The organism is Nostoc sp. UIC 10607 (assembly GCF_047228265.1).
In the GTDB taxonomy this organism is placed as follows: Bacteria; Cyanobacteriota; Cyanobacteriia; order Cyanobacteriales; family Nostocaceae; genus Nostoc; species Nostoc foliaceum_A.
On sequence record NZ_JBIQNW010000039.1, the window covers coordinates 1 to 57,671 of the forward strand.

The window sequence follows — 57,671 nt, forward strand, 5'->3', positions numbered from 1 at the left end:
TTTTATATTGGTCGCAATTCATAATCCCGTTAAGTCTGACGACTGTAACGGGAGTCCTCTTGCTCCATTCAGATAGAGAAGAGTTTGGGCTTGCTGTTTAATACCCAGATACCCTTGTCTAGAGCATTACCCTGCAATGTAGTTAACTTTCTGAGAAATGGTCACATGAGGCAATTGTAGCGCCTTATGAATAATCGATTTGCCGATATCAAACGTGCCATCCCTATCTTGAACCTTAAAGGGGCTGAACCGTATAGACATATAATGCTGAATATAAAATTAGTACAATTAAATGGGGCTGAAATTCTCACTAAGAATCACCATGCGAATTAATTGTTTAACCTATGAACCTTCAATCCGTATTGGTATCGTTGGTGCTGGATGTACTGGTTTAACGGCTGCCGAAGAATTACATGATCTTGGATACAAAAATACCACCATCATTGATGCCAAAAATCGTGTAGGTGGGAAAACATATTCAATTAGATACGCAGACCCAAGTTTTCAAGCCCGTGGTATTTACGAGGGTGGAACTGTTTGGATTTTACCTAGCCCCTTGTACAAAAAATATAGAAAAAGGTATGGCATTTCTCCATCGGTTCATGTGATGCCACGGGTGCAAGTATTTGACTTAGGGACTGGCAAAGTTTCTAGCCCGTTTTTAGTGGAGTCCAAATATTCTTTATTCAGCCGACTCTGGCAGTTGAGGAAATTCTTCCAAGAATTAGACAAGTATACTCAGTATTCAGATCCAGGCTATATGAATCCTGCTTACCGAGGTATGAATGAATCCTCACCTCAATGGTTTAACAAACAGGATTTGGATTTTATTCGAGATGCTTTAATGCCGATTGCGAATGCGGCACAATTTGGACATTTGGAACAAGAAGCTTCTACTGCTTATGTGATTCGGCTACTGGCATTATTGAACCGTTGCAATTTCCTGAAAAAATTGGTTCTGAATATGCCTCAATTGCAAGAAGGGAATCAAGAATTATGGAATCGTTTAGCGGCCTCCCATAACTTGTGTCTAGGACAAACTATTGAGCGTGTTTCTCGCGGTCAAACAATTTTAGTCAAAACTGCCTCAAATCAGTGGGAATTCGAGTGTTTAATTTGGACTGCTCCTGTAGATGACTTTCTTGACGTAGCTGATGCTTCCCTTGAAGAAGCAGATATTTTTTCTAGGGTACGTACCATTCAAAGAGCAGTTATTACCTGTAAAGTAGAGGGTTTACCTGCAAACATTTTCTACGTCATCAGAAATACTTTAAGTCAGCCTTTACCAACTACTTATCCATTAGCTATCTACGAGGTTGATCCAGGCAGTAAAATCTACAATTTTTATCCATTCATGGATGAAACGACAACTGTTGAAGAGTTAGAAAGCAACGTAGCCGATTGTGTCAAAAAGCTCGGAGGTACTCAAGTGACACTTATGGGGCAACCCCTAATTTGGAAGTGGTTCTCTCATTTTTCAGCCGAAGACCTCAAGGATGGTATTTATCAACGATTAGAAATGTTGCAAGGTAATCAAAACACCTACTTTGCTAATGAAATGACTGCTGGGGTGAGCGTACCTTATGGTATGGAATATGCGGCTTATTTAGTGGAACGCTTCTTTTAAGAGTTGACACAATACTGCTCGGGTTTTGCATTTTTAACTCGGAATTGGGTTTGGGGTAAAGGGTAAAGGTTAAAGCTTAAAGGTTTTTTCTTTTCCCTTTCCCCTTTTCCCCTTAACCGACAAGTATTGAGAGTTGACATACTTCCTGCAATTGAATTGAGGAAGTGTCGCAATTGTGGCAAGAGTGTTGGACTGCTGACCCATACGGTTCTCGATGGATGCCTCTGACTTCTGCTTTGGGGTACAGTACTTTTATCTCTGCAAAGAAAATTCTCTCTGAAAGTGGACTGTTCATTTTCAAACCCGACAAGTCGATTCAAGACGGCCGAGAAACGGTTAGCTGGATGGTGAAAAATTTGCATGGCAGTCGGATGAAGGATTTTTGGGAAAAAGGGGATTCTGCGAAACGAGAACTAGATGCTGAAAAACGAGAATTAAATGCTGGGGATTTAGATAAAGATGCTGGCTCTGAAGAAATGGGTGCTTTGTATGAAGCATCTATTTTAGGTAAAAGTGAGTCAGAACAAGGGTTTCTGAAACCCTCACAAACTACTCAGAAACAGTTCACGAACTCATCATTTGAGTTCGTGAACTGTGTCTCTGACACGCTAAATGAGATTTTGCAAGTTGAGGAGACGGCTCACGCGCCCTTGGGGGGCGCTTCGCCTCAGACTGTTGAAAGCGTGCCAGAGAAAGAGAAAGAGAAAGACTTGCCTACGGCAATGGATTGCACGACGCTGGCGCTTGCAGATGCTGCACCATCAATCGACTTCGTTGTTGGCTGAAAATCAGGACTGTGGCGTTGAATCGAGGGGCTGTCATGAAGGTGCTTGTTCCGCCGCGCCTGTTGCACAAAATGAAAAATCTTTAAATTCTGCGATCGCTTATAAAACTCAGGGGCAAGTAGAAGCAGGTAATCCCGCTTTGTTGTTGGTTGAAAACTCGGTTTCGGGCGTAGAAATCAAAGCAGATCATGAGGGTGAAGGTTCCGCCGCGCTTGTCCCTGATCCTGAAAAATGGTCGCACTCCTGGTTGTACTGTAGCCTTATAGCATTTGTCCTCAATTGGTGGTCGTTCAATATATATGTCTGTGTTTGCTTCTACCCCAGAATTATCAGCCGCTTGCAACTGTTGCTCAATTGCATCCAATTTGTTACCAAGCTCATTCAGTGTGCGTTCCTCTGACTGAAGCTGGTGTTCGTATTGAAACTTACGGGATACATCAGTTTCAATAACCAACGCTGATCGTAGTTAGAAACTTTCCGTGGATTTTCTGCCAGTGCTTTTTGGACTGACCCTTGCTGTTCCACTATGTCAAATAGGCGGTTAATTTGTGCTTCCTGTTTGGAAATTAGCGTATCCTTATCCTCAAGTCTTGCTTGGTACTGCGCCTCTAATGCTTTACTTGCAAATTCATAGCCCTCCATGAACTCACTGTGGATTTTTGCTTTGTCTGCATCAGGCGCAACAGCCACTCTAACTACAAGAATGCCGTCGCCTTTCTTCTCAATGCTTTGGACATCCAATTGTGCGCCTTGGTTCTCAACTTCTAATTTTTTGAAGGAGTAGGCGAAAGCATCCCAGTCGATGCCGTTGCGGAAGATTAGGTCTAAGGTTTCTAGCGATTTCTGAAATAGCTGGGCAAACTCAACGATCTGCTTGAGTCGGCTTTTGTTGTTCTTGTGCGATCGCCTCCGGAGGGCGCTCGCGCCATCGCAGTTTTGGCTAAATGCAGAGATTGGGCGTACAGTCCGGTGATTCTGGGACAAAGTTGGCAAAAACAATGAGTCCTTAAAATTCCTTTAAGGTTTCCCGTAAGGTTTTTTAACCTATTGTCAGTAGTGTAAGAGTTATGGTGTTTCAATCTACTTTGCCAACTACGAGCTTGTGTATAGGTAATTTTGGCAGTTTTTGCCAGAAATGCTATCAACTCTGCTCTTAACAAAGGTATTTAACCCTCAAATAAAATCGAAAACTACCATGAACAAACAATCATTGAACTACAAAGCCTCAATTATTCCTCTATTAGGTGCAATAATAGTCACCAACGGATTTTTCTCCAAAGTATCGGCGCAAAATATTTCTGCTCCAGAGACTACTGATTCTGTTGCAGTCACTGTCAAAAACCAAGAGTTTCCACAGTGGGGATATTACATGGTGCGAAGAGATTTTCGCAAATGTGCTTCTCCAGTATGCGGTGGGTATTTTATAAAGCTTGTCAACTTGAAAGCTACTCCTTGCTTAGATGGTGTTTTTCGCTCCGAATGCTATGTGTCTGCAATTGATTGGAGTTCCCTGAAAGTCTCGCCTTACGAACTGGTAAAAGTTCAAAATGATGATGGTAGCCGTGTGATTCTCAGAGGTAACATCGTTCCAGTAACATTTCCTGGATTCGGTGAGTTTGGGAATTTGAGAGTAAAAGAAGCCTTCTATGCCGCGACAAATGCCCCAGCAAAAGGTACTTTTGTGGCCATAAAAGACAATGGTATTCGCTGTATCACAACTCCTTGCTTCTCCACAGATAAGTTGGTTTTAAATAAGCCAAAGATTTCTCAAGTTTCGTCAATCGATTTGAGTCAAGCGGGTGCAACACAAAAACAACTTGACGCAGCAACAAGCGAAATTTTTGGTAAAGGTTTGATTGCTGTAGATAAAACTGAGGTAGTAGAAAACGTAGATCCAACCAAGAGAGATACTAAATTTATTGCTACACAATTTTATCTGAGAGTGGAACCGAACTAAAGGAATTTTAGCTCTTCCGATGGTTTTATGGTAGGTAACTCTTAATAGGCAACAGGCAAGGCACTTACCAGTTACTAGGTTTTCAAGAAAATATATGCGATCAGGCTGGGCATTTTATTTTTTGGATCTCCCCAACAGGAAAAACTTGGGATTATTCCCTGTTAAGAGTTCCCGATTTCTGCAAGAAGTCTAGCAATTTGATTATGATAGCGATTGGCAAGCTGAAAAATCAATGCTCATAACCATAAATAAATTTGATGACTAACGAGATTACGGAAAAACTTAAATCTCGGAACTCCTGGGAAAATCTGGATTTATTAATTTTGAATTTTGTAGCTCTTTGCGCTTGCCAAAGGGTATTTTGAATTTTGAATTGTTATGTATGCGTCCTTTTTTGATTTCTTTTTGAATTTCATGGATGTAAGGACAAAAATCTACTTGCATTGTGTGGCGTTTGGAATTGACATATTGTTTTTGCATCAGTCGCCGTTCTTTTTCTATATGCCGTAGCATCACTGCTTTGCTGGGTAAACTTACATTTCCAGCTATCACTTTCGCAATCCACTTCGATTGCCACTCAGCTAAAGGCATAATTGCACCTATGGGCTGCAACAAACCAATAAAGTAAAGATTGGGATGTTCTGGGTGTACTACTCGCTTGTACAAAGGAAATTCATTGTCTTCGGGATTAATGAAGTCTTTGTCAAAAAACGGAAAAGCAATTTTATAACCCGTACCGTAAATAATGATATCTATTGGCAGTTCTGTACCATCTTCAAAACGCACGCGATCGCCTGCAAGTTCTTTGATATTTGGTTTGATTTTTACTCTACCATAGCCTACAAAATTCAGTAATTCTGAGGAGATTGTGGGATGTTCGCTCAATAATTTATGTGTAGGATTGGGAAAACCATAGGCAGATTGGGCCCCGCGAGCTAGATATAACAGGATTTGACCATATAATCGCCGCAAGGGTAATGGCAAGGCAAAAAACAAAGGTGTGAGATAGCTATCAAGAGTTCTGCCTAAAATATACTTCGGTAACACATAGGCACTGCGACGAGTTGAAAGATAAGTTTGATTTGCTACTCGTGAAGTTTCACAAGCAATATCACAGGCTGAATTACCCACACCCACAACTAAAACATTCTTGTCATCCATCCCTTCTGGAGTTTTATAGTCGTGGGTATGCATTGTCTTCCCGGTAAATTCTCCAGGGAATTTAGGCATATTTGGGTACCAGTGATGACCATTAGCAACGATTACTGCACCATAGCGCTGCGTTCGTTCTCCGTTGGCGTTTTTGATAGTCACATCGTAAGTACTATCACCAACTGGCGCAACACGAGAAACCTCTGTTTTAAAGGTGATTTTGTCTCGAAACCCAAAATGGTGAACATAAGACTCGAAATATTGTAGAACTTGGCTATGATTGGCATACTGCGGGTAATCCTCTGGCATGGGAAAATCGGAGTAAGCCATCTGTCCCTTAGATGAATTGATATGCAAGGACTTATAAGCTGAAGACATCCCGTTATCATTCATGTAGCGCCAGTTACCGCCAATCCCAGAACCTTTTTCAAAGCAGTCAAAGGGGATACCGCGCTCATGCAAGATTTTAGCAGCAGCAATTCCAGATGAACCAGCACCAATAATACAAACGCGATCCAAAATCATATTATTAATTCCTCAAAATTTCTTATTCTTAATGTTTTCTCTCTGCGTTCTCTGCGGTTTGTAAAAATTCCTAGCAGATAAACTTAATAATCAAAGCGGCATTTTATAGCTTTTTTTCTATTATCCAACTTGTTAAAAGATTTTGGTAAGCTAGTGATCGCTCCGCAAAAAACAGATGCCCCATGCCCTCGAATACAATTAATTCAGCCTCAGGAATTTGACTAGCAATGAATTGTGCTTGCGCCAGGGGGATAACTGGATCGCGATCGCCACTTAAAATCAACGTAGGCGCTTGAATGTTTGGTAACAGATGGCTAATATCGATGTCTGCGAACCACTCAAACAAGTCAACAATATTGTTGAGATTGTGCTTGATGATATCTGGATACACTGCATTAACAGTGGTTTCTAGGGTAAGTGCATTCCAATAAGCTGCGCGATCGCCTGCGTTTATACTACACCCCAACTTGTAGCTAGTTTGATTGAGCGTGAGTGCTTTGCAGAGGATTTTACAAAGTAACTTACCCATTACACCATTTTGCGCCTGCTGCTGTAACCATCCCAAAAAACCATGCCATTTTCCTTGAGAAAAGCCAGAAATACAGAATATACCTTTAATTTGGCTAGGAAAATGAGCCGCGAGATTTAAAGCAGCAAACCCACCTGTTGAATAACCAACTAAAGTCACTGGTTGCTTACCTACCAACTGCTGAATTGCATTCATTAGAATATCGGCTAATATATCTGATGTTAATAATTCAGGTTGATAGTAGTCTGGATAATGACCAGGTAAACTCAGAGAATACCAAGGTATATTTTCTCTAACAATGGTAGGTAAATTCTGTATCCAAAAGTTAGCAGATAGCGTTATTCCATGTAGAAAAATAATTGGTATTCCTGGTTGCTTTTGATTTCCAGCTAGCGCTATTAATCGATATTCGCCAACTTTAATGTACTGTGACATGAGAAGTAACTAATTCTTTTTATGGCTTTATGTTATCTACATTCTGCCAAACTAAGCTACCAACAATCTCAACACCATTAACAAGTATAGGAGGCGTACTCAAAGTCAATAAATCACCATTTAATTGCACATGCCGGACTTGATTTGCACCTACCCAGTTCGGGAAAAAACTCACTTCCACATGATGCACAACTTGATTATCTTGGATTTCATAAGTTCCACAATAGGAAACATAACTATCAGCCGCCGCCACCTTTTCTTCCACAGTACCCGCAGCAATATCCCCAGCTTGAAATTGAGGGCGATTCGCTCTCATCATCGCTATAGAAACATAGCCATTGTCTGTATAAATGATGTACCCACTGGGGTTTTCACCCAAAGGATAAAAAAATTGACCATTTGCTGTTCTAGTTTCACAGCTAACAAGTTTCCAAGTACCTAACAAATTGTTTGCCATTGCCGATAAAATCCTATTTTTAGATAGTCAACGTCGCATTCACCGACCGCTAAATACAGCCTTTTTTTAGTAGAAAAGGTACAAATTCATCTGCGTACCCTATCGGAAGCCGGTTTGCATCTACATCTGCGGTTAATTACTCTTCTTTATACCTCATTGTGTTGAGAAATGCTATATCTAATCAATACGACGAAACGTTAACCGTAAAAGTAGTAAATCCCCAGTCAAAAAACCTAAAAGTGCCAGATATAAATAACGTTCGTAACGCTCAAATACAGTCTTACCAACCAAATTTATAACTTCTGTACGCTTGCTTCTTAACTTACTTAACCATGCTTGGAGAGTGCGGACATAATCCATGCGATCGTTGCGAACTGAAATTACTTCAAAAATTCCTTCTGCGGCGGCGGTAATTTCTGTGAGTCGTGGGGAATCAGATTCAGGAAATATTTCTTGATTGGCAAACTGAGCGCCTAAACTTTTTTGTACTTCTTCTGCTTTTCTTTTACCATAGGCGATGGTTTGAATCGACATCGAACTTCCAGGCTTTAACCATTCATGACAGCGATTAAAGAAAGTACGATAAACATCAATTTTTTCATTACTCGATAATTCTGGTTTCACAAAATGTTCAAAAGCGCCAATAGAAATAATGGCATCAAAAGGTTCTGCGGGTGAATAGTTTAACCAGCTTTCGAGATTAACTTCTATTTGCGGATGCTTCTTAGCATAAATCCAATCTTTTTGGGCTTCACTTAATGTCAATCCTACAGCTTGCTCAACTCCATACACCTCTACTAAACGTTGCAGGACTGTACCCCAACCACAACCTATATCCAAAACTCGCTTAGTATTTTTGGCTTTGGCTTGATTGATATGAAAATCTACTTTTCTAATTTGAGCTAATTCTAATGCTGACTCTGTTTCGCCTTCTTCCCAAATAGCACAAGAATAAGTCATAGTACTATCTAGCCAAATTTGATAAAAATCATTCCCAACATCGTAATGGTGTTGAATCGCTTGATGTGAAGCCCCAGGAGTTACAGTATTTAGGGTAGTCATGATGTTTCTCTTTGTGAATAATTAATTGATAGTTTGACTTAAAATCTAGATAGCAATCTCAAGTTTTGTTGCGCCTGATGCTAAACGTTGTGATAAAACTTCTATGCTAGGCAAGTCATATAATAAAGTGGGTGATAAATCCTGCCCAGTTAAACTTTCTAAATGGGAAATCAAACTGACTACCGATAATGAATCTAAACCATATTGAGTAAAAGAAGCCTTGACATTTACCTGTTGTGGCTCAACTTCTAAAAGTTCGGCAATGTAAGCAACTATCGATTCTTGAATTACCTCTGCACTCAGAGTATTTTGTTGCGATTCTATTGAATTATTGGTGATAGTGCTGGTGACTTCCATCGTGAAAACCTTATTAAGTATCAGTCGGATTGCTTTGATACTTTACAGATTAAAGGTAAATCGGGGAGAACTAGGGGAGAGGGATAGCAGGCGTAGTGGGAAGCCCAGGAAAAGCACAATTCCATTGCTGTTTGACGTGATTCAAATAAAAATGCTTAAAATTCCGGTAGTGATTTTGATGAAAAGCAATCAGTATTGTGATCATTTCACTCAAACATAGGCTTTTGCTGCGACTACGTTTAGATTCCTCCCCCCTTTAACAACTTTTTGTGCCATTGCGTTACCGAGGTAGTACCCTGCACAGAATTATTTTGCGCTTTTATCGGATTGAGGAAATGATTTGTAGCTACATAAACTACCAAAATTGCGGCAGCAATAAAAAAGGGTAAAATGCACTTATAGCGATCGCACGCTTTTTGATTGGATCATTCCCGGTGTCGGTTGATTTACATCCCACGCTAAACCTAGGTATTGCAATACCACAATTACCCAATAGCCAATATCAATTTGCCACCATTGCAAGCCAAACTTAGCTGAGTTTTGAAAAGCGTGATGGTTGTTGTGCCAAGATTCGCCAAAGGTAGGTAAAGCTAGCCACAGATTATTTGTGCTTTTATCTTTGGTATCAAAACTATGAGTACCGTAAAGATGGCAAATCGAGTTAATACACCAAGTTGTTTGCTGTCCTAAATACAGGCGAATAACTCCACCCCACAAAAAACCATGCCAAGCACCATTCCAAGTTCCTGTAAGGCTAAACGCGACAAGCACCGGAAAAACTAGCCCCAAAATTACCCAAACAAAATACAGTTGGTTAAGCTTGTAAATTGTCTTGTCTCGCAGTAGTTCTGGCGCATAGTAAAGCGGGTTGGGATAATCGTATTCAACTTTCCACCACAGATGAGCGTGCCAAAATCCGTAAAGTTGATTTATCCAACTTGTACCGTGTAAATGCGGTGAATGTGTGTCGCCAATTTCATCACTATAACGATGGTGGTGTCTGTGGTTGGCTACCCAAGAAAGTACAGGGCCTTCCGCACCAGTAGAACCGAGAATTACTAGTAGAATCCGGATAATTGGATGTGCTTGAAAAGCGCGGTGGGTGAAGTAGCGGTGATAGCCAACGGTAATTCCGACAGAGGTGAGAAACCACATCCCTAGAAAAATGGTGATATCAACTACAGTGATGGGCTTGCCCCATAAGCAGGCGATCGCTACAATCAATCCAACAAAAGGCAGAACGTCACACAATAAAAAATGCCGTTTTTGCAACAACTTAATGTAGCTGTTGCTCATGGTTCTCTTTTTTAATAATGCGGATTCAACGCTAACACTGGTTTCCATATTCTCAATATTTATGTCTTTATTCTCTGTGGCTCTGTCTTGAAAAGTTCTGAGCGGAGGCTTCCTCCGCTCAGAACTTTTCGCTGCATCTCTGCGTGATACTAATCCAGCAATAAATCTGTGGAGTAAAGACGCGATGAATCGTGTCTCTACAGGATTTAAACATTAATCGATTTGTGTTATCCGAACCGTATTGCAACATATTCTATTACTGATGCGATTATCTAGATAAAAGATGATTTACACTTGGAACTTGCGCTAAATTTGCCAAAATATCTAATTTTTGAGCTAAAAACTGCTCTCGGCAAGCATAGCGCTGGACTTTACCGCTAGAAGTTTTCGGAAGAGTAGCGGTTTTAATCAGCGCTACAGTATGAATCTGTAACTCATGTTGTTGTAAAACCGCTTCCCGAATTTTCCCTACCACTTCTGCAACGTTGAGGTAGCGCAGGTATTGACGCTCAACTTCTTGTGCAATTACCAGCCGCGCTCCATTTTCGCGCTCAATGGTAAAAGCTGCACCAGCGCCAAGTCTTAGGGATGGGTGAGCTTGAGCAACCGTTAATTCGATATCCTGGGGGTAATAATTGCGTCCCCGAATAATGATTAAATCTTTGAGTCGGCCTGTAACGAAGAGTTCGCCTTGATATAAAAAGCCTAAGTCTCCTGTGCGTAAAAATGGCCCTTGTTGGCTATCTGCTAAGTATGCTTGAAAATATTCTTTTGTTGCTTGGGGATTATGCCAATATCCTTGCGCCACACTAGCGCCAGACACCCAAATTTCCCCGACTTCATTGGGCGAACATGGAGTTAAAGTTTTTGGATTAACAATAACAACTTGCACATTTACTAAAGTTTGACCACAACTGACAATATTTTGACTATCAAGATGATTGTCGCTAGGAATCGCTTGATGCTGCTTTAAGGCGTTTTCTTCTACCTTTTCCACAATGGGTAAAGCTGCTTTATCTCCCCCAGCAATAATTAAGGTGGTTTCAGCCATCCCATAGCAGGGATAAAACGCTTCGCGACGGAAGCCACAAGGCGCAAACAGAGTAGCAAACTGCTCCATTGTTTCTGCGCGCACGGGTTCTGCACCATTGAACGCAACTTCCCAACTGCTCAAATCGAGGGTGGCGCGTTGTTCTGGGGTAATTTTCCGCACACATAAATCATAAGCAAAGTTAGGGCCACCGCTGGTAGTTGCTCGGTAACTCGAAATCGCTTGCAACCAGTAAAAAGGCTTTTGTAAGAAGATCATTGGTGGCATCAGGAAGACGGGGAAACCACCGTAAAGCGGTTGTAAGATACCGCCAATCAAACCCATATCATGGTAAGCAGGTAACCAAATTACACCCAGACTTTCTGGGGAATGCTGAAATGATTGATAAATTAACGAGGAATTGTGCAGTAAATTAGCGTGGCTAATCATCACACCTTTTGGTGTGGAGGTGGAGCCAGAAGTGTATTGTAAAAAAGCGAGGCTATTACTACTAACTTCCACTCGCCGCCAATCCTGCGCCCAGTTTTGATTGAGATTATCGCTAGCTTGCCATTGTAGCGATCGCAAATCAGCAAACTCTTGTAACTGCGGCTGAACCAGGGCTAAAACTGCTTGAGTGGTGAGTGCAATCTTAGCTTGAGCATTCGCTACGATCGCTTGTAGTCGTGAGATAGATTGATTGGGGCGCGGAGGATAAGCGGGAACCGCAACTGCACCTGCATACAAACAGCCAAAGAAAGCCGCAGCAAAATCTAATCCTGGCGGATAAAGTAATAAAACTCTCTCTTGGTAAGCTTTTTGGCTTTGCAAATATGCTGCGATCGCTTGGGCTTTTTGATGTAATTCCCCATAGGTGAAACTGCTATCGGCGGTAATTCCATCTGCAAGAAAAGTATAAGCTGTTTGCTGCGGCTGATGGCTGGCTCTATACTCCAACAGATCCACCAAAGTAGTCACGCTTGCATCGATTGGTGTCTGTCTCATTTGGCTCCTACCAATTCAGATTTAGCCGTAATTTCCTCACCTCGCCACTTAATAGCAGCTTCTAATTCTGAACCTAAATAAGGACGAATATTTAAGTCAGCGCGGATTTCGTCTAAAGGCTGTTCCCATAAAGTATTCCAAGGAACACCAAACAAAGGTTGTGCTTGTTGTCCCATAATCCAGCCGCGCACAAAAGCCTCCATGTGCTGACTGCACAAATCCATATCTTCAATCGCAGTTTTGAGGAAATTTTTCGCCAGTAATACCACCCAAAACCGCGCCGGATAGAACTGAGTTAAAGAAAATGTCTCTACTTGAATTTCGCCAGCTTTGTCTGTATTGCTATCAGTAACTACGTGCCAGATATCATGAGTTTCCATCACATAATTGAACAAATATCTATAGGTATCTGAGGTATGTTCGCGTACTGGCGGCGGAGTTAAGCCGTTTCTCAGCATATGATCGGCGTAAATATAGCCCAAGGTGTTGCTAGGTAATTGATGGAGTTGCTGTAAATCAATCTTACCCAGGGGCTTTTTTTCAGCCAGGGCAATTCTTCCCCTTTCCGTGCGCGAGAGGAACTGGACAATTTGATTGAGACTCTTAGGATCAATTGCTGCATCAGATAAATTGCCACCTGCGCCAAAGGAACCGTAAGGTAGCTGGACGATTCGCATGAAGCGATAGGCCAATATCAGCTTTTTTAGCTCTTTTTTAAGATTTTGTATAATTTGCACTTGATGTATCTCCCACACTGCTTATGTTTTTTAAATTACAGAGTGATCGGGGAGAAGTAGGGGAGAAATGAGAATTAGATGAGTAAGGAATGAGGTGGTCATTGCAAGTAGCCACAACAAACACACCACACTGAGATTCCGACATAAACGTGAGAATATTGCCCAGAATCCTCTGTGAGACTCCACTAGTGTCACCAGTCCCCGAAAGCGCTTTTTCTATCTCGTCCACCCATAAAACGCAGGGTGCGATGGCGTAACCGCCCGCCGTAGGCGATCGCTTCGGCAGTTTTCAAAGCATGTCTGACATTCCCCTCAGACTCACCGACCAGACTGCCCAAGAGGGATGCAATGTCTAGCTGAAGCAATGGTAGATTAAGGATATTAGCAATGTTTTTAGCCAGTAATGTTTTACCTGTACCGGGCGGCCCTGCAAGCAACACACCTTTCGGTTGAGGCAGGTGCAGCTCACGCGCTTCTTGCGTGATAGCCGCCGCCGCCGAGTCAACCACTCTCGCAGTAAATCCAAACCGCCGAATGCGATTGTCGCAGGTTTACCTAACTCGATACCCATTTGAGACAGTAACCGAGTTTTGTACTCGACTGCTTGGGGTATGAAAGCGGCATCAATTAAAATCCCATCTGAGGTTAGATTGTGTTTGACAGTTAACCGCAGGAAGTCGCTAATTTCCTCCAGGGTTAATCCCAAGGCAGCACGAGAAGATCGTTACCATCGTCCCCAAACACGGAATCGTCACCATCGCCACCTGTAATGTAGTCAGTTCCTGCATTACCACGGATGGTATCATTGGCTGCACCACCCGCTTGTGTGTTGTTGTTAGCAGTACCCAAAAGATTCAGAGCAACAATAGCCAAATTGTTTTTTGTACTGGCATCGTTCTGCCCAGTAAATTCAGCATTGACTACTGTATTCAAGTTTAGGAGAATACCGTTGGACTGGGTAAAGCTATTGCCTTGGAGTAATTCTGTATAGAGAATATTGGCATAACCATGATTACCAGCAAAATTCCACTGTCCAGGCTGGAATAGATCGTTCCAGTTGGCATAGACATCCAGGGTAGCCAACCGCTGATCATAGCCGAAAGCTTCACTAGTATGAATAGAGACAATCCGAGTTGCATCACTTGGATCTAAGCGATCGCTTGCTGCTTTGCCTTCAAACCCAGGTACTGCTGGATCTAAACCTACTATTTGAGCAAGAGAACGCCCTGTAGATTCACGGTAGGTTGAACCAGTGAATCCAGCAATGTGCGCTCCCAGACTATGCCCGATCAGGTTGGTGTAAGTCGGATCTACACCATTATTTATTAAGTAGTTAGCCAGCTGATTAGCAACATCGCGTGTTCTGGCGGCGGAAGTGGGATACCACAAGGAACTGGCTCCTTCTTCCCAATCTAGCAGAATGATATTAGCATTTGACTCACGTTGCCGAATAGTTTGGGCTATATTTTCCATCCAGTCAGCGGGTTTGTAATTATTGCTTGCATTGCCACCAGTGCTTTGATAGCCATGAATAACAACATAGGTTGGTGCCTCAGAAGCAATGCGCCCAGAACGGTTGATAGAACCGTTACCCCAAACATTAAAGTTGACTTCAACCATCTGAAAAATTCGGTAGTGGAAAAATTCTATTACTTGAGGCAAAATATGTCTTACCCTGGCAGATTTCTAGGTGGGATTTCCTCTCCTTGATAAAACTGTTGCTCTAACTTGCCCAAACCAAGCCAGATCAAAAGGCCAACTATCATAACTAGGCTTGAAACAACAATAGTGATAATAGAAATCTGATTTTGAATCAATATCAATAAAGGAAGCAACCCCCAAATTAAAGCTACCAACACCGCTATTCCTACTCTCAAGCGCTGCACCCGAGTTAAAGCAGTTCTACAACTGGCGCATTTCTTTGTGTGGGAATGATACCTATCGAGTAACATTTCTTTTGATAACGGTGGTGGTAGACACTCTACTTCTTTAAACGGTTCAGCCTTGTATTGGTTTACCCAAGAACGTAACCCAGATACGAAAAGGTCTGCTTTGGTTGGTAAATAATACGCTTTAGTAAAGTTGGTGCTACCACCAAGCTTTTCCAGATAGCGTTCTTGATAATGTAAAAAAATCTGATCGTCTTCAAGGACGCGATTTTGACCAATATGAGCATACCAGTGCGGAGTCAGCTTCAGAAATAGCCCTGGTAAAATAGAAGAGAACTTGAAGGGAAAACGGGCAAATAAGCGGCATTCTCCCTTGCGAATCGGAGTTGCGTAGACCACTGTTAGTGTCCTGCCATACTGCTTGGAGGTGAGGTCGTGCCACATCAATCCCGGAGCAATAAATGTAGTATCCTGCTGCCCTAAAGTTCCTTTGCGCGGACCTTCTGCCCAAGTCCCTTTAAACCCCCATTTCCCCGATTCTATAATCTCTAAATCTATTGGAGACACGTTAGCCCGATTCCCAACAGTACGGTGATGAGTGTAAGGAATATGGCTGGCGTCAAGAACGTTTTCCATTAATGTCAGGGCATCGTAGGGTACATCTCTAAAGGTGTTAAGGCAAATCCACCCATCTGGGTCAAGTTCTAGTGGTTCAACAATAGGAACTTTAGTTTTAGCTGCATTCTCTGCTCGACCAGGATAGACGAACAACATTCCTTGACGAACTGCGGTGGCTAGTGTTGCTACACAAGCCCGTTGAGAAACTTCTGCTTTTGTTCGTTGTGTTTGCTGTGGTATAAACTCACACTTACCTGTTCCCGAAAAAGCCCAACCATGATAAGGACATTCTAGCCATCCCTGATGATTAATTCTGCCTTCGGAAAGGGGCGCTAAACGGTGTGGGCATTGATCTATAAATGCTCGCCATGTCTGTTCATTTTTATCCCACCACAGAACAATATCCTGCTCTAGCAAGGTGAAGCGAGTTGGCTGAGATTTGTTTAAGTCTTCAATGTAACAAACAGGATACCAAACTTCCTGCCAATCGAATCTATCTGGATCTAGTCCATCAGCAGAGTCCTCTTGTACTACTCTAGTTTGGGATGTTACTTGTTGTTGAGAACCCTCTTGAGGTAAAACACTATTGGGCATGGTAACAATTGAAAAATCTGTTATTTTCTAGACAAAAAAATGTAAGTATTTTCTAATCCTATTGGTGGAAATCAATTGAGAAATCAGTCTTTAGTCTCAAGTGGCCTCAGCTGAGTGAGATGGGAACGTCAAAAGGTTTATTTGGACGCATTCATTGACCTCGCTACCATTCACTTCTGGATTAACAAAATATTATTAGTGGGATAGGTTCTAATTAATATATTTTTCGTTAGATTGTGACTGTGCTTTTGAGCGCATATCTTCGCCCACAGTTACGTTCAACTGGTCACCAATTAATAAAACAGCGGCGCTCATCGACAGCCAGAGCATTAAAACTATCACAGCCCCTACAGCACCATAGACTTTATTATAATTACCAAAATTCGCCACATAAAGCCGAAATAGGGCAGACAACATTGCCCAGAAAACAGCTGCTAAAATTGCTCCAGGCATCATTGGCGTGCCTGGGTTCCACTGGCTTGGGCCATAGCGATAGACAAAGCTAAAGGCGACAGCAACAATACTTAAAGCTAAAGGCCAGCGTAACAGCTGCCAAAGATGCAACAAGAAAATCAAAGAACCATTTCCGCGTACTACCATTCCCAACAGTAGGTCACTGGTAAACACTAAGAAAGAAGCTAGCACTAAAAGCAGCATAGTACCGACTGTTAATCCCAGAGAGACGAGCTTGGCTTTCCAAAAGGGACGGATCTTTTCTGAAGGAATTTGATGGATTTGGTCAAAGGCGGTCATCGCGGTACTCACCGCCCCAGAAGCAGTCCAAATTGCTAATACAAAGCTTAGAGAAAATAAACCACTATTTCTAGAATTGGTAATTTCTGTGGTGGCAAAATCACGAATCAGAATCAGGGCTTCTTCAGGTAGGACTTGACTGAGTTGAACCGCCAATTGTTTAAAGGTGGCTTGCAAAGATTCTGCCAATAAACCAATGGCTGTGAGGACAGCAAGAATTGCTGGAAACAACGATAGCATGGCGTTGAAGGCGATTTCTGAGGCCAGTCCCATCAGTCGTCTTTCGATTGTCCTGGCAAAAGTTTTTTTGAGTGTGCGCCAATTGAGGTGGCGAAAGAAGCGAAAAAAACGAGGCTTTGGCATGATTTAGAGTTAAAACTGGTTGACTTTATTAACTACTTTGCCAAATTTTGCGTAGCGATCGCATTTATCTTTTTACCGCAACAACACCGAGTGGGGAGTCTAATGACTCTTGACTAATGACTAATGACTAATGACCATTGACTAATAACTAATGACTATTTATTTATGAATCAAGATTTAACACAACAGTGGTTGACAGAGATCCAGGTACTCAAAGAGCAGATGGCGGGACTTCAAAACGATCGCGATGCGGCTTGGGAAAGTGCCCAAAAATGGCGTCAACTTTACAACACAGAAGCAGAACAACGGCGTACAGATGCCCAACTGTCCCAACAGGCGATCGCATCGCTCAAGGCAGACCTACATAAACTCCAGGGTCATGAGGTCGACACATTGGCTGCTGGGACACCAGTAATTGCGATCCAACAAGAAATAGAACAACTACAATCTGTGGAGGACTTGCAAGCTAAACTCATCGCCGTAATCAAAGAACGCGATCGCCTCTTGCAAGCTTTGAAAATTGAGCAGGATAACCACGCCCAAACCCGCAATAGTCTGACTACTGCCTTGGGTGATGCAATTGATAGCTTGACACGGGAACGAGCCGGAGGAGAAAAAAAGAGTCAATGACATGCGTGAACTTCAGTGTTTTTGAATTGTTACAGCAATTTTTAGGTATTTAGACCACAACTGAGATGGGGAAAGAGAAGAGACGCGATAAATCGCCGTCTTTGTGATTTTCATCAAATAAACCTTAACCGAACAGCAGAGTGGTATAGGTAACGCTATCCTTGTCTCGGCTGAATGCCAGATGCAATTAATGTCTCTATCGAATTGCTATCAAGGGGTTGGGAGAAAAAATATCCCTGTGCGTATTTGCATTTCATCGCTCTAAGTTGTGTCAGTTGCTCTACAGTTTCTAGGCCCTCTCCTATTACATCTATATTTAGACTCTGTGCTAGGGTGATGATCGCTTGAACAATCTCCAAGTTTTCTCCATTAGCACCAATCTTAGTAATAAACGAACGATCAATCTTCAAGGCATTACTTGGAAAGCGGTGCAGGTAACTCAAGGATGAATAACCTATGCCAAAATCATCTAAGTGTAATTGGATATTCATTTGTTGCAGTTCCAAGAGCATAAAAGCTGCTAATTGAATATTTTCCATAAGTACGCTTTCGGTAATTTCCAGCTTTAAACTGCCGCCTTCCAGACCAGTCTCTTGGATAATTTGGTTAATTTGCTCAATCAGTTCGGGTTTTGAAAACTGTTTAGTGGAAAGATTGACACTGATTGTCAAGGGTGGGTCAGTAGGAAATTGTATTTGCCAAGCCCGCATCTGCCGACAAGCCTCGCCCAGTACCCAATAACCAATAGGGATAATCAGCCCAGTTTCTTCCGCCAATGGAATAAAGTTGTCAGGAGGAACTAATCCATGTTGCGGGTGTTGCCAGCGAACGAGAGCCTCGAAGCCAATAATCTTGCAAGTTTCTAACAAAACAATTGGCTGGTAGTAAACCTGAAACTCATGGCGTTCAACTGCCCGTCGTAGATCCATCTCTAACTCTAATAGTTTTGTTACTTGGCTGTACATGGTTGAGTCAAATATCTCATGGCGTGCCTTACCCAATGCCTTAGCGCGATACATTGCAATGTCAGCATCGCGCAGGAGTTCCTCTGGATGGTTATAACTACCCTTGCTCAGGGTGATGCCAATGCTGACGGTGGTAAATACTTCGTACCCGCTGAGTTGGAATGCAGATGTCAGAGCTTCGTGTATCCGCTCCACTACACCTGTTACGTCATTGATGTTGTTGAGATCATCAAGCAAAATTGTAAACTCATCTCCCCCTAAACGGGCAACTGTGTCTCCAGAGCGCAGGCAATTCTCCAATCTGCGAGCCAGGGCAGTTAGTAGTTGATCGCCAATCATATGGCCGAGACTGTCGTTGACAACTTTGAAGCGATCTAGGTCTAGAAAGAGAACAGCGAATCTATAGTCTGTACGTCGTTTTGCCAGCATGAGCGCACGCTCTAGCCGTTCAAGAAATAAGGCGCGGTTTGGCAGACCGGTTAATATATCGTGAAAGGCATCATAAATTAATTGCGCCTCTGCAAGTTTTAGAGCAGTAATGTTGCGAGCGATACTCAAGACAAAATATACTGAACCATCGTTAGCCAATTCAGGCACAAGCCGGGTATGGTAATGTCTTGTTTGGGAAGTGATCGCTAGACTGCATTCAAACTCGGTTTCTTGCTTAGTTTGGAAAACTTGCTGGAGCTTGCGATCGCATATCCGGTAAAATTCTTCCGGCAGATTTAACTCTGCGTTTGTTTTGCCGATAAATGTTTCGGCTGATATCCCTGTAACCTTTTCAATAGCTGGATTAACGTAAACATAGCGCAATTGAGGGTTAAATCTGGAAATAATATCGGGTGCATTTTCAACTAGTGCTTTGAATTCTTGCTGGCGACGCGCTAGTGCCTCCAATATCTGCTTACGCTCGGTGATATCTTGAAAGACCAAAACTGCACCCGTGATGTTACCATTATCATCTTTAATAGGTGCAATACTATCATCAATTGGTATTTCTGCACCGTTTCTAGCAATAAGTATTGTCTGTTCTGGTAGACCGACAGTAACGCCAGACTGAAGGACTTGCGTTATCGGACTTTCAATTATTATACGACTTTTTTCATGAGCAATATTGAATACTTCTGTTGCTTCTTTACCAAACGCATCTGAAGAATTCCAACCCGTCATTACCTCCGCAATCGGATTCATAAAAGTCACGGTTCCAGATGCGTCGCTAGTAATCACAGCATCTCCAATACTTTTAAGTACAGCAGTCAGCCATTGTTCATTCTGCTTTAATTTTTTTTCCGTTCGATGTTTTGAAAGGGTAATTTCAATAGTGAATTTTAATTCTTTTTCTTTGAAAGGCTTGATAATGTAGCCAAATGGCTCTGTTTCCTTTGCTCGATCTAATGTTGATTCATCTGCATTAGCAGTAAGATATATTATTGGAACATTAAAAATATTATGAATTATCTGAGCGGCTTCCACACCGTCCATCTTTCCTTTGAGATGAATATCCATTAAAACTAAATCTAGAGAATTATCTGCTGCTTTCTTAATTGCTTCTTCTCCAGAATCGGCAAGACCCAAAACAGTATATCCAAACTTTTTTAGTCGACTTTGTATATCCATTGCCACGATCATTTCATCTTCAACAACTAATATATTTACTCTATTCATGATTTTATTTAAATTTTAAATTTAGAAATCTTTAGTCGAAAATTGAATTTTATACTTCACTCCGTTATCGCTGATAAAATCGATATTGCCTTGGAGTTGTTGTGTGAGACCTTTTACTAATCGTAGACCTAATGATTCTGTAGCTTGAAAGTCAAAATCTTGGGCAAGACCGACACCATTATCACTAATAGTAAGTGTAAATAAGTTGGGTTCTATAGAGCAAAAGTCAATACAAATTTCTCCCAGTTCTCTTTCGGGAAAAGCATACTTTAGAGAATTTGAAATAAGTTCATTGATAATCAAACCGCAAGGAATAGCTGCATCAATAGCTAGAAAAACCTCCTCAACTTTCATTTTCAAAGTAATAGAGTTGGAATTAACGTTGTATGAATAAAATAAATTAGTTACTAAATCTTGGATATAGTCAGCAAAATTAATCCTTGCCAAGTCTTGAGATTGATACAGTTTCTCGTGGATCAGAGCCATTGATTCAATCCGGTTCTGACTATCTTTGAATACCTCAAGGGCTTGATTGTCCTTGAGATACTCTGCTTGTAGGTTGAGCAGACTAGAAATAATCTGTAAATTATTTTTTACCCGGTGATGAATTTCTTTCAATAGCACCTCTTTTTCTTGAAGCGATGCTTTAATTTGCTCCTCTGCTTGTTTACGTTCCCGTCTCACCTGCGCCTCACGTAACTCGCGGGCAACAGCAGGAATAAGTCGTGCTAAATTGCCTTTGATAATATAGTCATGGGCACCAGCTTTCATGGCTGCTACTGCGGTATCTTCACCAATAGTTCCTGAGACGATAATGAATGGCAGGTCAAGCCCACTTTCCTTGACTTGCTTCAATGCAGCAGGAGCGCTAAAAGTGGGCATGGAATAATCGCAAATAACGATATCCCATTTTTGCCCTGCGATGGGCGTTGGCGAAGCCTCTCGGAGAGAAGCCCCGCCAACGCCCATCGCAGCTTTCATGGCTGTGGGTGTATCAATCCGTTCAAAGGTTACTTCATAGTCACCACGTTGCAGTTCACGCAGCAGCAAGAAAGCATCGTCTTCTGAATCCTCAACAAGTAATACGCGCAGAGGTATACCCATGTAATTCGTAATTCGTAATTCGTAATTAAGAAAGTCAGCCTTGCATCTATAACCTGATTTTGGAGGATTGGAAATTTACACCCTTGGGGGTGATTCGTTTAAGACAAACCAGTACAACCCTAGTTGGCGCACTGCTTCACTGAATTGGGAAAAGTCTACTGGTTTGCGAACATAGCTATTAGCACCCAAGCTGTAACCATTGATTAGGTCTTGCTCCTCCTTGGATGAAGTAAGAATGACGACGGGAAGGATTTTTGTCCTGTCGTCGGTTCGCAGCTGCCGCAAAACTTCCAGACCATCCATTTTAGGCAACTTCAAATCCAACAGGATGAGATTCGGCATAACACTCATGTCGCGATCGGCGTACACACCCTTACCAAAGAGATAATCTAGGGCTTGTACTCCATCGCGTGCTACTACTACCTCGTTCATAATATTGTTTTTCTTCAGTGCCCGTAAGGTTAGCGCTTCATCGTCAGGATTGTCTTCTACTAGTAGAATCATGTTGTATATTTTCCTTATAGTTAAAGGGTGAAGTAAAATGTTGCGCCTTGCTCTACTGCACTTTCAGCCCAGACACGGCCACCATGACGGTGAACGATCCGCTGCACAGTAGCTAGTCCGATGCCAGTGCCTTCAAACTCAGTCATGGCGTGCAGGCGCTGAAAAGCACCAAAAAGTTTTTCAACATAAGCCATATCGAAGCCTGTGCCATCATCACGGACAAAATATACATGGGTATCATCTTGCTGCAAAAGCCCAAATTCTATCCTTGCTCTTTGATGTTTTCCTGTAAACTTCCACGCATTACCCAGTAGGTTTTCTAGCACGATTCGTAACAGATGAGCATCGCCATTGGTAACTAATCCCGGCGCGATCGCAAACTCTACTTGGCGTTCTGGTTGTATTTTTTGCAACTCTGTAGCGATCGCCTCTACCAATGCGCTCAGATCAACCTCCTCACGCCGCATTTCACTGCGCGTCAATCGTGACAGATTCAGTAAATCGTCGATCAGTTGTGCCATCCTCTGGGTGGCTGCACGTACTCGCTGGAGGTAGTTTTGACCTACCCCGTCTAGCTTATCGGCATAATCTTCTAGTAGCGCTTGGCTAAAGCCATCGATGCTCCGCAAGGGGGCCCGCAAATCGTGAGACACAGAATAACTAAATGCTTCCATCTCTTTGTTAGTCGCTTCGAGTTGTGCTGTGCGTTCTGCAACTCGCTGCTCAAGCTGGACGTTCAGGCGCAGAATCTCTGACTCCGCCTTTTTACGCTCATTAATTTCAGTTTGCAATTCTTCGTTAGTGTTTCTCAGTTCGGCAGTCCGTTTGTTAACCTCTATTTCTAACTCATCACGAGCCTTTTGCAGAGAATTTTCCATCCGCTTGCGTTTGACGAGTTCTTGATTGGTGATCATGGCTGCTAAACCAACGATAGCAGAAGCTATAACGCTGCCAAAAATAGTCAGCAAAGTTGTTTGATGAGCGCTGGCGTTCGCCTCCATTGTCCGCTGTTTCAACAACTCATTCTCTTCGTTTTCCATAGCCGTAGTCAGCATTCGGATGTCCTCCATGATCTGCTGTCCTTGATCTGTCTGAACTATTCGCAACGCGGACTCTAAATTTTTGCTCCTCGCCTGAATCGCCTGTTCAATCAAAACTAGTTTTTTGGCAATCATGGGTTCAAGGCGATCGAGCCGCCGTTGTTGATTGGGGTTATCCACAGTCAATTGGCGCAGAGCCTTAAGTTTCTGAGCAATTTCGCCAGTTGCACTGCTATACGGTTTCAGATACTGTTGTTTGCCCGTAAGAAGATAGCCCCGTTGTCCAGTTTCTGCATCTTTGAGTTGTGACATTATTTCTTTAGTCTTTTCCAGCACCTCGCGCGTATGTGTTACCCATCGAGCGTTTTCTCTATACTGAAGCAAACTAAGATACGAGACTACGCCAACACCAGCCATAATTGCCACTGCTATTACAAAACTGCCCGTATTCTTTTTGTAAATAGCCCATTCCATTTTTTACCTTCCTAGTTGAAAAAGTAGCCGCTAACTAAAGTGGTAAAAACGTTGAGCCACCCCTGTAGAAGGTTAATAGCCCATTAGTACAGCGTTAGCGACTTAGAAGACGCGTACTCCTACGGGGATCTACGCATAGCGTCCTGCACGGAAGGAGAAGGGTGACTAGCAGCCCCAGTAAGCGGCTATATCTTCGTTCCACCAAACAATACCCATGAAAAAATTGGCTTGCTGAATAAGAAGTATGAAAATGATTTTGTTTAATGTCAAAACCTTGATCCATACTCTAAATCAGCAATGCCAAAAGTTTTTCACGGTATTAATTGTCATAGTCGTGCTAGCTGATACCAAGTTTTTTAACTTCTAGAGCAAACTAGCTCTAATAAAGGATACCTGTATTAGTTAATTATTGTGAGCGTATATTTTCTGACTCATCAGGAAGGCAAATAATAAATTTTGTTCAATTATTCAGTATATTTCCCCAGCGATCTTCAAGAGATTTTCGCTTGCATAAATTATATGGATGTGCTATGGAATCTCAGCAATTGCACTTAAAAATCTTTAGTTGTACTAGCTTGATATTAAATTGACTTATTGAATACGTAGACTAGATAGAGACATCAGGTAATGTAGGGGAGCAGGGGAAGAATAACTAACTTAATTAATGGCTAATGACAAAATAATTCGTAATTCGTAATTCGTAATTCGTAATTGATAAAGGGGAAGAATAACTAACTTAATTAATGGTTAATGGCTAATGACTAATGACTGTGACGCTTAGGAATTGCTGAAATAAGGTAAAAATAATAGGGCATGGGGATAATTAACTCATGTAACTAACTCAAGGCAAGGTAAAGTAACCATGCTCAGGCGCTTAATTGTGATTGTGACTGCTGCTATACTTTTTAGCAGTTCCTTGACGCTGGCACAGACTAAAAAGCCCACACCACCGGATAAATTTCCACCTAATCCCCTAGAAATTACCACACCCGATCCACTGCTACCACGCTTGCCCAAGGATAAACAGCCGTTAACTATCCAAGAACAGCAAAAGTTAGAACCAGCGCTGGATGCATTAAATCAAGAAGCAGCAGCGAAACTGCAAGCAGGAGATCAGGTGGGGGCGTTTGAAATTTGGAACCGAGAACTTCGCTTGCGACGCTTTTTAGGTTCATTAGCAGAGGTGCAAGCACTATCACGAGTCGGGGCGATCGCTTGGCAGCAAAATGATGGGCAAGAATTACAATATATTACGCAGCGATTGCAAGCAATTCAAAAGCAGGCACAATCTCAGAAAAAAACTGCCCAAATTGATCTAGAATTGTGGCGATCGCTAGGTGAGGCTTACCAAAATGTGCGATCGCCTAAACTAGCTGTTGAAGCTTATGACCAAGTTTTGTTAGTGGTGCGAGAGCAAAAAAAAACAACAGCAGTAGTAGAAAACCTCAAGACAATTGGGGAACTACATTTGAGTTGGTTTGATTATCCCAAAGCCGCCCCAATCTACGAGGAATTATTGGCTTTAGCTACTTCTCAAGGCGAACGTGTAAACGAGGTAACATATCTGAAACGGCTGGCTTACATTTACGAGCAGACAAAACAACCGCAGCAGTCATTGAATGTACTTAATAAATTAGCAGAAATTTACATCAATGAAAATAATCTTACTGAAATACCAGAATTAAAGCTAGCGATCGCTTCAAATTACGAATCTCTAGCAACGGAAAACCCTAACTTACTGCTAGAAGCTTTTAACAATTATCAAGAAGCTTATATCACAGCTTGGCAATTACAGGAGTACGTTCGGGCTGGTGAAGCTTTGCAAAAGTTAATTGCGCTGTACCGTTCTCAAGGACAAACAGACGAGGCTTTGCAGGCTAGCCAAATTCTTGTGCAGACAGAGGCACAAGCCGCCAACTTTTACGGGCTGATGCAAGCTTATGATCAAATTGGGCAATTGTATCTAGAACGCAAAGAATTTCCTCAAGCACTAACAGCTTTTCAAAAAGGATTAGAAATAGCGCAACAACTCAAACATCAGGAAGCATACTTTACTGGGCAAATTGAAAAAGTCTCGAAAGCAAATTTGTAGCTAATATTTAGATAGTTGAATGGGAATTGAAAAACTTGATTAGTTACAATAGTGCCAATATTATCACCTCTGTTACAAGCTGCTAATGATTTTATTGAGACAGTTCACGGACTAAGCTATCGCCTGAAGCAGCTTTAATTTTTGGCTTTTGATTATATACCCGATTTTTACCCGATTCCTACCTGATATTTCCACAACTATTTTTTAAGGTGATAGATCCGAATAACTCCTCGGAACACCACATAGCAAAATCCCCTGAGCCAAATTATCTATTTGGTTTGGGGGGTTTTGATTTCAACTAATAAAAATCCTCTTTGATGTAGTCTTGCCATCCTGACTCAAAGCTACTCGCCAAACCGATTTAGTATGCCCGCTGAGAGTATTTTGCAACTTACCTGTTTGCAAATTCCAAATTTTGATAGTTTTATCAGCACTCCCACTCACTAAAGTCTCTCCATCGGGGTTAATCGCAACAGAAATAACCGCATCTTTCTGCCCGGTGAGAGAAATTTTCAAGCTCCTATTTTCTTGAGTAACACGCGAAATTACACTGGTAAATACAGAGCGCGATCGCTAGTTAAGAAATCTGACTTTTCACGGTATCTGTAAAACCTCTCTCCTTTTAGGAGAGAGACTTTGAGTTTCCCCCCTTCCCGATGCGGGAAGGAGGTTAATCGTTAGCTTTTCCACATGGACTGAATTGTCAGGTTGAGAAATCGCCATAGATTTGGTAAAAAAGAATGTAGAGACGTAGCACTGCTACGTCTCTACAAGAGTTCTGGATAACGCATATTTAATTTCTAGAGATGTCTACTAGAGAGCTGAGATGAGTAGCTGTGAATAGGTGAAATTTATTTTATGTAGGGTGGGGCATCGCCCACCCTTCATTGTTATTCCAATGCCTCAGCAGTCTTCTTCTTATCCAACTTGAGAATTAATACTCCCAAAGGTGGCAAACACAAATCCAGCGAATAGGGACGACTGTGCAAAGACCAATCATCCGTCCACTTACCGCCTAAATTGCCCATATTACTGCCGCCATACTGACGCGCATCACTATTGAACAACTCGGTATAAAATCCTTTTTGCGGTACACCGATGCGGTAGTGAGAATGGGGTTGTGGTGTAAAATTGCAAACAACGATCGCAAAATCATCAGAATCCTTGTCACGACGGATGAAGGAAACTACACTATGGCGATTATCGCTACAGTCAATCCACTCAAACCCAGGTTCAGCAAAATCCTGGGTGTACAAAACTGGTTCAGAACGGTAGAGATGATTCAATTCCTGGAAAAACGTTTTTAACTGTTGGTGGGCTTCATGCTGCAATAAATGCCACTCCAAATCTGCCCAAGCATTCCACTCACTCCACTGCCCAAACTCCATGCTCATAAACATGGTTTTTTTGCCTGGGTGAGCAAACATATAGCTAAATAAACAACGGATATTAGCTAACTTTTGCCATGTATCCCCCGGCATTTTACCGATGATATTGCTCTTGCCATGCACCACTTCATCGTGGGACAAAGCCAGCATGAAGTTCTCGCTGTGGTTGTACCACATACTAAAGGTGATGTTGTTTTGGTGGAACTGGCGGAACCAAGGGTCCATGCTGAAGTAATCCAGCATATCGTGCATCCAGCCCATATTCCACTTCAAGTTAAAGCCCAGTCCACCTGTGTAGGTGGGCCAAGATACCATTGGCCAGGAAGTAGATTCTTCAGCAATTGAGAGAATACCAGGGAAATAACTAAAGATAATGTGATTTACCTGACGCAGAAAATCTGCTGCTTCTAGATTTTCTCTGCCGCCGTACTGGTTGGGCAACCATTCTCCTGGTTTGCGGCAATAGTCGTTATAGAGCATTGAGGCAACAGCATCAACACGAATCCCATCAATGTGGTACTTGTCAAACCAGAAGAGGGCATTTGCTGCGAGAAAATTACTGACTTCATGGCGACCGTAGTTGAACACCAAAGTACCCCATTCTTTGTGTTCGCCCTTGCGGGGGTCAGCGTGTTCGTAGAGGTGGCTACCATCAAAGAAAGCTAAACCATGTCCATCTTTGGGGAAGTGACCGGGAACCCAATCTACAATTACCCCTATATCATTTTGGTGACATTTATCAACAAAATACATGAAATCTTCGGGGCTGCCAAAACGGGAGGTGGGGGCATAGTACCCAGTTACTTGATAACCCCAAGAACCATCAAAGGGATGCTCTGCAATGGGTAGCAATTCTAGATGGGTGTATCCCAATTCTTTGACATAAGGAATGAGTCGGTCTGCTAATTCCCGGTAGGTAAGGAAGCGTGCGCCGGGCTTTAGTTCAGAAACGACAACTACCGGTTCAGTTTCACCATTGGGCAGTTTCGCTGGTTCCGCACTTGAAGCGTGTAACCAAGAGCCTAAATGCACTTCATATACTGAGACAGGCTGGGTGAGGGGGTCAGTGTGACGCCGCTTCTCCATCCAGTCTTTGTCACTCCAACTGTAAGAATTTAAATCAGTGACAATGGATGCGGTTTTTGGGCGGGGTTCCTGCTGGAAACCATATGGATCAGATTTTTCGTAAATGTGCCCTTCAAAATTTTTGATTTCATATTTGTAATGCTCTCCCACACCGATTTCAGGAATAAACAATTCCCAAACCCCGGTGGGGCCTTTACGCATCTGGTGTTTACGTCCATCCCAGAGGTTGAAATCTCCCAACAATGAAACGTTGCGAGCATTGGGTGCCCAAACGGCAAAATAAACGCCTTTAACGCCGCCTATCTCCGTGGGGTGCGCTCCCAGTTTTTCATATATCCGGTGATGGTTGCCTTCACTAAACAAATGCAAATCAAAGTCTGTCAAGTTAGGAGAACGGAAGGCGTAAGGGTCATAGGTGACTCGCTCATGTTCCCCTTCTTTAATCCGTAACTGGTAGTTTGCCAGTTCTGCGGTTTCAATCGTGCATTCAAAAAAGTGGGGATGATGCACTGTTTGCATTGGGTATTCCTTGCGTTGTTCAGGAAGAACCACCCATACTGCACTTGCATTTGGTAGATAGGCCCGCACAGCCCAGACAGTTTTGCCATCTTGTTCTATGGGATGAGAACCTAATATTTCAAAGGGATCGTTATGCTGATTCCAAACGATGCTGTTAACCTGTTCAGGGGCGATCGTGGTCATGGACATGAAGCTACCTAAGTGAAATAACGTGATTGACTAAATCTACTTTTTTAATATCTATATATATTCTTTACATTTATTTGCAATTTTGTCGCCACCGTTATCCTACATCAGAATGAGACATCAGTCTTTTTAGGAGGTGGGGAGTGGGGGAGATGGGGGAAAGCTTTTGACTTTTGACCCTTGAGTAATTTATCAAAAATTTAAAAATGGGAAAAACTGAAGTAACGTTTTACGTATGCGAAGCAAGAAAATCTGTTCCCGAATTTTGGGATCTAGTTTTGGTGGCGGGGCTTTTTGCAGCTGGGCTTGTAATTGGATGTATTCGGCAGCTGTTAGGAATTTTCCATCAATAGGCGATCGCGCTTCTATGATAATCTTTGTGCGTAATATTTCTTCTGGCGTATCCTCTGGTGGCGGTAATGCTATTACTACTGATCCCCAATTGCTATTTAATATAACAAAGGTTGCGGTAATCACAATTAAGCCCAGTAATTTTATTAACTTTCTCGCTTTAACTCTCCCCATCTCCTGAACTGCGCTCACAACGCAGGATGAAAATCTGTTTTTCACGCACCCAATGGCCAATTTTCAAACTAGACATTAGAATTTTCCCAATAAAAATCTGGCAATATCAAGGGACATCACCAGGTCTCTTCTGATACGGAATAGACTACAGGGAATGCTCAAGAGCAATTGCCAGCGATCGCGATTAATTGTTTTGCCCGATCAAAACTTAGGAATCTAAGGCATTCCCAGCACCAAACGAAAGAACTACTTTGCCTAACAAGATAGCTTAGATTTACAGAACTCTACTCGTTTGAACGTGGAACAAGATTCAGTTAGGTGCAAATTTTAGTGGGACACTTGGTTGAGGACGTAATCCTCTTCACCAGTGTCCTCTACTTCCTACCCTACTTAGCTGATTTTGAGCAAACTCTAGGCTCTGATACACCAACATAAGGATGTAGGTTTTCACGTGAACCTAATTAATTCAAGCTATGTAGTGAGGAACTTTGTCACTAAGCAGTTTTAGGCGTGATTTAAACTAAAGTTTAAGATGCCTTATTTAGGAGTAGCAGTGGTAGCGGGAGTCACTGCGGGAGTAGTAGCAGGTGTAGACCCAACAGGAGGTGCATCAGTTGGTTCACCTGTAGCAGCTGGAGTACTAGTACCAGCACCATCACCGCCACCTTCACAGGCTCCGAGAATTGTAGCCAGACTTAACATTAGAGCCAAACCAAAGATTTTTGTTTTCATAACTCCTCTTTCACCAATTGTGGCTAGAACAATTTTTCACCTGTTGAATACGATACCGTATTTATTGCTTTTTTTTTAATCCTGTGAGATTACATACTTCAAAAAAACAATCCTTTGGGGTATTCTTTTTCGGATTGGTTATCATACAGCCATCTGATTAGTTTCTCTTAACTCAGGAGCAAAACGGAGATTACCAAATTTTTTAGCAAACCGAGCTATCATAGCAAAAAATTTTATTTTTTTCACGGAGTATTGCACCTTGCTGCTCCGCGTTGCCATACTTTAGTTGCAATACCTAAAGTACAAGCTGTCCAGTTGCTAATCGCTGATTGCAAACATTGCAATATTTAGAGGATGCAAACATTGGTACAGCTACCTATCAGAACAGTTAAAAGGGTGTAGTGTGTTATGTGTGCTTGTTGCACAGAAGGCGATTTTAACCTAAGCAAAAACAGACAATTAAGACAATCAATCTAAAGTACAGTATTTCCCATCTAAAAAATTTATGGTAGTTGCTCGTAAATCTGCTGTTTCTACAAGGGGTAATTGGTTCCGGCGAGATTCTATCCTTTCTTTAGGGAGGCGACGCTCTGCGCGTCTGGAGTCGGCAGCCCAGAGCGCTCCTATAGCCGCTGCCAAAGCCGCACCAGTATCCTCTCAAAGACGACAGCGTTCCTCGAAAAATCTCGCGGTTTCTCCCACAAATGAGGCAGTTATACCCAAATCGGTGAAACACTTGGATAGACAACAAGTGCCAAATCTCAATGAGCAGTCTAGTGCAAACCAGAAGACTCCGGGAGTAGGTTTTCTTCGCTTTCCCATAATGCCTAATTCTGGAGCGGCACCTTTGTGGTTGCTGCGCTTGTATACCTTTCATCGTTATTCGACCGTTTTAGCGTTCTTGTTAGTAGCATCGACACTTGCTGTTTATGGCTGGACGGTATATTCTCAAGACCTTTGGAGTAAGTCATATCGCAGACTGCAAAACCTCCAACGTCATGAGCGGCTGCTGACGACAACCAACGCGACGTTGATAAATAAAATGGCTAAGGACGCAGAAGAATCAACAGCAAATCTGGTATCCCCGACTCCTCAAGGGATGATTTTCTTGCCTCCAGCATCTCATAGCCCTAAGCCAGTATCGTCTAACACAACGCCCAATTCTGAAACGCAACAGCAAACACTCTCGCCACTGGGATATTAATCGTAATTCGTAATTCGTAATTCGTAATTCAGAAGGTCAGATTTACAGCAATTTTCAGGTAATTCAATCATACTGTAGGGGCAACTGTGCCTCCTTTGCAAAGATTGTAGTTCAAAAGTTATATGAAGAACGCTGTAATCTGAGTTCCCACCTCTTACATCTGTAGCTTGATTTTGGAGAATAGGTAAAAGGCTAAGAGTCATTAGTCATTAGTCGTTACGACTCAGACTTGTGGCAAATGACAAATGACTAATGACAAAGGACGAACTCAATGCAGAAGTCACCAAGTAGAACAAAATTCAGAAAGTTTCGGAATCCAGCATTCAAAAGGCGACAGAAGGGTTCTAAACGAGGTTTCTTGGGGACACTTGCCTCTAGTATCCAAGAACAAACATCCAACACCAAGTCCCGACTGTTCATAGTATGGAGCATATTAATGGCAGCAGGGTTGGGCTTGGGTATCAAATTGTATAATCTGCAAATTGTCAAGGGCCCAAAGTTAACCCAGCAGGCACGAAACCAGCAAATGATGAATTTGCGACCTTTTATGCCCCGTCGCCCGGTGGTAGATCGCAATAGTAATCTGTTGGCGATTGACCGTCCTGTATATACTTTGTACGCTCATCCCAAGCTGTTTGATAAGTCTAATGAAGAGATAGCAGAGCGACTTGCTCCAATATTGGCAAAAGATACTGCTGAATTGGTGAAAACTTTTCAAAGCAAAAGAAGTGGAATTATACTTACTCCAGCCCTACCCGAAGAAATTATTGATCGCGTCACTTCTTTGCGCTTAAATGGCTTGGAGTTAATTCAAAAATACTCCCGATTTTATCCGCCAGACGATTTGGTTTCTGACGTGGTGGGTTATGTGAATATTGACCGTCGTGGTCAAGCAGGTGTGGAATACTCTCAAGAGAAGTTGCTAGAACGTCCTGTGCAAACGGTGCGGCTCAGTCGGTCGGGTAATGGGGCCGTGATGCCGGATCATGCGCCCGAAGGTTTTTTACATTTTGATGATTTGCGGCTGCAACTCACTATCGATAGCCGTCTGCAACGAATTGCCCGCGTTGCGCTCAAACAGCAGATGGAGAAGTTTGACGCTAAACGTGGGGCGGTAATTGTAATGGATGCGTTGGATGGTTCCTTACTCGCCCTCGTTTCTCAGCCTACCTATAACCCTAATGAATACGCTAAAGCTAATATCTCGCTATTTAAAAACTGGACGGTGGCGGATCTTTATGAACCGGGATCGACTTTTAAGCCTTTGAATGTGGCGATCGCTTTAGAGAATGGTGTCATCAAAGCAGATGATATGTTTAATGACTCCGGTTCCATTCGAGTAGCTAATTACACCATCAAAAATGCTATGAACAATGGTTATGGGCAAATCAACATTGCTCAAATCTTGCAAAATTCCAGCAACATTGGCATGGTGCAAATTATCCAACGTTTAAAGCCTTCAATCTACTACAACTGGCTAGAACGCTTGGGGCTAGGACAAAAAGTTGATACAGATTTACCTTTTGAAGTTGGTGGTCGGCTCAAAAGTCAAGAAGAATTTATCGCTTCGCCAATTGAACCAGCTACTACTTCCTTTGGGCAAGGCTTTTCTATGACACCGTTACAGCTAGTGCAAATGCACGGTGCTTTAGCCAATGGTGGGAAGTTGGTAACACCCCATGTAGTTCGAGGGCTGATTGATACCAAAGGGCAGATGCATGATTCACCCTCTCGCACCATACCACGCCAAATTTTCTCAGCCGCAACAGCCCAAAAGGTTGTGGAAATGATGGAAACTGTTGTTGATGAAGGTAGCGGCAAGCCGTCACAAATTCCGGGATATCGCATTGCTGGTAAAACTGGTACAGCCCAAAAAGCAAGTCCTAATGGTGGCTACATCAAGGGTGCTAGAATGACCAGCTTCGTGGCTATTTTGCCTGTGGAATCTCCTCGATATGTAGTGTTCGCACTGGTGGATGAGCCAAAAGGAGAAAGTGCCTATGGTTCTACTGTCGCCGCACCAATTGTGAAGTCGGTGATCGAAGCACTGATTCCTCTTGAGGAGATTCCGCCCAGTAAGGAGATTGAGCAGCAGACGAAAGCGCCGTAGGGAGTGGGGAGATGAGGAAGCAGAGGGGCAGGGGAGACGAGGGGACTTAAGTGAGAACTTGCAACAAGTCTTTCCCTTCCCCTTGTCCCCAATTCCTCTTCCTAATGCCCAATGCCCTTTTCCTTTTTTCCTCTAGACTTAATCTTTCTTTATAACCAAGGAAAGAGGTAGAGAAAGCTACTCGTGTGGGAAGTTAAGTATTAGAGATGAAACTAATTTCTTACTTTTCCAAATCTACCAAAGATTCCATGCAAAGCAATTTAGTTATATTTCCTAACGCTGGAGCTGCGAAAAAGAGCACGCAAACAGAAGAAAGAACAATTACCAACTACGACCGTGCTGAGGAACAATTTATAGAACTGCTAGCAATGGAGGATTTGGATCATCAACTAGATGTAAAACCTGCAATAGCTAGTGAGTTTGAACAGGCGCTCTCAAGGGCAATTCGCGCCGCCTATAAAAATGATCGCTCTGATGAACAGGCTAAACGTTTTCTCCAACGAATACTTTATCGAATTAATCGGCTAAAACTGTTTTGGTACGACGATTTGCGGCACTATATCAATGAGCGATCGCTTTACTTGTGTTCATGTCGTGACCAAATTGAAGCTGCTTGGCAAAAGTGGGAACTGGCACAAATCGATGTAGCTGCATTGCAACTATTAGATGTAAAACAAGCGCTAATTGAGCGCACATCTGCCGATTTAGATCCGCCTTTGTCGGACAGTAGTCGCTATATTCGTGAGGAAATGACTGAAGCCGGCTATCGTCACCTGCTAGCGATCGGCTCTTTTGATGGCTTGGTTGAAGCTAGTCATCTTTCGCGCATTTTGGGTGGTGTTGCTAATGAAGTGCAGTGTACCCTGATGCGAGTACTAATAGAAGAATACGGCAATGGTCGTTTATCTCGCAAGCACTCTACATTTTTTGCCCAAATGCTTGCTGAATTTGGAATGAATACTGAACCAGAAGCATATTTCGATTTAGTACCTTGGGAAGTTTTGGCTTCTACAAATCATAATTTTCTGGTGACTGAACGCAAACGCTATTTCTTGCGTTACAGCGGCGGTTTAACCTATTTTGAAGTGGCTGGCCCTGCGGTTTACAAAAATTATATGATGGCGGCGCAACGACTGGGACTCTCAGAAGTAGCGGTGGGTTATTGGGAACTGCACATCAGGGAAGATGAACGCCACGGCCGTTGGATGTTAGATGATGTGGCTTTGCCATTAGCAGAACGATATCCCAATGATGCATGGGAACTGGTGCTTGGGTACGACCAGCAGAAACTCATGAGCGATCGCGCTGGTGCTGCTGTTGTGCGATCGATACGCGAAGCCAAACAATCCGCCTTACTTATCTAAGAAATCTAAAAAATTAGAAATTAAAAATGGCAGAGTTTTTCTGGCATTTCTAATTTGATGTTTCTAAATCATCCTATTGCTAATCCACCTACAACCCAATTTCTTTAGTGAGGACTTCTTGACTAAAGGAATGGTTGTTTATTGTCTTGATATTAAGGCAGTAAATAACTTGCTATTACATTGATGATTATACCTTACACCTTAAATTGCAGTCAAATGAAAGATATCTTTTTTTGTCCTGAAGAATCTAATTTCTACTCAAACTGCTTAGACAGTTTTGTGATCAGAAATTGCAAAAGCTACGAGTCTATTGTGGAGTTTGGATCAGGAGATGGTAGCCCTGTAATTAATTCTTTATTGAAAAATAAGTTTGATGGAGTAATTCAGGGATTTGAATTAAATACCTCTGCATGGAAAGTCGCAAATTCAACCATTGATGAATATAATCTCACTAATAAATACATAATCCATAATTCATGTTTGTTTAATTCTTCTCAACCCGATGCTGAGTATCTTGTAGCCAATCCACCCTATCTCCCCGCACCAGATAATGATATTTATATGCCACTTTTATTTGGGGGCGTAGATGGAGCCACAGTTACCAACGATCTTTTGTCGTTAGGTTATAAAAATGTGTTGGTTTTAATATCTAGTTTTTCTAATCCAACAAGTACTCTAAACCTAGCAAAACAGAACGGTTATTGTGTTCAAAATTTCATGGTGTTACCTTTGCAGTTCGGCTACTATAGTTCTGATCCCAAGGTAAAGAACCACATAGAAAAACTCCGAAAAAACAAGATGGCATTTTATTCTGGCGATTATTATTTTTTAGCTGGCGTTTTATTTAACAAATGCCAGGATTCTGTAATTGATTTATCTAATCAATTAGCTCAGGTTATGACTAGTTTGTGAAAATCTATATACTCAGATTCCCAACTTATTTAAAAAGTGGGGAATCTTCTTTTTGATGGCTGCAAATTTGATTTTATGGAGAACAAAATTTAAATCGAAAATTTTCATTCACAGCAAAAGCCGTATCCGGGTAGTCGCTAAATACGCCATCAACACCTAAGCTCAAAAATAGCTCATATTCCCCTTGGGGATCTCCTTGAAAGTCCAGTGGCAAAAAACAGTCCTCATTGCGGAAAGTCCAGACATGAACCAGCAAACCAACCGTATGAGCATCAATGACTAAAGATGTAGGCGATGTCTGGCGACAAGCCGCTCCGCGTCTACGCAATTTACCATTGCTGTCTCTCGGAACCAGTAAATTTTTATGAATACCAACGGCCTGTGCATATTTAGAAATTTCTTCTAAACCTGATGCAGTGACTAAATCTGCATAAGTGCGTTCATCGCCACTAACGACAAAATCATAAGGTTTACCACTGTTATTCAGCAATTGCACCAGAGGTAAATCTGTCTTTGTAGATAAATCTTGTAAATTACTCACTTCAAAAGACTGAATGAAAATAGGTGCATTAGCGCCCTGATAACCGTTGGCTGTCAAAGTTGCCAATAGGGGTTCTTCTAGGGCTAACCCAATAGATTTAAAGTAAGTTGGGTGCTTAGTTTCTGGGTAAATGCCGATCGCCCGATTAATTTCGGCACTTTTAGCCTTAACTAAATCGATGATTTCTTGGAGAGTGGGAATTTCTAAGAGTCCATCATAGGCGGTATTTTGCGATCGCACTTCAGGAATTCGCTCTTTGGCTCGTAGTGTTTTCAGTTCTACAAGAGTAAAGTCTTCAGTAAACCAACCAGTTTTGGATTCGCCATCAATAATTTTGGTGGTTCGACGGTGAGCAAATTCTGCATGGCTAGCAACGTCGGTGGTTTCGGAAATCTCATTTTCGTGACGAGCAATTAAAACACCGTCTTTAGTGGAAACTAAATCAGGTTCAATATAATCAGCGCCCAGTGCGATTGCTAATTCATAAGCAGCTAAAGTATGTTCTGGACGATAACCACTAGCGCCTCGGTGAGCAATGATAATTGGGGGCTTCCCTGTAAAATCTTTAACCATAATTGGGTACCGTTTGTAATTTTGTAAGTTAAAAATTAAATATTCATTTAGGTGAGCGGATGGCAAGTAATTATATTGAAATTGTTCTCAGTTTTGATACAACTGGGAGTATGTACCCTTGCCTTACCCAGGTACGGCGAAAAATTAAAAATACCGTTACCAGACTGATAGATGAAATTCCCTTGATTCGGATTGGGATTATTGCTCATGGTGACTACTGCGACGAAGGCTCAACTTATGTCACCAAAACATTTAATATATCCGGTGATGTTGATGCTATCTGTGACTTTGTGCAAAATGTCGAACCTACTGGTGGCAAAGATGCACCATAATGTTACGAATTAGTATTACATGAATCCCAATCTTTATCATTTACAAAAACAGAAACTATCCAGGCTCAAAAAGAAATTATCTTAATGGATCGGGCAACGGGTGATTTATTTGAAGGAGGCGCTGCACGAGAAATGTTAGGTCTACCGATGGATACAACGATTCGTATTAAACCTAGTAACCTAGAAAAGTATGTTGTGTTTGTCTAAAGTACCTCTGCTAATCGTAAACTGATTGGCAAAACTCGATTTTTATATGAAGTCGAAGACTGGGATCGCTAAATCCCAACAACTGCAAGTCGCGGCTACCAAAACAAAGCCTGCACAAGCAGGCTATTCTATTCCCTAGGTATTTTGTAATAAGTCTAATGACCCAGATTAAGCCGGAAGTAAAACGCATAGAAGAACTGCGCCAGTTATTGCAACAAGCAAGTTTAGCTTATTATGTTTTAGATGCTCCAATTATGGAGGATGCAGTCTATGACCAGCTATATCGAGAATTGCAACAACTGGAAATTCAATATCCAGAATTGGCGACTCCCGATAGTCCGACTCAGCGCGTGGGTGAGAGGCCAGCAACGCAGTTTAGCTCGGTGCGGCATAATATCCCCCTGTACAGTCTGGAGAATGCATTTAATATCGATGAGTTGCAAGGGTGGGATCAGCGTTGGCGACGACAAGTACCGAAAATAGACTCGGTGGAATATGTCAGTGAACTCAAAATTGATGGTTCGGCTTTGGCTCTTACCTATCAAAATGGCATTCTAGTTAGGGGTGCAACTAGGGGTGATGGGGTGACGGGTGAAGATATCACCCAAAATGTGCGGACAATTCGTTCAATTCCCTTGCGTTTGAATTTTGAAGGGTTAGAAATTCTAGAAAGGGTGGAAGTACGCGGCGAGGCCTTTTTGCCGTTGGAAGTGTTTAAACAAATTAACGAGGAAAGGCAAAAAGCGGGTGAGCAGTTATTTGCCAATCCTCGTAATGCCGCAGCTGGTACACTCAGGCAACTAGACTCGCGCATTGTCGCTAAACGGCGGTTAGATTTCTTTGGCTACACCTTGCACATTCCTGGTAGAGATGACACTAGTATTGCCAATACCCAATGGGAAGCTTTGGAGTTATTGGAAAAGATGGGTTTTCGAGTCAACCCCAACCATAAACTGTGTGCCTCGATCGCAGAAGTGGCAAAATATTATGAATACTGGGATACGGAACGGCTGAATTTACCCTACATGACTGATGGGGTAGTAGTAAAACTGAATTCTTTTAAACTTCAGGAACAGCTAGGCTTTACGCAGAAATTTCCTCGCTGGGCGATCGCGTTAAAGTACGCAGCCGAAGAAGCACCCACTCGTGTGGAAAATATTGCTGTGAATGTGGGACGAACGGGGGCGTTAACGCCGTTAGCCGAGATGCGCCCTGTGCAATTGGCGGGGACAACAGTTTCTCGCGCGACTTTACATAATAGCGATCGCATTACTCAATTAGACATTCGCATTGGCGATACTGTGATTGTCCGCAAAGCTGGGGAAATCATCCCAGAAGTGCTGAGGGTACTCAAAGAACTCCGTCCCCCTGACACTGAACCTTTCGTTATGCCCACTCATTGCCCAGTCTGCGGTCAACCAGTGGTACGAGAATCAGGTGAGGCGGTGACTCGGTGCGTCAATGCTTCTTGTGCAGCGATTCTTAAAGGTTCTATTGAACATTGGGTAAGTCGTGATGCCTTGGATATTAAAGGCTTGGGCGAAAAGCTGGTGCATCAACTCGTTGATAAAAGTTTGGTGCATTCCGTTGCTGATTTGTATGAATTGACAGCAGAGAAATTGTGTGCATTAGAAAGGATGGGGAAAAAGTCGGCAGAGAAATTAGTGGATGCGATCGCTCAATCAAAAAACCAACCTTGGTCAAGGGTATTATATGGCTTAGGTATTCGTCACGTTGGCAGTGTGAATGCCCAATTGTTGACTCAGAAATATTTTACTGTAGACCAGTTAGCTACAGCAAAGCAATCAGATATTGAAGGAATTTACGGTATCGGTGCTGAAATTGCCCAATCTGTGTACCAGTGGTTTCGGATTGATGCCAACCAAAGGTTGATAGAACGCTTACAAGCTGAAGGATTACAATTAACTGCCACAGAGGAAACAAAAATACTTGGTGATGCTAATCAAAAGTTTGCAGGTAAAACTTTTGTAATTACGGGTACATTGCCAACCTTAAAGCGAGATGAAGCTAAGGCTTTGATTCAAAAAGCTGGTGGAAAATTGACTGATTCCGTGAGTAAAAAAACAGATTATTTGGTGGTAGGAGAAGAAGCCGGTTCTAAATTAGAAAAAGCACTTTCCTTGGGAATTAACCAATTAAGCGAGGCGCAGTTATTAGAGATGCTTGAGGATTGATGCATATCTGGCCAACGCGTCACGTTCATATCAATGTGATGTCGTGTAAAACATTGATTATGCTGCATAGATTGCCTTCAAGGGTCGTTTTGGCGAAGATTTCTCACGAATTTTACCAAAACCTTGATAATATTGATAGCGATGCCTGCGATGGTAACGTAGCTCTGTTATCAAGCCTGCGGCATAGCTACGCTTAGTGCGCAGCCTCTCGTAGAGAAGTGCGGGCAAAGTCAACATGTTCGACTCTGGAACTTTGGGACATCATTTACCCTAAAAATTGTTAAAGGAAAATTTGGAGTTTTACTAAATAAAACCAATGTCTGAACAAAAGCCCGTAAGCCCCTGGAACTACAAACCTTGGTGGTGTCAACCCTGGTCTATAGTTCTCACAGGTGTAACACTAATTGGTGGTAGCTGGTTACTATTTAAAACTATCTGGCTAACAGTTCTCGTCTCTATCCCTGTAATGACGTGGATGGGATTTTTTGTGTTGTTTTGGCCACAACTAATGATTCGCAGTGGAATTTTGGAGTCATATAAGGACTAATTCGAGCTTGATGTGTTATTGGAAATTCTTCCAGGGAGAGAAAATTATTCCATCGTGTTAAGAGATTTAGCAGCAAAGTTATGCACAGCAGAAGAGATAACTCCAATTTTCATAATTCTTGCTTTTGCGTAACAATCCACAGCAAATCTAACCACAACTGAGGATAAACATTCTTAAGCTTCGATTTGGGGTCGTTTAACAGATTAGTAGCATTCATGCAAACAACTTCAACTAGCCCCAGATATTCTGCCACTTCTATCAGTAAATTTTTTTCTGCTACTACAGCAGCAATCAGTCTATCAGGACAGTAAATCCTTATATATTTGGCATGAGCAATATAGACTCCTTTTGATTTAGAATTTAGCACTTTTACATAGCAGTGGCGTAATAATTCCCACACTCTTGGGTGAGCTTGCTCAATAATAAGGGTAAATTGTTGGGCTAAGTCTTCTTCGGTAATCATTACTCTCTCCATTATTTTTGTCCTAGGAAACTCCAAAAAATAAATTATCCTAATTTCTGGACTCAACACGACTGTTCCTCCCCCCTGCTCCCTGCTCCCCTGCCAAGAAAGCGATGGGATATTTTTTTAGTTGGAAGTCCTCTAAAAACTGTAATTTCATCTCTGCACAGCTTGTTCAGCATTGCTCATATTGTGTGCATTTTCCTCTGAGTAAAATTACTAATTTTTAGTTTGGGCAAAATTTCCCCATCCGTCCGAATTGGTTGGTAAGTTTTCTACGGTTTATATTACTTGCATATCAAGGATCAAAGCTGAAACCGATTCTTCAAACTGTATCAACCGTTGCCTTGTACCAAAATAATTGGTACAAGGCAACGTTACTAAAGAAGAATTCAGAGACAACTTCTGAGCATCAGGATGTTTCCACACCAATTGCTTCTATCAAAGGGCAAATGAATTTTCGCAAAAATATTACACCTATCGCAAAAAAATTGGCGATAGGTGTAATATTCTGGTTTTAGAAGGAATCAAGAGAGAGTGCGATCGCATTCTTGAGGCTTGAGCAACCATTTGAGATTGTATGACAACAACTGACAATGCTTAATTCAAAGCTTTCCAGGCTTTGAGTTTCCCTATATTGGATTATCTCTGCGCTTATATGCAGAAATAATCAGGACTGTGCTGCAAAGTTGATCGCTCATGAGCCTCCCCGAAAGGTCGAGAGGCTTTGAAACCCCCATTTCCTTGTAGAGAAGGGGGCTAGGGGGGTTAGGTTTAGATGTTACCAAAAATACTTTTCAAACATCCTCTAAGGTCTTTGTCAGTAGAAAATGGGTTTTTCAACTTAAGGAACTAGTGTTAGCGATCGCGCATTTTTATTTTTGCCGTGAGTCTGGTTAGTTGCCTATTGATTGATGAAAGAATAAGTTCCGATGAAAGCCGTCCCTCGGAACTTTGACAGTATAATAAGTTTTGATAATTTTTAGTTTATATTGATCATTTTCAAACTGGCTTTGGGCACAAGACCTTGTAAGTATCTAGATACTCAGGGAATCTGCACAGTGAAAGCTAGGATGACATGAACAACAGAGCAAACCAAAGGCATGAAGAACATCACATAATAGAATATTTCTCTATATTCAACCGAATCTTGATTTTCGTTGCAGAGATGTTTCTATCACGCAGCCTTGATGCTGGAGAGGTAATCCTGCGGTTGTTGCAAAATTTCCAACGTACCAGACTTTCCTGGCTAAGGTTTAGACACTCATCTGTGAAAACGCAAGCTGTTTCTCTACCTGAGAATGAAGCAGAAAGGCTCAAAGCATTGGCGGACTACAATATTTTGGATACCCTACCTGAAGAAGCGTTTGATGACCTAACTGCTCTTGCTGCCTATATTTGTAAGACTCCAATAGCTTTAATTAGCTTAGTTGATGCCGATCGCCAATGGTTTAAATCTAAGGTTGGGCTAAAAGCTAGGGAAACACCCAGAGAGTGGTCTTTTTGTGCCCATGCAATTTTTCAACCAGAGGATATATTAGTGGTTCCCAATGCCATCAATGACGATCGCTTTACTAACAATCCCTTAGTCAAAGGTAATCCTAAAATTCGTTTTTATGCTGGTGCCCCACTAGTTACGCCTGATGGTTTTCCCCTCGGAACATTGTGTGTAATCGATACCATTCCTCGCTTTTTAAGTTACCAGCAGTTGGATGCACTGCGCCGCTTAACTCGGCAGGCGATCGCTCAGATGGAACTCATGCAGGAAGTTCGCAACCGCAAAGAAGCAGAGATTGAAGGAAGGCATTTATCGCTGACTGATGAACTAACAGGTTTGCATAACCGACGTGGCTTTTTCTTGATGGCTGAACAACAATTAAAAATTGCTCATCGCCTGAGAGTCTTGTGCTGGGTTATCTTCATTGATTTAGATGGACTAAAACAAATTAACGACACCCTTGGTCACGACATAGGAGATGCCTTAATTGTTAATGCTGCTCGATTACTCAAACAAAGTTTTCGGAACTCAGATATTGTTGCCCGCTTGGGTGGAGATGAGTTTATTGTTTTCATCTCCAGCTACTTTAAGGATGCTGATAGCATCCAAGCGTGTTTGCAAGCAAATATCGCCAACTTTAATCAACAGCAAAACCGTAGCTATGAACTTTCGATGAGTATGGGGATAGAGCGTTACTCACCAGGAAGCAATATGTCACTAGAACAACTAATCGCCAAGTCTGACGAATTAATGTACGCTCATAAGCGTCTCAAGCGGCAATCTATTGCATGAAGGGGATGGAAAAACTCCAATTGGATGAGAACAAATTGATTAGTTCTCAAATATTGGGAGATGCTGTAGATAAAAGTGCGCGATCGCTCTCTCCCTGCTCTCCTAATCCATGCCTCGAAGGTGCTAATTTACCACTTGGCTGCCATGACTGCGGGGGTCATCTTGACTAGCCGTTGGTGCTACTGGGGCTGAAAATTTGGAAACTTTGCCGCTAGCTTTAGCATAGGGAAGAGACGAACCAGTAACTAAAGCTTTTAAATTGCTAGCCATAATCGTGCGCGGTTGATCCCCAATCGCTTGGGCTATGGTTTCCCCTTGCTGACTCAAAAATACAAAATGGGGAATCCCATCCACCCGATATTTCAACATTTCGGGTAGCCACTTGGTATTATCCACATTCAGCATGACAAAATTCATCTTGTCAGCATACTCTGTTTCTAGTTGAGTGATATCTGGTGCCATTTTCTGGCAGACAGTACACCAATCAGCATAAAACTCTACTAAAGATGGTTTGCCATTGCTGATTGCTACTTCTAACGGTGTGGACGAATCGCTTAATTTAGCTAGAGTTGCCGAGGTTGTTTCAGTTCGCAATCCTAAGACGAGGGCAACGCTAAGAGCGATCGCTACCATTACAATTAAAAAGTTTCTCAAACGCTTCCCTAATGTGGATTCAGACTTATCGGGGGAATTAACAGGTGAATCAGTACTCATAACAGAATTATTAAAACTTATTAAGCAATTTCTTCTTCAGTTTAGCTGACTCCAAGCGCTCTTTAATACGTAATTGGATACCCAAGATGGGTATTACAAATAAATACTTTAGATGAAATAGGTTCTAAAAGATGATTTTAAGCTTCAGAAATACCAGTGCTGTGTGTGCCGTATTTTTACTAGTCAGTGTTGGCAGCTTTCACAAGTCAGCCATAGCTACTATAAATAACCAGTCTCAATTGATAGCACAGCAGAGTAAAACCCAGCCACACTCAGTTTTTAAATCTATTCTGCCTAAATTAAAGCAAAAGACTCAAATTAAGATTTTATTGCCGAAGTTTATTCCTGAGTCGGATGGGGAAAATCCAATTTACGCAATTATAGAAGCTGCTACGCAAAAAAAGTACGAAATTTTACTGGGTTTCAGTCCCGATTGTACTGGTGGAACTGCCTGTCGTTTGGGCATTGTTTCTGCTGAAGCTGTAACCCGCAAAACACCGCGCCTTACTGGTAAACCTGTATCCTTAGCTAAGGGCATTACTGGCTATTTTGTGGATTTTACTTGTGGTGCTAATTGCTCAGATGCTACCTTGACTTGGAGACAACAGGGTGTGCAATATATTGTTGGGTTGAAAGCAGGCAATCGCACTTCTTTGGTAAAAATGGCTAATTCTGCGATTAACTAATTCTGTGGGTTTCAGTAAAAAGCAAACAAGCGGTAAGTTTTGTAGCAGTGTCTAAATCTCTGTTACAAAACTGAATTACGAATTACGAATTACGAATTACGAATTACGAATTATTTTAATCCCTAGCTAAGGCCAGAGTCTGATTTTACTTCCCAGCGAAACAGCCGTGGCAATTGAGATACATCTATGGCGTAGTTAACAATCCACAGCACCAATTCAAAAACCAACAAATATCGTACCCACTGCAACTCGCTTTTGGAATCCAAAAGTGTCAAACCCTCATACAACTGCCAGAAGCGGTAAGGCAGGTATATATAAGGTACCATCACCCACACTACATTTTGCAACTGCCTGAGTGTTACTCTCTCAGAGATGATTTGCAACCCTAATACGATAAAATACCAACCAAGCACAGTTAACACACTGCGATCGCCCCACCAGACACCCCACAAAAGCATAACTACTAATGGCAGCAGTACTCCTAGCAGTTGCACTGAGCCAAACCAGATTTTATACCAAGCGGGAAATGGTAGAGGTAGAGTATAGGGCTTTGTGTGTTTCCACCCCCAATTTACAACCACAATAAAAAGTGTGGCAATTAGGAAAAAGAGGAGATTTTCTAGGAACAGATAGAGGTTGGTGTTTAAGGGAGCCATCGTGATCTTAAGTAGTATTTTTGCTATTTCAACGACCTAGCCAAGTCTTGATGATGTCAAGAAGACTGGAACCACCCCAAACCAATGCCAAAAGTATGGAAGTAGTTAAAACTGCCCCCAGCACACACATAACTAAACCACCCAAGCTAATAGCGCCATCATCTTCCGATAAACCAAAGCTAGTTACAAAAATTCCCATTGCTGGTAGGGTATTAGTTCCTGGAATCGGAATCATCATAGAAATTGCCATCAAGGCGATCGCTATACCAATGGTCACTCTACCAGGTAAAGTAGTACAGATATAGCTCAGACGAGGACGAGCGATCGCTTCAATTCTTTTTAACCAAGGAATCCCTGCTTTCAAGAATCCCTGAACTGTTGTGAGTTGGATAGGGTGACTCATCATCCGCTTGGGTAGCCAGGGGGTTTTGGCACCGGCGATTAGCTGTACCGCTAATAGGAAAATCAGGATGCCGAAAGGGACTGAGTATCCTGGTGCTGGAACTGGCAAAGCTGAAGGTAAAGACAGGATAATCAGCAAAAATCCAAAAATTCTTTCTTTTGCTAATAGTAAAATCTCTGCCAAAGTTACTTTTGAGGGTCGATCTTCCTCAAAAAAATAGCGTTGTAATTCGTTAGATAGTTTAGCCATATATCACCAGGATTTAGCAAAATTTAGTAAATAAATATACCAATTAACAAGCCAGATTCAGCAAAGATAATTGCTCATACCTCAAAGTAGCCGAGTGATTTCATTAGTTCTGGTAAATCCAGATCCATAGAATTTCTTACCTTTCAACAATAGATCCACAACATCTTAACGTTTAGCAATTTTCCTGAATAAAAAGTAATATTAAATTTCCTTAAAGTTATTGTGTAAATTATGGAAATGTCATGACAGATGGAACATATTGGGATAAGGGTGCAAGATGCAAAGATATTTGAAAGTACTAAGACTATTTTGGAGTGCTGCGATCGCAGCAGAGTTAGAGTATCGGATTAACTTTTTCATAGCTACCCTCAGCAGCTTGGGAAATCTTGTCGGTAGCCTCTTTGGACTATTCTTGTTTTACCGGACTGGCTACACTTTTAGTGGTTGGTCATGGGAAGCAGCTTTAGTAGTTCTAGGACTTTTTACCTTACTACAAGGCTTTTCTGCTACTTTTCTGGCGTCGAACTTAAATCGCATTGTCCGCCATGTCCAAGAAGGCACTTTGGACTTTATATTATTAAAACCTATCCGCAGTCAGTTTTGGCTTTCCACCCATACCCTTTCACCTTGGGGAATGCCGGATCTAATTTTTGGTAGTGTTATTATTGGCTACGCGGGTAAACGCCTCGGTGTAGGGATAGACGACTATCTACTTGGTGTGCTGCCATTATTATTCAGCTTGGTGATTCTGTACAGCCTGTGGTTTATGCTGGGAGCGATGAGTATCTGGTTCGTCAAAATATACAACGTCACAGAAGTTTTGCGTGGTTTGTTGGAAGCTGGACGATATCCCATCGCAGCATATCCTACTGCTTACCGTTTTTTCTTTACCTTTGTGATGCCAGTAGCATTTTTAACTACTGTCCCAGCCCAAGCGCTATTGGGTAGGAGTGAAATTAGCTGGTTGATAGGTGCGGCAATATTGGCAGTAGTGCTGTTTTTCGCTTCTACTTGGTTTTGGCGGTTTGCGTTGCGATTTTATACCAGTGCTTCGAGTTAGAGACATCACCTGATAGGATTAATCCCTATTTAAGGATTGAAATAACTAAAAGCTTCTGAGAGATAATCAGCAGCAGATGCCACAACTGCGATCGCACTTTCATAATCTAGACGCGTTGGCCCCAAAACTCCCACACTTCCTACTGGTATTGAACCTCGGCGATAGTTGGAAGAAATCAAGGTGCAGGTACGTATCGGTTCTAGTGGGTTTTCTGCGCCAATGCGAACCGTTACCCTTGGCTTACCTACATCCTCCTGCTCTGGTTCTTCAAATATTAATCGCCATAGTTGGTCTTGTTCTTCTTCCAGCAGGTGGATAATCGTTTGTACTTGCTGCAACTGGGAAAATTCTGGCTGGCGCAAAACTTCTGACACACCCCGAACCATAATTTGTGTTGCAGTCGGCGCATGAGTCCGACGAGTCAATTCGGCAACTGAATTTTTCAAGAATTCCCCGTAGCGTTGGAACTCCTGATCTAGTTCGCTCCAGTTGAGGTTGGCTAATTCCAATAGACTTCGCCCCCGCAAATGGCTATTCAAAAAGTTAGAAACAATCTGCAACTCGCGATCGATTACCTCTGAATCCCGTTGTGTTTCCTCTGGTGTTGGCGACAAATCCATCAACTTGGAATGTGTCTCATAACCATCGGTCACTACAATTAACATGATCCGCCCCGCTTCAATTTGCACTAATTGCAGATGTCGCAATAGTGCTGTAGTAGTTTGCGGCATAGTAATCAAGCTAATGCAACCACTCAAGGTTGCTAAAATTTGTGCTGCTCCTTGCAATAGAGTTTCTAAACTCCAATCTTCCCACTGGAGGCGGTTTTGCAGTGCCAACTCTACTTCTCGCCCTAAATATTCTGTTCGCGTAGCATCTGTCTGCGACACACTGCGCGAACGCAGAGAAGGGGTAATTAACTGGTCAACATAAATGCGGTAACCTGAGTCAGAAGGTATTCGTCCGGCAGAGGTGTGTGGTTGGTAAAGTAACCCAGACTTTTCTAAAACGCCCATCACATTGCGAATTGTCGCCGAGCTTACACCCAGATCGTACTCCTCGATCAAAGCCTTTGAACCAACAGGCTCTGCCGTAGCAATGTAGTGACGTACAGTTGCCCAAAGTATATGCTGTTGTCGATTTGTTAACTGGACTTCCATAGGGTATGTTTTGCTAGAGGCAAATTTTAATCAAACTCTGGAAAAATTTCTGGATTGATCGAAACCAAAGAATATTAATAGTTTATTAAGATAACAAATTATACAACTATATTGTGATAATTAATTTTAAGGTTCAAGTACATAACTCTTTAAAAGTGCGCTTTCAATATAATCTAGGCTTTTGCAGCAATAACTGAGGGTTTGAATTGACAACATCCTTTTTGCTTTATGTTTGCATAATTCTACACTGATAAAAGTATTGTGGGATACGTACTTTTGCGGTGATCGCAGCATAAGATCGGGGTCGAAAAGTTCTGTAAGATATATAACCAGTAGATAAACTTATAAGCTTTCCTAGCAAGCCCCTAAAATGTGGTGTTATTTTCAGCATACCAAAAGCCAGATGGAAGAGTAAGTTCCATCTGAGTAATGCACCTAAACACTAGCTAATACTGGGGAATTGAATGGTCTACTAAGACAGAATAAGCATCAATACCACCTGAAATATTTTGCACATTTGTAAAACCTTGAGCAATTAACCACTGGCACATCTGGGCAGAGCGGATGCCGTGGTGGCATAGTACAAGGGTTTCAGCTTGGGGATTGAAGAGGTTAGGGACTTGATCTCCCCAATCGGCAAATTGGCTCAGGGGTAGATTGACAAAGCCCTCAATGCTAGCAATCTCCAATTCTTGTGGTTCGCGTACATCTACTAACTGAATACTTGCATCACCAGAAGAAAGACGTTGTGCCAGTTCTTGTACACTAATCTGGTTCATGGGTTAACTAAAAGAATTCCCTATAAACAGTCCTAATCCTATTTATGGTGGCAGAAAATCTCTGCCTTTGCATGAGTATCCATTCTCAAGAAGGCTGATAAATCCTGGTAGGCTTTCTGCTTAAATGGCTGTAAACCGTCTTTTTTAAAGGTTTAATGTGAATAGGCAACGCTCATTTATTGGTTTTATCGTAGCTGGTGCGATCGCACTGCTAGTAATTGCGATCGCTAGTTTCTACTGGTTTTTCGGCAAAAGTCCGGCTAACCTCATTGCTTCTACCTCTCAGCCTAGTGCAGCCATATTCGTGTCGAAACTTTCCCCTGCAATGGTTTCATTGCTGGTGAATCCTGACCGTTTACAGGCGTTGGAGCGTGAAGGAGAACTATCTAAACTCAAAACCAGTTTATTCGCCAAGAGTGGTATAGATTACAAACAAGATATTCAACCTTGGTTAGGGAACGAAATTACATTAGCTATTACCACCTTAGATATTGATCGCGATCCAGAAAACGGACAGCAGCCAGGGTATCTATTAGCACTAGCAAGCAAGCAACCGGAGAAAAGCCGCGAGTTTGTCGAGTTGCTGTTTTCCAAACGGGCGTTAGCTGGGGCAAACTTAGCTGTTGAACAATATAAAGGTATAAAGCTGATTTCTGACAATTCTCAATCAGAACAAGACTTACTTGCAGGTGCTGTTGTCGGTGAAGGCTTTGTATTGTTTGCCAACGATCCTAAAGTTCTACGAGATGCTATCAATAATGTCCAAGCACCCGATCTAAATTTGACTAGCTCCTCCGAATATCAAAAAGCTACCAAAGAACTGCCCAAAGGGAGTTTAGCTGTAGCTTTCTTAAATCTTCCCATCGTCGCAAAATGGCAAGGGTTAGAGCTGCCAGAACAAACCTATGACAGCGAAATAATTTCCCTGGCGTTGAACCCCAAAGGATTACTAGCAGAAACCACCTTTTTAACTTCATCGGAAATTGTCCCCCCATCCTCACCACTGTCTAAACCTGTAGGAGCATTGCAATATATTCCAGCCTCCGCAGGTTTGGCCATTTCCGGCTCAAATTTGAGTAATTTGGGTAACAGTGATTTAGCCAAACTCTGGAGACAAGCAACAGCAACTATATATGGTTCTGGGGAAGATGTAGTTTCTCGGTTAGCAAAACCTTTAGCGGATGTTCAAAAACGCTGGGGCATAAACTTACCAGAGGATATTTTTAGCTGGGTACAGGGAGAATATGCCATAGCATTGTTACCTGATAAAGAACAAACAACCCCCCATTGGATTTTTGTGGTGGAAAAATCCGAGAGTGTAGAACAAGGCGTTGCTCGATTAGATGCGATCGCTTCATCCAACGGACTCAGCATTAATCCATTGAATATAGACAAGCAAAAAATCTCTGCTTGGACAGAGTTAACTACGGCTACTACAAAAGCAGATGTCAAAGAGCGGCCATCGTTCAGTATTGAAACAAAAGTGCGAGGATTGCATACAACTTTAGGAAATTACGAAGTTTTCACATCTGACTTAGAGACGATGAATGAAATTCTCACAACCAAGGATAATTCCCTAATTGACAATGCCAAATTCCAAGATAGTATTGCTGCGATTCCCCTACCAAATCAAGGCTATATATATCTTGACTGGACAAAGAGTCAGAATTTGTTAGAGCGTCAAGTACCAGTTCTCAAGTTAGTAGAAGTTTTAGGTAAACCGTTTTTTGATAATCTGCGATCGCTCACAGTCAGTAGTTACGGAACTGACACGCGATCGCTCAAAGGTGGCATTTTCTTCAAACTCAATAATTCGTGATATTTTCACATAAGTTAAAAATGCAGAAGGTAAAATAATTTTACCTTCTGCATTTTCTTGATCCATGATATTTAGGTAAATTTTATGTAACCTTTGCTATTTGTATTTTTAATCTTTGGATAGCTATTGGCTGCTGATCTAAAATCGTCCGTCGAGGGTTTTCTTTAAGGGAAAAAATTCTCCAACCAACAGAGGTAATTACATCTAAATTATCAGTTCGCTAATTGTAGCTGCTGTCTAGATCAAGAAACAACCTAGCAATTAGCTGCCTGCTTTTAATGGCATTACTTGTGGCACATTTTAATGTGGCACAAGTAACTGAAATTTCACTGGAATTTTTTAACTAGAATATGTATATATCATTACTAATCTAACAGCCTGTTGGAGGGCTACTATGAAATACTGTCGCCCCCGACTTCAGTTTCGCGGCGGCTGGTTGTTGGCTATACTTACCGCCATCACAGCTACGCCAGTAATAGCAGAGACAGCAAATTTTGGTACTCTCAATCTATCTACAAACTTTGATCCAGCACAAGGAACACTGCAAGGGTTTACAGGTGGTTCTTACTCATTGTCTGCCATAAGTAACCGCGATCGCGATCAAAAAGCCTGTATTGGCTTTGCCGATCCCAATCCAGATCACATTATGGTTTTGGAAAAGGACTTTTCCCAGCTGACAATACAAATCGATAGCAACAACACTGACACCACTTTACTCATCCAAGGCCCAGATAAAACAACAATTCGTTGCGGTGATGACACTGGCAAAAGTAAAGATGCTAGCATTAGCGATCGCAACTGGAAAAATGGTACCTATCGGGTTTGGGTGGGTACATTTAACCCTGGGGTCAAGCGTGATTATACTCTGACGGTGGAGCAGAAATGAAGTAAGGAGTAGGGAGATGAGGGAACAGAGGGGTAGAGGAGACAAGGGGATAAGGTGACTTAAGTGAAATAACTTACAACAAGTCTTTCCCTTCTCCTTGTCCCTAAGTCCTCTTCCCAATGCCCAATGTCCCATTTCCAATTATTAGGTGTAACGCCTGAGACGATAATATGGGAGAGTAGCTTGTTGTGCTTTCCGAGGGTGCTATCTCGTGCTATCTACACTTCGTGCTGACTTTCGTATCATATTTGAACGTGACCCAGCTGCCCGTAACTGGTTGGAAGTTTTATTTTGTTACCCTGGTTTGCAAGCCCTGCTATTCCATAGGCTGGCTCACTGGCTGTATACTGTTGGTCTTCCCTTTATTCCCCGCCTAATTTCTCACTTGGCTCGGTTTTTGACTGGAATTGAAATCCACCCTGGTGCAGCCATTGGGCAAAGTGTGTTTATTGACCACGGGATGGGTGTAGTAATTGGTGAAACTGCGATCGTGGGAGACTATGCCCTAATTTATCAAGGTGTCACTCTTGGGGGTACTGGTAAAGAATGTGGCAAGCGCCATCCCACTGTGGGTGAAAATGTTGTAGTTGGAGCTGGAGCGAAGGTACTGGGCAATATCCAAGTTGGCAATAATGTCCGTATTGGTGCTGGGTCTGTTGTTCTAAGGGATGTTCCTTCTGACTGTACAGTAGTGGGCGTGCCTGGGCGGATTATATATCGTTCTGGAGTCCGGGTTGCACCTCTTGAACACAATAACTTACCAGATTCGGAAGCCGAAGTAATTCGTGCTCTAGTAGACCGGATTGAGGCACTGGAAGAACAAATACAAACTCTTCAGCGCACCAACTCTTCTGAAAAAACTCTTGTGTTGGCAGGTTGTGTAGCTTCTAACCAAGCTGATTTATCAGAAAATGCTCCTGTGTGTAACCTTAAAGATAAGGCAATACAGCAGTTTCTAGATGGTGCGGGTATTTAAATAAAGTTAGGAGTTAAGAGTGAGGAGTGAGGAATAAAAATTATCCTTGCACCTTCCAACTCATAACTCCTAACTGACAAAATTAAGGATTAATTTCTTCACAAAACCATTTTTGATTTTCATCGCGGCGATAAAATCTTCGATTTTGTGGTTCGCCGCGTAATTCTAAGTGGTCTACCTGCACTGGGTCGAGTAGCAGTAGGCAAAAATTAGGCACTGGCTGCACTGGATCGGGTGCTGGTGGCTCAAAGGCTTCTAATTCCAGGACTCTAGGTTTACCAGGATGAGGCCAAGCAAACTGTAAACGTGCAGCATCACTCAGTTCTCGCCACATGGAAATGCGGGCTGGCTGTAAATTATGGTGCGAATCATCATTACCTACCAGGGTTAAACAGCCAGTGATTCGGAATTGTTCTCGTGTATTGGGAAAGTACCAGCAAACTTCAGCCCAAGGTTGTTGCTGTATCTGGTCGGCTTTAGCGCTACGGTTATCGGTGATAAATTTTAGCTGGTTTGTATCTTCCAGAAAGCCGCGAAACACTAGGGTACGATTAGCGGGGCGACCGTTCGCTTGCACTGTTGCTAGTTGGAGGTAACGGGCATAAACAAGGCTGCGATTGCGATGGAGTGCATGAGCTATCGCGCTTCGCCAAGGAGCAAGAGTCATTGTAAAGTTCCGTACCTTAGGTTTTGAGTATACTACTGTTAACAAAACAAAAACACAAATTTTTTAATTATATATAAATGGTTACAATTCCCATAATAGATTTAACTGGGTTTACCAATGGCGACACAATAACTCGGCAAAATATTATCAAACAAATCTATCAGGCTTGTCATGAAATTGGCTTTATGTACTTGCAGAATTTAGGAATATCAAAAGACATAATCAGGCAAGTATTCACTTACAGCAAATATTTCTTCAATTTACCCTTAGAAGTTAAGCAAAAGCAAGCTTGGAGTGATGAGTTTAATAATATAGGATACGTTGGTCTTGAGAGAGAACGTCTTGACCCCAACAAACCAGGCGACTTGAAAGAAGCGTTTAATGTAAACAAACAAGCGGCTATGGGGATAGATGCTTCTATTCTTGCCTTTTATGATAGTTGCACAGAACTTGCTAATACAGTGTTACAAGCTTATGCTTTGGCGTTGGAATTGCCAGAAAATTTTTTTATAACAAAACACAATCAACAAAATCATACCTTGCGATCGCTCCACTATCCCCCATTGCAAACACCACCCAAACTTGGACAGGTGCGTGCTGGTGAGCATTCAGATTATGGTAGTATTACCTTACTTTTCCAAGATGACGTTGGCGGGTTGGAAGTACAGACAGCATCTGGAGAGTGGATTGCCGCGCCTGCGATTCCTGATACTGTGGTAGTTAATACTGGCGATTTAATGCAACGGTGGACAAATGATATGTTTTGCTCAACCAAGCATCGAGTAATGATTCCCAGCGATCGCACGGTGAACCAGTCCCGTTATTCTATCGCTTTTTTCTGTCATCCGAATGATGATACAGAAATAGCTTGTCTTGAGAGTTGCCAGAAAGAACAATCGCCTATTTATCCGCCTATCCTGGCGGGAGAATATCTTTTAAGTCGTTTACAAGCAACTTATGGTAATTCGTAATTCGTAATGACGCTCGCGGACTCGCTACCGCTACGCTAACGTAATTCGTAATTAAGAAAGACATTTAATATGAAAACCTACGACTGGATTGTGGTTGGTGGTGGAATTGCGGGTGCTGCACTGGCATACGAATTAGTAAAAACAGGTTTTGCTGTACTTTTGTTGGAGGAATACGGCACACCACAGAATGCAACTCGCTATAGTTATGGTGGACTTGCTTATTGGTCGGGTACTACACCACTAACTCGTCTATTGTGCGAAGAAGCGATCGCACGCTACCATATCCTATCTCAAGAGTTAGACGCTGATATCCAGTTTCGGGAATTAGATTTATTACTAACTATTTCAGCTGCTAATGACCCAGAAACAACTGCGGCATCATATAATCATTTTGCCATTCCACCCCGTTTACTGAGTGCCCAAGAAGCTTGTGAGTTGGAACCGCAGTTAAATCGAGAGGCGATATCTGGTGCTTTAACTGTTAAACACGGTCATATCCATCCAGAAAAAACAGCACAAGCTTACATCCAAGCCTTTCTGCGTGCTGGGGGTGAAATGCAGATTACTCAAGTATTACAAATACTGCAAGATGGTGTAAAAACAACTACTGAAACTTTTCATAGTGCGAACGTTGTCATTTGTGCGGGTGGACTCAGCCGCCAACTACTAAAATCTGCTGGTATTACCGTCAAACTGTATTTTACCCATGCAGAAATCATTGAAACCCCACCCGTGGATGTGCAGTTACGCACCTTAGTTATGCCAGCTAATCTGCAACGATTTCAACTAGAAGCTGAATCTACTCAAGTTGATGAATTGTGGGATGAACTAGGTAATGAGCCAGCACCGCCAATTTTAGATGCGGGTGCGATTCAGTTTCAAGATGGTAGCTTTCGCATCGGTCAAATTAGCCGCGTTCTCACAGATCCTTATACCAAGGTAAACTCAAAGGAAAGTGAAAAATGGTTGCGAAGAAGTATTGGTCAAATCTTGCCAGCTTTGGAGAATTTACCAGGAATTTGGCATCATTGCTTGGTGGCATTTAGTAGCGATCGCCTGCCCTTAATTGGTACTATCCCAGGATTTGAGACCGTTCATCTATTCTCTGGGTTTAGCAATCCTTTGGTAATTATACCACCTTTGGCAAAGCGCTTTGCTAATTTTGCATCTGGCAAGGAAGATGAGATTATTGTCCAGCTATCTCTTCATCGTTGACAATAATTTCACATCACAATACTAGGCTTAACAAAGATTAATATTATAAAGTTATTTTTTTATTACAAAAATTAGGCATTTTGTATAAGAAGTCACTTTTTACTAGTAAACTATCGCACTATCATCACACTTTAAAGTTTGATATTGTCAGCTTTCTATTAAGTTAGTTGATTCATCAAGAGGAAAATTTATCAAGATATGAGAAGACAATTTAACAGACGCAAGTTTTTGATCTACGGTTCTCTAACTTTTGGAAGCAGCTTTTTTCTGAAGGCTTGCGCGAATAATTCCCCAACTGCTACAGAGAGTCCAGCTGCACCTCCTGCTGCATCTCCAGCTGCTGCTACTGCTGGTGGCACCATCAAAGTAGGTATTTTGCACTCCCTTAGTGGCACAATGGCTATTAGTGAAAAAAGCGTTGTCGATGCTGAAAAATTAGCAATCAAAGAAATTAACGCCGCTGGTGGTATCTTGGGTAAACAAATTGAAGCAGTTACCGAAGATGGCGCTTCTAACTGGGATACTTTTAGAGAAAAGGCAACCAAGCTAATAGATCAAGATAAAGTCACTGTAGTTTTTGGTTGTTGGACTTCTGCTAGCCGCAAGAATGTGAAGCCAGTATTCGAGAGCAAAAATCATATGCTCTGGTATCCTGTGCAGTACGAAGGTCAGGAGTGTTCTAAAAATATTTTCTACACTGGTGCTGCGCCAAATCAACAAATTGAACCATCTGTTGATTGGCTGTTAAAAAATAAGGGCAAAGAATTCTTCTTAGTTGGCTCAGACTATGTTTTTCCCCGGACAGCTAACACAATTATTAAAGCTCAACTAGAAGCTTTAGGTGGAAAAACAGTTGGTGAAGATTACTTACCTCTTGGCAATACAGAAGTTACACCAATTATAACTAAAATCAAGCAAAATTTGCCCAATGGTGGCGTGATTTATAACACTTTAAATGGTGATAGCAATGTTGCTTTCTTTAAACAATTGAAAGGGGCTGGATTGACACCAGATAAATATCCCTCTATGTCTGTAAGTATTGCGGAAGAAGAAGTAAAAGCAATTGGTGTAGAGTATCTCAAAGGTCACTATGCAGCTTGGAACTATTTCCAAACAGTAGACACACCTGCTAATAAGAAGTTTGTTGCAGCTTTCAAGAAAGAATATGGTGAAAATCGGGTGACAAATGACCCAATGGAAGCAGCATACATTGCAGTTTATTTGTGGAAGCAAGCAGTAGAAAAAGCTGGGACTACTGATTTAGAAAAAGTGCGGGCGGCAGCTTATGGTCAAACTCTAGATGCGCCTGAAGGTAAAGTGACAATGGATGCCAATCATCACATATCTAAAATTGTGCGAATTGGTCAAGTTAGGCAAGATGGATTGTTTGATATTGTCTATGCGACTCCAACAGCAGTTGAGCCAGTTCCTTGGAATCAATTTGTCAAAGAGACTAAGGGATTTGCCTGTGATTGGAATGACCCGGCGAAGGGTGGTAAATACAAGAAAGCGTAAATAATTCGTAATTCGTAATTCGTAATTCGTAATTAATTACAAATTACGAATTAGTCAATTTTAACTTTGTAGGGTGCGTTCTAGCGAAGCGCAACGCACTCTTTATCTTAGTGGGTTACGGTAAAAATATTTATTGCCGCTATGTTTACTCACTCGTGCCGTGACACACTTTACAGGTAATTACGAATAAGTAGTGAGGAAAAAAGTGTTAGCAGGATTTTTAGAAGCTGTATTTAATGGCATTAGTATTGGCGCTGTATTATTGATTGCAGCGTTAGGACTAGCTATTATATTTGGATTGATGGGCGTTATCAATATGGCGCATGGTGAATTGATGATGTTCGGCGCTTATACAACATTTGTTGTGCAAAATGTATGTAAGCAATTGGGCGGAGTATGGTTTGAAGTCTATATATTTTTGGCTTTGATTATCGCTTTTATTTTCACGGCTGCTGTGGGATTAATTCTAGAAAGAGGCGTGATTCGTTATCTCTATGGACGGCCTCTAGAAACTCTCTTGGCAACTTGGGGAGTTAGTTTAATTTTTCAGCAGTTTGTTCGCAGTGTGAATTGGGTATTAATAATTGGCATAGCTTTGTTTTCTCTATTATTTTTTGGAGGTTTATGGATTTTAAATTCCCGCACAGATTTGGGAAGAGTTCGTAACTGGATTGTAGCCGTGATATTTTTATTATCGCTGGGGGTGACAATCACAACGGGCAATGTATTGAGTCAAACTTATCAGCTAGCAGCAACTCAACCTTGGTTTGGTGCTCAAAATGTGGATGTAACAGCACCGACTTGGTTACAAGCAGGGATATCTTTGGGTGGTGTACAATTACCCTTTGCCAGGTTATTTATTATTGGTTTAACAATAATCTGTGTGACGGGAATTTATTTATTTTTACAACGTTCTAGCTGGGGTTTAAAAATTCGGGCTGTGACACAAAATCGGAGTATGAGTGCTTGTTTGGGTATCCCAACTCAAAAGGTTGATGCGATTACTTTTGCACTGGGTTCTGGTTTGGCTGGTGTGGCTGGATGTGCGATTAGTTTGCTCGGTTCTGTAGGGCCAAATACGGGACAAAACTATATT

General features: G+C 42.0%; 52 protein-coding genes and 2 pseudogenes (1 of these 54 running past the window's edge). 24 read left to right on the plus strand and 30 right to left on the minus strand.

Going from position 1 to position 57,671, the window contains the following annotated elements:
- Positions 1-322: 322 nt before the first annotated feature.
- The 3 genes from ACEYW6_RS25070 (at position 323) to ACEYW6_RS25080 (ending at position 2,812) form a co-directional block, all read left to right on the plus strand.
- On the plus strand, positions 323-1,627 hold the full coding sequence (locus ACEYW6_RS25070; protein WP_412981887.1) for an FAD-dependent oxidoreductase: 1,305 nt from the start codon (positions 323-325) through the stop codon (positions 1,625-1,627).
- Positions 1,628-1,791: 164 nt separating this feature from the next.
- Positions 1,792-2,412 carry a hypothetical protein gene (locus tag ACEYW6_RS25075; protein ID WP_412981888.1) on the plus strand — a complete coding sequence of 207 codons (621 nt, stop codon included), beginning with the start codon at positions 1,792-1,794 and terminating at the stop codon, positions 2,410-2,412.
- Positions 2,378-2,812: a hypothetical protein gene (locus tag ACEYW6_RS25080; RefSeq protein WP_412981889.1), complete on the plus strand. Its 435-nt coding sequence runs from the start codon at positions 2,378-2,380 to the stop codon at positions 2,810-2,812. Before ACEYW6_RS25075 ends, ACEYW6_RS25080 begins: the two co-directional genes overlap by 35 nt.
- Here the strand turns inward: ACEYW6_RS25080 and ACEYW6_RS25085 are convergent.
- On the minus strand, positions 2,794-3,405 hold the full coding sequence (locus tag ACEYW6_RS25085; protein WP_412981890.1) for a hypothetical protein: 612 nt from the start codon (positions 3,403-3,405) through the stop codon (positions 2,794-2,796). The genes ACEYW6_RS25080 and ACEYW6_RS25085 overlap by 19 nt on opposite strands.
- A gap of 202 nt (positions 3,406-3,607) precedes the next feature.
- Here ACEYW6_RS25085 and ACEYW6_RS25090 point away from each other — a divergent pair, with 202 nt between their 5' ends.
- Complete coding sequence (locus ACEYW6_RS25090; protein ID WP_412981891.1) at positions 3,608-4,369, plus strand: DUF6748 domain-containing protein; 762 nt, start codon at positions 3,608-3,610, stop codon at positions 4,367-4,369.
- Positions 4,370-4,651: 282 nt separating this feature from the next.
- Here ACEYW6_RS25090 and ACEYW6_RS25095 read toward each other — a convergent pair whose 3' ends face one another.
- The 13 genes and pseudogenes from ACEYW6_RS25095 to ACEYW6_RS25155 form a co-directional block, all read right to left on the minus strand.
- Complete coding sequence (locus ACEYW6_RS25095; protein WP_412981892.1) at positions 4,652-6,046, minus strand: NAD(P)-binding domain-containing protein; 1,395 nt, start codon at positions 6,044-6,046, stop codon at positions 4,652-4,654.
- A 103-nt stretch (positions 6,047-6,149) separates the two neighbouring features.
- On the minus strand, positions 6,150-7,010 hold the full coding sequence (locus ACEYW6_RS25100; protein WP_412981893.1) for an alpha/beta fold hydrolase: 861 nt from the start codon (positions 7,008-7,010) through the stop codon (positions 6,150-6,152).
- Between the two features lie 19 nt (positions 7,011-7,029).
- Positions 7,030-7,467 (minus strand): lipocalin-like domain-containing protein, encoded by a 438-nt coding sequence (locus ACEYW6_RS25105; RefSeq protein ID WP_412981894.1) that lies wholly within the window; start codon positions 7,465-7,467, stop codon positions 7,030-7,032.
- 177 nt (positions 7,468-7,644) lie between these two features.
- Positions 7,645-8,529 carry a class I SAM-dependent methyltransferase gene (locus ACEYW6_RS25110; RefSeq protein WP_412981895.1) on the minus strand — a complete coding sequence of 295 codons (885 nt, stop codon included), beginning with the start codon at positions 8,527-8,529 and terminating at the stop codon, positions 7,645-7,647.
- A 45-nt stretch (positions 8,530-8,574) separates the two neighbouring features.
- Positions 8,575-8,886: an acyl carrier protein gene (locus ACEYW6_RS25115; RefSeq protein ID WP_190944230.1), complete on the minus strand. Its 312-nt coding sequence runs from the start codon at positions 8,884-8,886 to the stop codon at positions 8,575-8,577.
- A gap of 94 nt (positions 8,887-8,980) precedes the next feature.
- Positions 8,981-9,209 (minus strand): annotated as a pseudogene (locus ACEYW6_RS25120) (hypothetical protein); the annotation flags it as partial.
- A 73-nt stretch (positions 9,210-9,282) separates the two neighbouring features.
- A complete protein-coding gene (locus ACEYW6_RS25125) occupies positions 9,283-10,182 on the minus strand; it encodes an acyl-CoA desaturase (RefSeq protein ID WP_412981896.1) in 900 nt (299 codons plus the stop codon).
- 268 nt (positions 10,183-10,450) lie between these two features.
- Positions 10,451-12,217 (minus strand): fatty acyl-AMP ligase, encoded by a 1,767-nt coding sequence (locus tag ACEYW6_RS25130; protein WP_412981897.1) that lies wholly within the window; start codon positions 12,215-12,217, stop codon positions 10,451-10,453.
- A complete protein-coding gene (locus ACEYW6_RS25135; protein ID WP_412981898.1) occupies positions 12,214-12,954 on the minus strand; it encodes a Coq4 family protein in 741 nt (246 codons plus the stop codon). Before ACEYW6_RS25135 ends, ACEYW6_RS25130 begins: the two co-directional genes overlap by 4 nt.
- A 97-nt stretch (positions 12,955-13,051) precedes the next feature.
- A pseudogene (locus ACEYW6_RS25140) lies at positions 13,052-13,672 on the minus strand (AAA family ATPase); the annotation flags it as partial.
- Entirely contained in the window at positions 13,651-14,574 is a 924-nt protein-coding gene (locus tag ACEYW6_RS25145) for a hypothetical protein (RefSeq protein ID WP_412981932.1), read from the minus strand. The gene ACEYW6_RS25145 and the pseudogene ACEYW6_RS25140, both read right to left, overlap by 22 nt.
- Before the next feature lie 50 nt (positions 14,575-14,624).
- Positions 14,625-16,055, minus strand: a complete 1,431-nt coding sequence (locus ACEYW6_RS25150; protein WP_412981899.1) for a Rieske 2Fe-2S domain-containing protein — start codon at positions 16,053-16,055, stop codon at positions 14,625-14,627.
- Positions 16,056-16,265: 210 nt separating this feature from the next.
- Positions 16,266-17,171, minus strand: coding sequence for a YihY/virulence factor BrkB family protein (locus ACEYW6_RS25155; protein ID WP_196510770.1), 906 nt, complete (start codon positions 17,169-17,171; stop codon positions 16,266-16,268).
- 165 nt (positions 17,172-17,336) lie between these two features.
- Between ACEYW6_RS25155 and ACEYW6_RS25160 the strand changes: the two genes are divergently transcribed.
- Positions 17,337-17,801 (plus strand): hypothetical protein, encoded by a 465-nt coding sequence (locus ACEYW6_RS25160; RefSeq protein ID WP_412981900.1) that lies wholly within the window; start codon positions 17,337-17,339, stop codon positions 17,799-17,801.
- A gap of 155 nt (positions 17,802-17,956) precedes the next feature.
- Here ACEYW6_RS25160 and ACEYW6_RS25165 read toward each other — a convergent pair whose 3' ends face one another.
- The 4 genes from ACEYW6_RS25165 to ACEYW6_RS25180 form a co-directional block, all read right to left on the minus strand.
- The gene (locus ACEYW6_RS25165) at positions 17,957-20,431 is read right to left on the minus strand and encodes an EAL domain-containing protein (protein ID WP_412981901.1); all 2,475 of its coding nucleotides are present in this window, start codon (positions 20,429-20,431) and stop codon (positions 17,957-17,959) included.
- Between the two features lie 21 nt (positions 20,432-20,452).
- Positions 20,453-21,535 carry a sensor histidine kinase gene (locus tag ACEYW6_RS25170; RefSeq protein WP_412981902.1) on the minus strand — a complete coding sequence of 361 codons (1,083 nt, stop codon included), beginning with the start codon at positions 21,533-21,535 and terminating at the stop codon, positions 20,453-20,455.
- A 75-nt stretch (positions 21,536-21,610) separates the two neighbouring features.
- On the minus strand, positions 21,611-22,039 hold the full coding sequence (locus ACEYW6_RS25175) for a response regulator (protein WP_190894496.1): 429 nt from the start codon (positions 22,037-22,039) through the stop codon (positions 21,611-21,613).
- A gap of 20 nt (positions 22,040-22,059) precedes the next feature.
- A complete protein-coding gene (locus ACEYW6_RS25180; protein ID WP_412981903.1) occupies positions 22,060-23,553 on the minus strand; it encodes a sensor histidine kinase in 1,494 nt (497 codons plus the stop codon).
- A gap of 862 nt (positions 23,554-24,415) precedes the next feature.
- Here ACEYW6_RS25180 and ACEYW6_RS25185 point away from each other — a divergent pair.
- The gene (locus tag ACEYW6_RS25185) at positions 24,416-25,645 is read left to right on the plus strand and encodes a tetratricopeptide repeat protein (RefSeq protein WP_412981904.1); all 1,230 of its coding nucleotides are present in this window, start codon (positions 24,416-24,418) and stop codon (positions 25,643-25,645) included.
- Positions 25,646-25,939: 294 nt separating this feature from the next.
- Here ACEYW6_RS25185 and ACEYW6_RS25190 read toward each other — a convergent pair whose 3' ends face one another.
- From ACEYW6_RS25190 to ACEYW6_RS25205, 4 genes are all read right to left on the minus strand, one after another.
- Entirely contained in the window at positions 25,940-26,161 is a 222-nt protein-coding gene (locus ACEYW6_RS25190) for a WD40 repeat domain-containing protein (protein ID WP_412981905.1), read from the minus strand.
- 374 nt (positions 26,162-26,535) lie between these two features.
- Complete coding sequence (glgB, locus tag ACEYW6_RS25195) at positions 26,536-28,827, minus strand: 1,4-alpha-glucan branching enzyme (RefSeq protein WP_190894480.1); 2,292 nt, start codon at positions 28,825-28,827, stop codon at positions 26,536-26,538.
- Positions 28,828-29,016: 189 nt separating this feature from the next.
- Positions 29,017-29,349: a hypothetical protein gene (locus ACEYW6_RS25200; protein WP_196510781.1), complete on the minus strand. Its 333-nt coding sequence runs from the start codon at positions 29,347-29,349 to the stop codon at positions 29,017-29,019.
- A gap of 537 nt (positions 29,350-29,886) precedes the next feature.
- The gene (locus tag ACEYW6_RS25205) at positions 29,887-30,081 is read right to left on the minus strand and encodes a hypothetical protein (RefSeq protein ID WP_190894479.1); all 195 of its coding nucleotides are present in this window, start codon (positions 30,079-30,081) and stop codon (positions 29,887-29,889) included.
- A gap of 505 nt (positions 30,082-30,586) precedes the next feature.
- Here ACEYW6_RS25205 and ACEYW6_RS25210 point away from each other — a divergent pair.
- The 4 genes from ACEYW6_RS25210 (at position 30,587) to ACEYW6_RS25225 (ending at position 35,671) form a co-directional block, all read left to right on the plus strand.
- On the plus strand, positions 30,587-31,285 hold the full coding sequence (locus ACEYW6_RS25210; protein ID WP_412981906.1) for a hypothetical protein: 699 nt from the start codon (positions 30,587-30,589) through the stop codon (positions 31,283-31,285).
- 271 nt (positions 31,286-31,556) lie between these two features.
- Positions 31,557-33,395: a peptidoglycan D,D-transpeptidase FtsI family protein gene (locus tag ACEYW6_RS25215; protein WP_412981907.1), complete on the plus strand. Its 1,839-nt coding sequence runs from the start codon at positions 31,557-31,559 to the stop codon at positions 33,393-33,395.
- Between the two features lie 248 nt (positions 33,396-33,643).
- Entirely contained in the window at positions 33,644-34,759 is a 1,116-nt protein-coding gene (locus tag ACEYW6_RS25220; protein WP_412981933.1) for an iron-containing redox enzyme family protein, read from the plus strand.
- 216 nt (positions 34,760-34,975) lie between these two features.
- Complete coding sequence (locus tag ACEYW6_RS25225; protein WP_412981908.1) at positions 34,976-35,671, plus strand: SAM-dependent methyltransferase; 696 nt, start codon at positions 34,976-34,978, stop codon at positions 35,669-35,671.
- 73 nt (positions 35,672-35,744) lie between these two features.
- Here the strand turns inward: ACEYW6_RS25225 and ACEYW6_RS25230 are convergent, their stop codons facing one another.
- Complete coding sequence (locus tag ACEYW6_RS25230) at positions 35,745-36,785, minus strand: glycerophosphodiester phosphodiesterase (RefSeq protein WP_412981909.1); 1,041 nt, start codon at positions 36,783-36,785, stop codon at positions 35,745-35,747.
- Positions 36,786-36,844: 59 nt separating this feature from the next.
- Here ACEYW6_RS25230 and ACEYW6_RS25235 point away from each other — a divergent pair, with 59 nt between their 5' ends.
- From ACEYW6_RS25235 to ACEYW6_RS25250, 4 genes are all read left to right on the plus strand, one after another.
- Positions 36,845-37,117, plus strand: a complete 273-nt coding sequence (locus ACEYW6_RS25235) for a hypothetical protein (RefSeq protein WP_412981910.1) — start codon at positions 36,845-36,847, stop codon at positions 37,115-37,117.
- A gap of 84 nt (positions 37,118-37,201) precedes the next feature.
- The gene (locus ACEYW6_RS25240) at positions 37,202-37,324 is read left to right on the plus strand and encodes a hypothetical protein (RefSeq protein ID WP_412981911.1); all 123 of its coding nucleotides are present in this window, start codon (positions 37,202-37,204) and stop codon (positions 37,322-37,324) included.
- A gap of 158 nt (positions 37,325-37,482) precedes the next feature.
- Positions 37,483-39,519, plus strand: coding sequence for an NAD-dependent DNA ligase LigA (gene ligA, locus ACEYW6_RS25245; RefSeq protein ID WP_412981912.1), 2,037 nt, complete (start codon positions 37,483-37,485; stop codon positions 39,517-39,519).
- A gap of 316 nt (positions 39,520-39,835) precedes the next feature.
- Positions 39,836-40,066, plus strand: coding sequence for a DUF6737 family protein (locus tag ACEYW6_RS25250; RefSeq protein ID WP_190894472.1), 231 nt, complete (start codon positions 39,836-39,838; stop codon positions 40,064-40,066).
- Positions 40,067-40,175: 109 nt separating this feature from the next.
- Here ACEYW6_RS25250 and ACEYW6_RS25255 read toward each other — a convergent pair whose 3' ends face one another.
- Positions 40,176-40,529, minus strand: a complete 354-nt coding sequence (locus tag ACEYW6_RS25255) for a hypothetical protein (RefSeq protein ID WP_412981913.1) — start codon at positions 40,527-40,529, stop codon at positions 40,176-40,178.
- Positions 40,530-41,607: 1,078 nt separating this feature from the next.
- Between ACEYW6_RS25255 and ACEYW6_RS25260 the strand changes: the two genes are divergently transcribed.
- Complete coding sequence (locus ACEYW6_RS25260; RefSeq protein WP_412981914.1) at positions 41,608-42,819, plus strand: sensor domain-containing diguanylate cyclase; 1,212 nt, start codon at positions 41,608-41,610, stop codon at positions 42,817-42,819.
- Between the two features lie 123 nt (positions 42,820-42,942).
- On the opposite strand, the gene ACEYW6_RS25265 is transcribed toward ACEYW6_RS25260, so the two are convergent.
- Positions 42,943-43,533, minus strand: coding sequence for a thioredoxin family protein (locus ACEYW6_RS25265; protein WP_412981915.1), 591 nt, complete (start codon positions 43,531-43,533; stop codon positions 42,943-42,945).
- 131 nt (positions 43,534-43,664) lie between these two features.
- Between ACEYW6_RS25265 and ACEYW6_RS25270 the strand changes: the two genes are divergently transcribed.
- Positions 43,665-44,219, plus strand: a complete 555-nt coding sequence (locus ACEYW6_RS25270) for a hypothetical protein (RefSeq protein ID WP_412981916.1) — start codon at positions 43,665-43,667, stop codon at positions 44,217-44,219.
- Positions 44,220-44,341: 122 nt separating this feature from the next.
- Here ACEYW6_RS25270 and ACEYW6_RS25275 read toward each other — a convergent pair whose 3' ends face one another.
- Together ACEYW6_RS25275 and ACEYW6_RS25280 are read right to left on the minus strand one after the other, a co-directional pair.
- Positions 44,342-44,875, minus strand: a complete 534-nt coding sequence (locus ACEYW6_RS25275; protein ID WP_412981917.1) for a hypothetical protein — start codon at positions 44,873-44,875, stop codon at positions 44,342-44,344.
- 28 nt (positions 44,876-44,903) lie between these two features.
- Positions 44,904-45,527 (minus strand): exopolysaccharide biosynthesis protein, encoded by a 624-nt coding sequence (locus ACEYW6_RS25280; RefSeq protein WP_412981918.1) that lies wholly within the window; start codon positions 45,525-45,527, stop codon positions 44,904-44,906.
- A 277-nt stretch (positions 45,528-45,804) separates the two neighbouring features.
- Between ACEYW6_RS25280 and ACEYW6_RS25285 the strand changes: the two genes are divergently transcribed.
- The gene (locus ACEYW6_RS25285; RefSeq protein ID WP_196513216.1) at positions 45,805-46,587 is read left to right on the plus strand and encodes an ABC transporter permease; all 783 of its coding nucleotides are present in this window, start codon (positions 45,805-45,807) and stop codon (positions 46,585-46,587) included.
- 29 nt (positions 46,588-46,616) lie between these two features.
- Here ACEYW6_RS25285 and hrcA read toward each other — a convergent pair whose 3' ends face one another.
- Both hrcA and ACEYW6_RS25295 read right to left on the minus strand, forming a co-directional pair.
- Complete coding sequence (hrcA, locus tag ACEYW6_RS25290; RefSeq protein ID WP_412981919.1) at positions 46,617-47,747, minus strand: heat-inducible transcriptional repressor HrcA; 1,131 nt, start codon at positions 47,745-47,747, stop codon at positions 46,617-46,619.
- Between the two features lie 446 nt (positions 47,748-48,193).
- Positions 48,194-48,526: a rhodanese-like domain-containing protein gene (locus ACEYW6_RS25295; RefSeq protein WP_190894461.1), complete on the minus strand. Its 333-nt coding sequence runs from the start codon at positions 48,524-48,526 to the stop codon at positions 48,194-48,196.
- A 157-nt stretch (positions 48,527-48,683) separates the two neighbouring features.
- On the opposite strand from ACEYW6_RS25295, the gene ACEYW6_RS25300 reads away from it, so the two are divergent.
- The 3 genes from ACEYW6_RS25300 (at position 48,684) to cysE (ending at position 52,207) form a co-directional block, all read left to right on the plus strand.
- Positions 48,684-50,345, plus strand: a complete 1,662-nt coding sequence (locus ACEYW6_RS25300) for a DUF3352 domain-containing protein (protein WP_412981920.1) — start codon at positions 48,684-48,686, stop codon at positions 50,343-50,345.
- A 394-nt stretch (positions 50,346-50,739) separates the two neighbouring features.
- Positions 50,740-51,231, plus strand: coding sequence for a hypothetical protein (locus tag ACEYW6_RS25305; RefSeq protein ID WP_412981921.1), 492 nt, complete (start codon positions 50,740-50,742; stop codon positions 51,229-51,231).
- Positions 51,232-51,442: 211 nt separating this feature from the next.
- The gene (gene cysE / locus ACEYW6_RS25310; RefSeq protein WP_412981922.1) at positions 51,443-52,207 is read left to right on the plus strand and encodes a serine O-acetyltransferase; all 765 of its coding nucleotides are present in this window, start codon (positions 51,443-51,445) and stop codon (positions 52,205-52,207) included.
- An 82-nt stretch (positions 52,208-52,289) separates the two neighbouring features.
- Here cysE and ACEYW6_RS25315 read toward each other — a convergent pair whose 3' ends face one another.
- Complete coding sequence (locus tag ACEYW6_RS25315) at positions 52,290-52,874, minus strand: Npun_F5749 family FMN-dependent PPOX-type flavoprotein (RefSeq protein ID WP_412981923.1); 585 nt, start codon at positions 52,872-52,874, stop codon at positions 52,290-52,292.
- A gap of 77 nt (positions 52,875-52,951) precedes the next feature.
- Here ACEYW6_RS25315 and ACEYW6_RS25320 point away from each other — a divergent pair, with 77 nt between their 5' ends.
- The 4 genes from ACEYW6_RS25320 to ACEYW6_RS25335 form a co-directional block, all read left to right on the plus strand.
- Complete coding sequence (locus ACEYW6_RS25320) at positions 52,952-53,845, plus strand: isopenicillin N synthase family dioxygenase (RefSeq protein WP_412981924.1); 894 nt, start codon at positions 52,952-52,954, stop codon at positions 53,843-53,845.
- A gap of 69 nt (positions 53,846-53,914) precedes the next feature.
- Positions 53,915-55,060, plus strand: coding sequence for an NAD(P)/FAD-dependent oxidoreductase (locus ACEYW6_RS25325; protein ID WP_412981925.1), 1,146 nt, complete (start codon positions 53,915-53,917; stop codon positions 55,058-55,060).
- 198 nt (positions 55,061-55,258) lie between these two features.
- A complete protein-coding gene (gene urtA, locus ACEYW6_RS25330) occupies positions 55,259-56,575 on the plus strand; it encodes an urea ABC transporter substrate-binding protein (protein ID WP_196513208.1) in 1,317 nt (438 codons plus the stop codon).
- Positions 56,576-56,780: 205 nt separating this feature from the next.
- Positions 56,781-57,671, plus strand: partial view of an ABC transporter permease subunit gene (locus tag ACEYW6_RS25335; RefSeq protein WP_412981926.1) — the 5' portion only. 270 nt of this gene lie beyond the right edge of the window; the window shows 891 of its 1,161 coding nt (coding positions 1-891); its start codon is at positions 56,781-56,783; its stop codon lies off the right edge, out of view.

What these genes read in the sequence shown, in the direction of transcription:
- ACEYW6_RS25260 (WP_412981914.1), top strand. Translation starts at nt 41,608, where the DNA reads ATGAACAACAGAGCAAACCAAAGGCATGAAGAACATCACATAATAGAA.
- ACEYW6_RS25230 (WP_412981909.1), bottom strand. Translation starts at nt 36,785, where the DNA reads ATGGTTAAAGATTTTACAGGGAAGCCCCCAATTATCATTGCTCACCGA.
- ACEYW6_RS25215 (WP_412981907.1), top strand. Translation starts at nt 31,557, where the DNA reads ATGCAGAAGTCACCAAGTAGAACAAAATTCAGAAAGTTTCGGAATCCA.
- ACEYW6_RS25070 (WP_412981887.1), top strand. Translation starts at nt 323, where the DNA reads ATGCGAATTAATTGTTTAACCTATGAACCTTCAATCCGTATTGGTATC.
- ACEYW6_RS25185 (WP_412981904.1), top strand. Translation starts at nt 24,416, where the DNA reads ATGCTCAGGCGCTTAATTGTGATTGTGACTGCTGCTATACTTTTTAGC.
- ACEYW6_RS25280 (WP_412981918.1), bottom strand. Translation starts at nt 45,527, where the DNA reads ATGGCTAAACTATCTAACGAATTACAACGCTATTTTTTTGAGGAAGAT.
- ACEYW6_RS25315 (WP_412981923.1), bottom strand. Translation starts at nt 52,874, where the DNA reads ATGACTCTTGCTCCTTGGCGAAGCGCGATAGCTCATGCACTCCATCGC.
- ACEYW6_RS25095 (WP_412981892.1), bottom strand. Translation starts at nt 6,046, where the DNA reads ATGATTTTGGATCGCGTTTGTATTATTGGTGCTGGTTCATCTGGAATT.
- ACEYW6_RS25275 (WP_412981917.1), bottom strand. Translation starts at nt 44,875, where the DNA reads ATGGCTCCCTTAAACACCAACCTCTATCTGTTCCTAGAAAATCTCCTC.
- ACEYW6_RS25145 (WP_412981932.1), bottom strand. Translation starts at nt 14,574, where the DNA reads ATGGTTGAAGTCAACTTTAATGTTTGGGGTAACGGTTCTATCAACCGT.
- ACEYW6_RS25110 (WP_412981895.1), bottom strand. Translation starts at nt 8,529, where the DNA reads ATGACTACCCTAAATACTGTAACTCCTGGGGCTTCACATCAAGCGATT.
- ACEYW6_RS25205 (WP_190894479.1), bottom strand. Translation starts at nt 30,081, where the DNA reads ATGAAAACAAAAATCTTTGGTTTGGCTCTAATGTTAAGTCTGGCTACA.
- ligA (WP_412981912.1), top strand. Translation starts at nt 37,483, where the DNA reads ATGACCCAGATTAAGCCGGAAGTAAAACGCATAGAAGAACTGCGCCAG.
- ACEYW6_RS25210 (WP_412981906.1), top strand. Translation starts at nt 30,587, where the DNA reads ATGGTAGTTGCTCGTAAATCTGCTGTTTCTACAAGGGGTAATTGGTTC.
- ACEYW6_RS25130 (WP_412981897.1), bottom strand. Translation starts at nt 12,217, where the DNA reads ATGAGACAGACACCAATCGATGCAAGCGTGACTACTTTGGTGGATCTG.
- ACEYW6_RS25285 (WP_196513216.1), top strand. Translation starts at nt 45,805, where the DNA reads ATGCAAAGATATTTGAAAGTACTAAGACTATTTTGGAGTGCTGCGATC.
- ACEYW6_RS25235 (WP_412981910.1), top strand. Translation starts at nt 36,845, where the DNA reads ATGGCAAGTAATTATATTGAAATTGTTCTCAGTTTTGATACAACTGGG.
- ACEYW6_RS25200 (WP_196510781.1), bottom strand. Translation starts at nt 29,349, where the DNA reads ATGGGGAGAGTTAAAGCGAGAAAGTTAATAAAATTACTGGGCTTAATT.
- ACEYW6_RS25270 (WP_412981916.1), top strand. Translation starts at nt 43,665, where the DNA reads ATGATTTTAAGCTTCAGAAATACCAGTGCTGTGTGTGCCGTATTTTTA.
- ACEYW6_RS25100 (WP_412981893.1), bottom strand. Translation starts at nt 7,010, where the DNA reads ATGTCACAGTACATTAAAGTTGGCGAATATCGATTAATAGCGCTAGCT.
- ACEYW6_RS25125 (WP_412981896.1), bottom strand. Translation starts at nt 10,182, where the DNA reads ATGAGCAACAGCTACATTAAGTTGTTGCAAAAACGGCATTTTTTATTG.
- ACEYW6_RS25320 (WP_412981924.1), top strand. Translation starts at nt 52,952, where the DNA reads ATGGTTACAATTCCCATAATAGATTTAACTGGGTTTACCAATGGCGAC.
- ACEYW6_RS25090 (WP_412981891.1), top strand. Translation starts at nt 3,608, where the DNA reads ATGAACAAACAATCATTGAACTACAAAGCCTCAATTATTCCTCTATTA.
- ACEYW6_RS25155 (WP_196510770.1), bottom strand. Translation starts at nt 17,171, where the DNA reads ATGCCAAAGCCTCGTTTTTTTCGCTTCTTTCGCCACCTCAATTGGCGC.
- ACEYW6_RS25295 (WP_190894461.1), bottom strand. Translation starts at nt 48,526, where the DNA reads ATGAACCAGATTAGTGTACAAGAACTGGCACAACGTCTTTCTTCTGGT.
- ACEYW6_RS25175 (WP_190894496.1), bottom strand. Translation starts at nt 22,039, where the DNA reads ATGATTCTACTAGTAGAAGACAATCCTGACGATGAAGCGCTAACCTTA.
- ACEYW6_RS25305 (WP_412981921.1), top strand. Translation starts at nt 50,740, where the DNA reads ATGAAATACTGTCGCCCCCGACTTCAGTTTCGCGGCGGCTGGTTGTTG.
- ACEYW6_RS25225 (WP_412981908.1), top strand. Translation starts at nt 34,976, where the DNA reads ATGAAAGATATCTTTTTTTGTCCTGAAGAATCTAATTTCTACTCAAAC.
- ACEYW6_RS25265 (WP_412981915.1), bottom strand. Translation starts at nt 43,533, where the DNA reads ATGAGTACTGATTCACCTGTTAATTCCCCCGATAAGTCTGAATCCACA.
- ACEYW6_RS25180 (WP_412981903.1), bottom strand. Translation starts at nt 23,553, where the DNA reads ATGGAATGGGCTATTTACAAAAAGAATACGGGCAGTTTTGTAATAGCA.
- ACEYW6_RS25150 (WP_412981899.1), bottom strand. Translation starts at nt 16,055, where the DNA reads ATGCCCAATAGTGTTTTACCTCAAGAGGGTTCTCAACAACAAGTAACA.
- ACEYW6_RS25105 (WP_412981894.1), bottom strand. Translation starts at nt 7,467, where the DNA reads ATGGCAAACAATTTGTTAGGTACTTGGAAACTTGTTAGCTGTGAAACT.
- ACEYW6_RS25220 (WP_412981933.1), top strand. Translation starts at nt 33,644, where the DNA reads ATGCAAAGCAATTTAGTTATATTTCCTAACGCTGGAGCTGCGAAAAAG.
- glgB (WP_190894480.1), bottom strand. Translation starts at nt 28,827, where the DNA reads ATGTCCATGACCACGATCGCCCCTGAACAGGTTAACAGCATCGTTTGG.
- ACEYW6_RS25115 (WP_190944230.1), bottom strand. Translation starts at nt 8,886, where the DNA reads ATGGAAGTCACCAGCACTATCACCAATAATTCAATAGAATCGCAACAA.
- ACEYW6_RS25160 (WP_412981900.1), top strand. Translation starts at nt 17,337, where the DNA reads ATGAATCAAGATTTAACACAACAGTGGTTGACAGAGATCCAGGTACTC.
- ACEYW6_RS25250 (WP_190894472.1), top strand. Translation starts at nt 39,836, where the DNA reads ATGTCTGAACAAAAGCCCGTAAGCCCCTGGAACTACAAACCTTGGTGG.
- ACEYW6_RS25325 (WP_412981925.1), top strand. Translation starts at nt 53,915, where the DNA reads ATGAAAACCTACGACTGGATTGTGGTTGGTGGTGGAATTGCGGGTGCT.
- hrcA (WP_412981919.1), bottom strand. Translation starts at nt 47,747, where the DNA reads ATGGAAGTCCAGTTAACAAATCGACAACAGCATATACTTTGGGCAACT.
- ACEYW6_RS25080 (WP_412981889.1), top strand. Translation starts at nt 2,378, where the DNA reads ATGCTGCACCATCAATCGACTTCGTTGTTGGCTGAAAATCAGGACTGT.
- ACEYW6_RS25165 (WP_412981901.1), bottom strand. Translation starts at nt 20,431, where the DNA reads ATGAATAGAGTAAATATATTAGTTGTTGAAGATGAAATGATCGTGGCA.
- ACEYW6_RS25240 (WP_412981911.1), top strand. Translation starts at nt 37,202, where the DNA reads ATGGATCGGGCAACGGGTGATTTATTTGAAGGAGGCGCTGCACGAGAA.
- ACEYW6_RS25255 (WP_412981913.1), bottom strand. Translation starts at nt 40,529, where the DNA reads ATGATTACCGAAGAAGACTTAGCCCAACAATTTACCCTTATTATTGAG.
- urtA (WP_196513208.1), top strand. Translation starts at nt 55,259, where the DNA reads ATGAGAAGACAATTTAACAGACGCAAGTTTTTGATCTACGGTTCTCTA.
- ACEYW6_RS25170 (WP_412981902.1), bottom strand. Translation starts at nt 21,535, where the DNA reads ATGGGTATACCTCTGCGCGTATTACTTGTTGAGGATTCAGAAGACGAT.